Below are 57,671 nucleotides of genomic sequence, written 5' to 3'. Positions count from 1 at the left end.
ATTCCTGTCATTTCCGGCATAGTAATATCCATTGTAACGATATCCGGTTGAAGCTCCCGGTATTTTTCTATTGCCTGGATACCATTCTCTGCTTCGCCGATTATTTGATGCTCACTGTTTTGAAGCATATTTCCCAGTGTCATCCGCATGAATTTAGCATCGTCCACTATTAGTACTGTTGCCACAGGTGTTCCTCCTCGTTCCAACCATGGGTGTGGATATTCTTTCAAAGTGAAATTTTCTGATTATTTACACCTACAAATATAGCACTCTTTCTTTGCACATTTCAATCTTGTACTTCAATCATTGTACCTGGAAACCCAAAAAAACATGTTCCTGTTTGTTAAAAACCTGTAAAGCCTCCTGTAATCTTACTGAAGAAGATGATAATGGCAGTGAGCCAGTCAAAAAAGAGCATGATACCGACAAGAATCATAATATATCCGCCGACCTTCATGATTTTAGCATTATTCTTTCTAATCCATTGCATCTTACCAACAAAGAATGATAAGACAAGGAACGGGATGGCGAAGCCGAGTGCATAAGAGATCATGTAAAGCATGCCAGACCCGGGATTCGTTCCGACAAGTGATATGACTGCTCCCAAAATGGGACCGGTACATGGTGTCCATCCGGCAGCAAAAGCCATACCAATTAAAACCGAGCCTATATATCCTGCAGGCCTATTCTTAAACTCGAATTTCCTGTCCTTCATCAGGAACTGGGGCTGGAAAACTCCTATTACCATCAATCCAAAGATAACGATAAAAATGGCCCCAATCTGGCGGATAATATCCTCATATTGGAACAGGATGTTTCCAAGGAACGAGGTACTGAATCCCAACACCACAAATATTGACGAAAACCCAATAAGGAACAAGATTGTATGAATCAAGCTCCTTTTCTGAAGTTTAACATTCTCATTTTTCAAGTCACTCACTGACATTCCTGTTATGTATGAAAGGAACGCCGGATAGAGCGGCAGACAGCACGGCGAGATGAAACTTAAAAAACCGGCGCCAAAAGCTAAAAATATATTAACATCAGCCATAAGCACAACTCCTAAACGAATTCTTTTATTTTTTTATTGTATCAGACATCGTTGGCCCGTAGGTGTTAAACTCCTGTGAACAATTTGTGTACGGATTTAAAGCCCCTATTATTGTCCACATCGCCTCTGCACCTTTACAATTCTTTACTTTTTTCATAAAAATTGAGAATAATTCTTTCAAAAAAAGGTTCTTTTCGCTATACTATTATATATCAGTGACAGTTATTAGTAGAATTACTGAAAGAAAAAAGAGACCACTCTTCAAGAAAGGACTTAAGGCCATGAGTAAACAAGAGCTACTAGATAGAATAGAAAAAAAGCGCGCCCAGTTAATAGACGTTGCAGCTAGTAATGGTCTTAACTCACCTCTGGCGATAAAATACAGCCAGGAACTTGATACTCTTTTGAATCATTATAACCGTAAATTCATAAAATCATCTTCCCTATCGACATCATTGGTTGCTAAACATGCAACTCTATAAAAAAAACAAAAGAGGCAAAAGCGAGCTGTATCGCATTTGCCTCTTTTTATAGTTATTTATGATTCATATCTCCTTCGACCCTATCATCTGAACCTGCTTTGTACTTATCTTCTTGTTCAGCATTTCGGGTTTCAACCTTTCCGACAACCCATGTATCATCTTCCATTACCAAGGTGAATGTGACTTCTTTTCGTCCTCTCAATTGGTTATTAATATGTTGAATGACTTCATATTCCTCTTCGGATACCTCTGTCAAAGTATAGCTCTGGTCCTCCCGCAGCCAAAGTGGTGTTTCTGTTGCTACCACTGATAACGATCCATTCTCCTCCCTAATATAGGTGTCTGCTAGGCTTTCAGCATACTCCGGTGTCATGATGGTTGAAAAATGCTGGATGATTTCTTCTTTGGATTCATATTCTTCAAGTTCAGGTCCTGCGTTTATCACTTCCATAAAGGTGTCCTTATATTGGCTTAATACATCCGCAGCTTTTTCTTTTGTCATTTGATCATTGCTTTCCGTGTTTCCGTTGACTTTTGTTTCATGTGAAGCGGTTTCATAATTTTCCTGCTGAACTTCTTTTACTGCCTCAGCCTCTGCCGGATTCGCTTCCGTGCTTTCTTCAGCCGTTCCGCATCCTGCTAATAGAAATAAAGATAAACCCAAGGCACACGATAATTTCTTCATACTATAATTCCCCTTTCTAAAAATTTTCTTATAGTAGCCTTTACACTACAGAAGGGGTTGATAAACAAAAAAAGAAGGCAGCCTCATCTTACGGCTGCCTCCTTCCTTAAAAACAGAAAGTGTATATTTAAGCTGGCGGTCCACTTTTTACGAGCTTACTGCGTCTTCTATACCTTCGACAAGGCCATTCTGAAGCAAGTACATTTTATGATACAACCCTTTCTGGGAGAGGAGGTCCTGATGGCTTCCCCTTTCTACTATTTCTCCCTGATGAAGGACCAGGATACAATCAGCATCCTGAATAGTAGAAAGCCTGTGGGCAATGGCAATTGTGGTCCTTCCTTTTCTCATCTTGGCCAACGCCTCCTGAATAGCATCTTCTGTTTCAGTATCGATATTGGCTGTTGCTTCATCCAGGACAAGAATCTTAGGATTTGTGGCAATCGTCCTGGCAAAAGCAATCAACTGCCTTTGCCCGCTTGAAAAGGTTGATCCCCGTTCCACAACCTTATGGGAGTATCCATCCGGAAGTTTTTCAATGAAAGTGTGTGCTTGAACAAACTCTGAAGCTGCCCTCACTTCCTCTTCCGTCATATCATTGTCATGCAGCTTGATATTATCCTCGACTGTTCCATAGAACAAAAACGGGTCTTGAAGTACCAAACCTACCTTTTCCCTCAGCTCTTCCATAGGGTAATCCTTTAAGGACTTCCCATCTATAAGGATTTCCCCTTGATTGTACTCATAGAATCTCATCAGCAAATTGATTATTGAGCTTTTTCCGCTCCCAGTATGACCGACAAGTGCTACAGTCTCCCCTGGTTTTGCAGTGAACGAGATGTTTTTCAGCACATCTTTCTTACCGTCGTAAGAAAACGTGATATCCCTGAACTCGATTTCTGCATCTGTTATATTTCCTTCACTGCCGCTTTTTTGAGCCGGGGTTTCCTCTTTTTCGTCAAGCAGGGTAAATACCCGGGAGGAAGCCACAATTGCCTGCTGGAACATGGACAGCCTCATCATTACATTATTAACCGGCTCAAAGAAACGGTCCAGGTAATTAATGAAAGCATATAGAACCCCGATTTCTACCGGACTATTAAAGGAGGTGATACCAAAGTAAGACAATACCAGTATCAAAGCAGAAATATACACCAAATCAATAGCGGGCCGAAGAAGAAGCCCATCCATTTTAATATTGCGCATCCCTGCTTTATAGTGGCCTTCATTGATATCACTGAACTCTTTCCTCATCCGCTTTTCCTGGCGAAACACCTGTACAATCGCCATTCCCTGCAGCGACTCACTCAACTTCGCATTGAGCTGGCTTAACCGTTCCCTTAAATCCTGATAGAACACGGAGCTGTACTTCCTGTAAGTTTTGATAATCATGAAAAGGACAGGCAGGATAAAAAGGCAGAACAAGGCCAGCTTGACATTAAGAATAAACATTGCCGTGAATATCCCAATGATCAGGAAGCTTCCCTGAATAAAACTTACCAGCACACTGACAAACATATCTTTAATCGCCTCTGTATCGTTTGTCACCCTTGATACAATCCCTCCTGCCGGTGTCTTATCGAAGTACCTCATCCCAAGGTTTTGAACTTTTGAAAAGACATCCACCCTCAGCTGCTGAATGATCTTCAGGGCAATTTCCTGAAACTTCAACAACTGAAAGTATGAAATGACGACATTGGCAATCTGAATGCCGAGAAAAGCTGCCCCCAGACCTACTAGTGGTGTATAAGGGAAATTCCTTGGTGTTAAATAATCATCAATAAAGACTTTGATTAGATATGGACCAATGACATCGCCGAGTGTTGTTAAAGCCAATAGAAAAAACGCAATAAAAATTGATTTTTTATGTGGAAAGGTATATCTTAATAACCTCTTTAGGACATGACGCTGTTCTTTTGCTGACATGGTCGTTGTTTTTTCCATAGGTTTACCCTCCATGCTCTACTAATTCTTCTAATTGCTGGCGCATATACATCTCCCTGTACCAGCCATCATTTTTCATCAACTCATCATGTGTGCCCTTTTCGGATATTTCTCCGTTTTCCAACACAAGAATTAAATTGGCATGTTGAATGGCACTTAACCTGTGTGCTGTAATGATAGTCGTTTTATCTTCACGATTCTCTCTCAATGATTTCAGGATGGATTCTTCTGTCTTGGCATCTACAGCCGAAAGGGAATCATCCAGGATTAGGACTTCAGGGTCCATCAAGAGTGCGCGGGCAATGGATATTCTTTGTTTCTGTCCGCCTGACAGCGAAACTCCACGCTCACCGACTATGGTTTGGTAACCTTCTGTAAATTGTTTGATGTCTTCATGGATATGCGCTAAAGAAGCAGCTCTCTCTATCGTTTCCTCTGTTGTCATAGGATTAGTGAAAGCTATATTCTCTGCAATTGTAGCTGAGAACAAGAAATGATCCTGTGGAACATATCCAAGCGATTCTCTAAGCTTTTCTAACTTATAATCTTTAATGGAATGTCCACCGAACGTGACACTTCCTTCATAACCTTCAAACTCCCTGATAAGTATCTTAAGCAGCGTCGTCTTTCCTGCCCCTGTCTTCCCTACTATCCCCAGTGTTTCGCCCTGTTTTAATTTAAATTGAATATCTTTCAGGACAGTCTCGTCTTCATTAGGGTAAGAAAAATGATCAATAGAGAACTCGATGTCACCTGTCGGCTTCACATCCAAAGAATCATCACTATCATCGATTTCAATTTTCTCTGCAAGGAGACCGGCCACCCGGTCATATGATGCCCTGCCTCTTTCCACTATGTTAAAAAGCCAGCCAAAAGCAAGCATCGGCCAAATCAGCAAACCTAAATAGGTTGTAAAGGAAACAAGCTCGCCTATTGTAAGTTCACCTGCAATTACAAACCTCGAACCAAACGCCACAGATAAAAAGAAGGATATCCCGACTATGATGGATATGGTCGGATCGAATAATGAATCAACCCGGGCAACTGAAATATTCTTCTGTACTACATCTTCTGACTGATCCCTGAAGGATTCGATATCCTCTTTTTCCTGCCCGAAGGTCTTGATGACTTTAATCCCCGATACACTCTCCTGAGTCTTATCGTTAAGGGCAGAGAATGCCTCCTGGGCTTTGTGGAAACGCTTATGTAATAGTGTGCCATAGTAATTGGTCAGCAGAGCCATAAACGGCATCGGGATAAGAGCGATCAAAGTCAATTTCCAGCTGATTGTGGCAGCCATCGCTATAATCACAAATCCTCCTGTTGCGAGAGAATCAACAAATGTCAAAACCCCCTGGCCGGCTGTCATCTGAATCGCTTGAAGATCATTAGTGGCATGGGCCATAAGGTCTCCAACACGCCTCTTCTGGTAGAAAGACGGCGTCATCTTCGTAAAGTGATGATACAATTTATTACGAAGGAGCTTGGAAAGCTTGACCGCTGAACCAAAGATCATAATCCTCCAGATAAATCTTAATCCATACATACTTAAACCAGCTGCTGCCAGAATCACAACCCAAAGAAGCAGGTCACCGGATGTAAGTTCTCCCTCCTTAATACTATCAACGACAATCCCTATCACTCGTGGGGGAACCAATTGAAGCACTGCCACCACTAACAGGACCGCAATTCCAGTAAGATAGGATTTTTTTTCTTGTTTAAAAAACCACATCAAATCCAGAAAGACTTTCATGCTGTTTTCCTCCGAATCCAGAAAATTTTGCGACTCTTAATTTTAGCAAATTTTTAAAAAATATAAAATAAAATAAAATAAAAGTTATTTCACTGAATTAATTGATACTGACCGCAATTAAGCTGGATGCTATAGGAGAACGATTCCAAAAAGAAAAAACGTGCGTCTGTGCACGTTTTTTCATCAGTTTCCGCTATCATGAATATGGACTACGGGTTCTTCTTCAGGCTCAATTAATACCGTCGCAGCCATTCCTTCTGGTGTCTTGACATAAATGTAAACTGGTTCGTGGGGGAAGAAATCTTGAATTTCAGGTGTAAAGGCTTGGACAAACCCTACGATCTCCCCATACTTAGTCATGTCTGTGTTCACATTAATAACCATCTTCTGAAGGTCACTCTCAATATAGGTTCCCTTCGCCACCAATTGAATCGTTCTGTCACTAAAGAAGGAATTCATATCTTCTTCAAGGCCCTTAAAGCGGTTGGAAACAACCCGGTCATGTTCTTCTGCTTCATCTGAAGGAAATAGGAAGTCCTGCTTTTCGACGTCTCGCCATTTTTTAATCGATTTATCGTTACCATCTAAATACGAATAAGTGAAATAGGAACCTGGAAGTACACTGTTCTTCTTTTCAAGTTGATAGAGTGAAATGACAATTGGTACATTTTGAAGATTCTCTTTCTGTCTTACCCGGTTAATGATCGTCTCTGCCATCTTCTTTCCTTCACTGATCATTTTTGCACTGGGCTTATCCGTTTTGCTGATCTCTTTGGTATCAAAGTGCTTAAGCCCCATATTGTCATCCACAGTAATATAATCAACTGAATTCATTGCAAGACTGATGGACAATCCTTTGATGTTCCCTTTTTTATCAACATAGTTCTGTTCATGGACATAGCCAAGGTATATGGGATTTTGTTTTTTTATCTCCATCACTTTTTCCCAGCCCATATCCTCCGTTACCTCGATAGCAGGGTTAAGTCCCAGTTCATCATTTGATTTCCGGCGGATCCAGCTGCCGATTTCATTTAAGTACTGCCCCTCTTGATAGACGTATTTATCAGCAGGGAAATACTCTTCCGACAAGCTCATAAGTCCTGTCTCTATTTCATTCATATCGACACGATTATTTATTTGATAAGTAATAAGCTCTCTATTTTCACTAAAAACGGATGATTTCACTTCATATCTTAAATACTCATTTGTTTCATTTTCGGATGTACTCTGCTGAGTAACCAGATTCGTGTTCTCTTCCTCAGTCTTATCAGGCACTCCTAACAAATTACATCCTGATAAGATCAACATTAGTCCTGTACTTGTTGCAATTAGTCGCTTTTTCATTTAGGTCTCCCTCCGACCATTATTTTAGCATAAAAATAGACTAGTGTAACTTCATATAGACCCCTCTCGTAATAAGGGATCCTGAACAAAGTAAAAAGCACCCTCTGCAGAGTGCTTCAAACTCATTTCATATTCTTGTTCATTGCGTTCATCATTTGATTGATTTTCTTCTGGGAAGGCTTTTGTCCCATCTGCATCATCATCATTCTTAACATTTGTTCATTGATTGGTGGATTTTTCTTAAGGTAGCTCATCATATATTTACGAGCGATGAAAAATCCTAGCGCTACTCCAGCTAAAGCAGCCAGAACACCGACTAGAATGAATTGCCAAAGCATAGTTCTTTTTCCTCCTTCATGTTGTCCTTATAAAAGTGTACTAAACCAAGAAAGATTATACAATAATTTAATTAAAATTTCTCTATTATCATTGAGTGATCCAGCAAATCACTACTGATACCTAAATGTAGTTCCTTACCTTTATCGGTTTCAGCCAGCCGAATTGTTCATTTTCGATGTCAATTGCCAGCAGGCGTCCATCGAGCTTTCTTAACAATTCAAATATATAAGCTTCCCAATCACTGTGTCCTTCCACTTCCACACCTATATACCTATCCATGACACGAATCTTGGCTGTATTTTTTCCGCAGGAGGACTCAATATAGAATTCATTGTCATTTTGTATGACATCCCTTTTGGCTGCAAGAGCTTGAGAAATAGCCCGGTTATAGGGTAAAAATGGTATAGAACGAGTTATATAATGGATTTGCCTTTTCACAACTTCCTCCATGAATCCATCAGCGAACATACTCTCATGGAACAAATTATAAAACGATCGTTCTCTGCCATAGAAATAATCAGCAATCTCATCTTCTATCCAATAGAGTCGGTAGAATTTCATTTCTCTTCCTCCCCATAGCTTGTCCTTTTCCATAGTATAAAGAACCCGGGAAAGTAAGATTGTAGAACACTGTTGAAAATTTCCACTAGTTTTGTCGAAAGTGTTTACAACTAAAAAAAGTTGTTTACCGGTAAAGTGATTTAAGAATGTCAATCAACAAGAAACTGAAAGCTGCTGTAAAACAGCAGCTTTCAGTGGCATAAAGAATTTATTTATCTTTCAAGCAAAGCTTTAACCCGTGATACTACATTTTCTACAGTAAAGCCGTACTCTTCCATAATTTTCTCACCAGGTGCAGAAGCCCCAAATCCATTGATGGCAAGGATATCTCCCTCATCACCTGCATAACGGTCCCAGCCGAGCGGAGATGCCACTTCAATTGCAAGGCGCTTTTTAACCGCTTTTGGAATGATGGACTCTTTATATTCTTTAGATTGTTCTTCAAAACGATCCCAAGATGGCATACTGATGACGGAAACAGCGATACCGTCCTTTGCAAGAACAGATTGAGCTTCAACAGCAAGGCTTACTTCAGATCCAGATGCAAGCAGGAGGGCATCCGGCTGCTCTTTGCCGGCTGGTGAAACAACATAAGCACCTTTTTCAACACCGGACTGGGCCTTTGCATCTGTACCTTTCAATGTCGGAAGGTTTTGTCTTGTCAATACCAGGGCAGTCGGCTTGTCTTTAGAAGTCAAAGCTGTACGCCATGCAGCCGCAGTCTCGTTTCCATCTCCAGGACGGATGACAGAAAGATTCGGCATTGCCCTTAGTGATGCAAGTTGTTCAATCGGCTCATGGGTAGGTCCATCTTCACCAACAGCGATACTATCATGAGTGAATACATATGTTACAGGCAGTCCCATTAGGGCAGCTAGACGGATTGCAGGTCTTAAGTAATCAGAGAATACAAAGAATGTACCTCCAAATACTTGGACTCCTCCATGCAATGCGATACCATTCATGGCTGCGCCCATACCAAATTCACGGACACCAAACCAGATATTTCTACCTTCATAGGATTCAGGTGTGAAGTCTTTTTGTCCTTTAATCATTGTTTTGTTGGAACCTGCAAGGTCTGCAGAACCGCCAATCAATGTAGGCATGTTCTTGGCTATTGCATTCATTACTTCACCGGAGGATGCACGGCTTGCAAGACTTTTACCTTCTTCATAAACAGGGACCTCTTTATCCCAGCCTTCAGGAAGTTCACCTTTCATTGCAGATTCGAATTGAGCTGCAAGCTCAGGATATTTCCCTTTATATTGAGAAAATAACTCTTCCCACTCCTGTTCCTTCTTCTGTCCTGCATCCACGATCTGTTCCTGGAAGCGTTCCTGCACTTCAGAAGGTACATGGAAATCCTGCTCAAAAGTCCATTTATAAGCTTCTTTTGTCAACTTCATTTCATCTTCACCAAGCGGTGCACCGTGAACATCAGACTTACCGGATTTGTTTGGTGCTCCATATCCGATAACCGTTTTCACTTCAATCAATGCCGGACGATTTTCATCCATTCTTGCCTCTTCCAAGGCCTTTGCGATTGCCTCTGTATCATTTCCATCCTCAACACGGATGTACTGCCACCCGTATGCTTTAAATCGCCCTTCTACATCTTCAGAGAAAGACTTATCTAAATCACCATCTAATGAGATATCGTTGGAATCATACATAACAATCAGACGGCCTAATTTAAGGTGAGCAGCAAGTGATGCTGCTTCAGAAGAGATACCTTCCATTAGATCCCCATCTCCACAAATGCTATATGTATAATGGTCAACAATGTTGAAGTTATCGCGGTTATATACAGATGCCAGGTGGCGTTCTGCCATTGCCATACCAACCGACATTGCCAAACCTTGTCCAAGCGGACCAGTAGTTGCTTCAACTCCAGGTGTATGACCGTATTCCGGGTGTCCAGGTGTCTTACTTCCCCACTGTCTGAATTGTTTCAAGTCTTCCATGGAAACATCATAGCCGGATAGGTGTAACAAACTGTATAACAGCATAGATCCATGTCCAGCAGAAAGAACAAATCTATCCCTGTTATACCACTCTGGATTTTTAGGGTTATGGTTCATAACTCTGGACCAGAGAGCATACGCCATAGGTGCAGCGCCCATTGGCATACCCGGGTGTCCAGAATTTGCTTTTTCAATAGCATCAATTGAAAGAGTCCTTATTGTATTAATGGCTAATTGATCCGTTACATCAAACATTAATCAACATCCTTCCTTTTTTCGGTTATTACTTGTTAATATTAATATTCTTATCGAGTTTATACAACTGATTTGTCCTGCCCAAATCCTTTGTAAGTCGGCTTGAAAGCGGTTACTTAGTTGATTTGAAAGCCTTTTCTTCAACAAGAAAATTATTTTCCTTGTTTATAAAAAATACGGAATATTTTTCGAAGCCAACTCTGTAATCTAATGATGAATAAAACCTTTCACTTTTTTAGAATGCTCCTTTTTATAGTCCTAATACCCTAAATCAACATCAGTGAATACCGAAAATAAAAAAACATGCAAAAATGCATGTTTTTACTATCTGTCCTCTACATTAATGAAGATTTTTGTTTTTTTGGATATCTCTTACCTTCTGCGGAGTTACTTCATTTCCTTCGGGATCAAACATCCTTGTATTTTCTATAGTTGATCTCATAGAATGCCTGAATGTTTCAAGATACTCTTTTCTTAGTTTTGTTTGTTCTTTTGCCTCTGCAGGTGTCAAACCTTTAGCTTTGGATTTTTTGGCCAGGGTGTTGATACGTGCCATTTTCTCCTTTGATAACATATTGGTTTCTCCTCTCATTATTGTCATATTAAAAAAAGCACTTAACAACAGTGCTCATACATCATCAGGATTACCGATTTAATATCGACATGTTACTAAAAACAGAGAGAAAATACAAGTTTCAGTCTTCCTTTGGGGAGTTTATATATTCCTGATATCTCCTGTGAACGGTTGCCTTGGATATGTTATAGCCAAAACCTCTCAAGGTTGCTGCAATTTCTGCAAAAGTTAACTTATTGTCCCTTAGCCGGACGATTTCTTCTACAGGGACTTCAATCCGTTCCCTTCCCTCACCATTACCCCTGTTCTTAAGATTTTTATGAGGTTCATATCCCTTTTCTACAGCTCTTCTCATTCCACGTTTAATTTTCAAATTATGCAGCTTTCTCTGATGTTCCTCAACCATACTGACAATTTGGAGAACCATTGAATCGGATTCTGAAAGATGCAGTTCTCCATTATGGGAGATGCTGAAGATTTTGGCCCCCTCTTTCATGATACAGTGAAGGAGCGCGATCTTCGCATTTCCTCTCCCAATCCGGGTTTCGTCCTGTATCAGAACTGCCTCTATTTCTTCCTTCTTCATGAGGTCGAGAAGTTCCAGCACCCCTTCCCTGTCCAATTCATAACCACTGGCTTGATCCTTGATAATATGTATAACCTCAAAGTTAAAATTCCCCGCCAGCTTCAACAGTTCTTCCTCCTGCCGCTGGAGTGAAGTTTCCTGAGTATCTTTTTTTGTACTGACCCTGCAGTAAATTGCTGCTTTCATAAATCAAACTCCTATTCTGTCCCACTTGCAAGTTCAAAGTGCTTCTCATTCAGGTGAGTTGATTTCTCTACTGGGATAATCAATGAATCTCCAGGTTTGATGATATCTGTTGCCAGATTATTTTTTTCACTCACCCATTTCACCAAATCTTTGGTAGACATTGTGTGACCATCAGAAAGTTCTTCAGCGATAACCCAAAGTGAATCGCCCTCTTTAACCGTTACTGTCTGGTACGACTCTCCTGTATCCACTTTCATAAGTGAAAGGAATCCCATAATAACCGCCAGCCCCATTAGCAGGATGACATAAGAATAATTTCTCCAGATAGATAATAACATAAAAATTACCTCCGTGCGAATGTTTGTTCGTGTTTTGTTAATAAGATTATAATACGAACATTCGTTTGGTGTCAACAAATATTCGAACTTATGTTTGTATCGCTTTGTATGGCATGCTATAATGGGAACAAAAGATCGGTTTTGAGGTGGAATAAATGACAAAATTATCTAAAAGGCAGCAGGATATCCTTCAATATATCAAAGAAGAAGTCAAATCAAAGGGATATCCGCCATCTGTAAGAGAAATCGGGGAAGCTGTAGGGCTTGCCTCCAGCTCAACTGTTCATGGTCACCTTGCAAGATTGGAAAGCAAGGGATTGATCAGAAGGGACCCAACTAAGCCAAGGGCCATTGAAGTCCTGGACCTTGAAGAAGATTCTATTCCAAGGCAGACTGCTGTAAATGTTCCTTTGATAGGGAAGGTAACCGCTGGTCAGCCAATCACAGCAGTAGAGAATGTTGAAGAATTCTTTCCGCTGCCGCAGCGTCTTGCTCCTGCAGATGAACAGGTTTTCATGCTGGAGATTATGGGGGACAGTATGATAGAGGCCGGAATCTTAGATGGCGACTATGTAATTGTCCGGCAGCAGCAAACAGCAAATAATGGTGACATTGTTGTCGCAATGACAGAAGAGGATGAAGCAACCGTTAAGCGTTTCTTCAAAGAACAAGATTTCATTCGGCTTCAGCCAGAGAATTCGTCAATGGCTCCCATTATCTTGCGCCATGTTTCCATATTGGGAAAAGTCATCGGGGTTTACCGCCAGATTCACTAGAAAACAAGCAAGAAGGCCGGGCATCAGCGCGGCCTTCTTGCTTGTTTTCTATTAATATATTATCTTTCCAGTACATAATAGTAAAAAACAGTCCGTTGTGGGACTGCTTTTTCTAATTTTGCATTCCAAAACTGAACTTCTTAGTTGATTGACAGCCTGTTCATCGAAATCATCCTAATTCACCATACGATTTTTTTCTTTCCAGAATTCTTTTCGTATGATCACTTTTTGAATCTTCCCTGAAGCTGTTTTGGGCAGTTCTTGTACAAATGTAATTCCTTTGGGAGACTTAAAGTTGGCCAGTTTTTGTCTGCAGAAGTTTTTTAAATCCTCTTCTGACACATTATGTCCATCTCGCAGAACTACTACTGCATGAGGAACTTCTCCCCATTTCTCATGAGGAACTGCGACTACTGCTGCTTCCAACACACTTTCATGTTCGTAGAGGGCTCCTTCCACTTCGATCGACGAGATATTTTCTCCACCACTGATGATTACATCTTTCATTCTATCGACGATCTCAATGTATCCATTTTCATCAACAGTTGCCATATCCCCCGTATGGAGCCAGCCACCTCTAATCGTCTTATTTGTAGCTTCTTCGTTCTTGAAATAGCCTTCCATAATCGTATTCGTCCTCGTCACAATTTCTCCGATCGCTTTACCATCGCGCGGGACTTCCTCTCCGTGTTCGTCAACAACTTTAACCTTGCTGCCAATCATACTGTAACCTGCTTTGGCCTTCAAGCGGTACTTTTCTTCTTTTGTCAAACCGGTTTCAGTCGATCTTATGGCCGAAGTGGTAATTAAAGGCGAGATTTCAGTCATGCCGTAAACCTGGATAAATTCCCACCCAAGGTTTTCTTCTACCTTCCTCACAAAAGCTGGAGGTGGTGCAGAACCAGCGATTACCACCCGAACTTTTTGCGAAATCTCCGGTGTATCAGTTTCATATTGTTCAAACAGCATATTAAGGACCGTAGGAGCCATATGCATGACCGACACCTTATGTGTGGCTGCTTTGTCCAGAATGACATGTGGGTCAACCTTTCTAAGCATTACTTGTGTGGCTCCATTTGCTGTATAGTAGAATGGCGAGCCCCATCCATTCACATGAAACATTGGGAGGACGTGAAGTAACGTATCCTGATCTGTAACACGCAAATGATGCATTGCCGAGAGCGCATGTAAATAGTTAGAGCGATGTGTCAAGAGTACTCCTTTTGGATCACCTGTAGTCCCGCTTGTATATAGGAGCGAAGCAATATCATCTTCATGAAGCTCTTCCCTCTCAAATGTATCTCCACTAAACTGTGTACGCCAATTGTCATAACTTTTGCAGCCGTCAATCTCTCTACCATGAATGATTACATGCTTCAGTCCCGGCACCTCTGATAGAATTGGAGCAACAAGAGGGTATAATTCTTCATCGACAAACAGAACTTTGCTTTCACTGTGTGTCAAAATAAATTGATAATCGGCTGGTTTTAAGCGGGTATTCAATGGAGTCATAACTCCTCCAACCTGAAAAACCCCATAAAATCCTTCGAGCATTTCTATTGTATTTGGTGCCAGGTATGCCACCTTATCCCCTTTTTCAACTCCAAATTCCTTCAGCCCCCTGGAAAGCTGATTGACCCTCTGATTTAACTGTCTGTACGTCAACCTTTTCTCATCATCAATCAGGGCAATTTTTTCCCCATATAAATCAACTGCTCTATCTAGAAAATCTGTTAAAACTAAAGGCACATTCACAAAAGCATCCTCCCTTGGAAATTTTTCTCTGTTATCTCTTTTATAAAGGATTATATTCAACTAATCAAGAGTATTGTTTTAATTTTCTGATAACTGTTTGTTTTTTAGGTCTTCTGTGAATGTTCCAAAATTCTTCGGATAGTTAAATATTCATTCTCATCTCCCATTTGTAGAAGAACATATTATTTTTACTAAGTCATCCAGATTGCCAAAACATTTTTCAACACCAGGCAAATGATAAAATGTACTGGTCACTGAGAAATCGTTTACTTCTTCATTGGGGGAATAAAGATATATTTTCTTACCCAGCCCCAGCGCTATCCCCATTTCAATATGACTGCCTTTTCCAGCGGGGAGAATAATAACAACAAAATCAGCACTCATCACTGCCTGTTTTTCTTCATTTCCTATTCGTTTGAGATCATCAATGTTTGATGCCCTGCCATTCTGTGTCCAGTCATAAGACTGGATATAGCCTTTTTGCTTTAATTGTTCATTTACATACCGAACTTGTTGAATATTTTTGAAACTTGAAGCAACATAAAATTTCATTACTGCACTCTGCCTTTCATTCTGTTTACTTTCCCACTCTCCGCATTTAAAAGATATGACTAATTATTTCAAATTCCCGACGTTTCCACAATAAAGTCCTGAAAAAAAACACCTGCATTAAGCTGCAGGTGTTAATAATTATTTCTCTAATGTCAATTCAGCTACACACTCAACGTGCACGGTATGAGGGAAAAGGTCAACAGGCTGAACAACTTTCAAATTGTATCCAAATTCCTCCAGTTCCTTAACATCGGTAGCAAAAGTATCTGGATTACAAGAAACATAGACTATACGCTCTGGTTGGGAACGTCCGATTCTTCTCATCACCTTGCCGCCCGCCCCGGAGCGCGGCGGGTCAAGAAGCAGCAATTCCGGTCTTCCAAAAGTCTCTAAGATTTGATCGATTCCCTTTCTGGCATCTTTTGCAAGGAAGGTTGTATTATGAATACCATTATCTTCGGCATTGCGTTTTGCTGACTCGATTGAACTTTCCACGATCTCTATTCCGGCAAGTTCTCCCACCCGGCTTGCAAACGGCAATGAGAATGTACCAACCCCGCAGAATAAATCGATCATTTTTTCTGTTTTCTTTGGTTTTCCCATTTCTACTGCAAGGTCGACAAGCTTTTGTGCCTGAACAGGATTCGTTTGGAAGAATGTATCGAACCATAGGCGGAATCGATAGCCATCCATTTCGTCATAAATAAAGTCACGTCCGGCAAGAACATGCGTTTTTTCAGATTGCGTTCTATCTGCCCAATCTCGGTTTTCAAGCCATAACAAGCTCTTCACTTTCGGAAACTTGTCTTCTACACGATTCACCAGGTCCGTAACCGCATTTTCCAGTTTTCCTTCCGGTGCTTCTGTAGCGAATAGGCCCAGCATGATTTCTCCTGTTGCAAAGGATTGTCTTACCATTAAGTGGCGCAGTAATCCTTCATGGTTGTCTTTATCATACCCTTTCAACCCATGAGCTTGTACCCACTCTGCTACTTCCATTGCTGTTTCAACCATTTCCTCACTCGCAATCAGGCAAGTCTCCAGTGAAATGACTTTGCGGAAGTTGCCTTGTTCGTGGAGACCCAATGAACCATCAGGTGCAAATGTAAATTCCATTTTATTTCGGTAACGCCATGGATTGTCCATTCCGATTGTGTCCAATACAAGTGCAGGATCATACCCTTGGGATGCCACAGCCTCTTTTACATGGTCCGTTTTTTGTTTCAACTGGCCCTCATAGCTCAGATGCTGCCATACACAGCCGCCGCAGCGTTCGAAGTGGGGACAAGGGGGAGCTGTTCTTTCGGGATGTGCTTCAAGGATTTCCTCAGGAATCGCCTTTCTTCTTCTTTTTAATGGCTCGTCCACTACCACTTTCACTTTCTCACCTGGAAGGGTACGGGGAATGGTCAGCTTTAATTTTCCAATGTTCCCTTTTTCATTTTCACGCCAGACTACAGCCTGTCCAGCTCCTCTATCATCCAATCGATGAATCTGTGCTTCTATCATTTCGCCTTTTTCAATTTTCAATTCCAGTTCCTCCTTCATACAAAAGGTTTTAACACAATATATAAACTATTTTGTAAGGTCAATTAACAGATATATTAAAGTACATGCCAGAAAGCATACTTATCTAGTATAAAGGACGAACAGCCATTATGGAATCATTTCCTTAGCAAATCTAGAAATTTACAGTATGTCAGGAGGTTTGGGACAGCGAAGTATTAAGGAGGAGATCTGAGAGAGATGGAAATGGAATAGTGATGGATTCCATCTTATATTGAAGAAATCAGAAAATTAGAGTAGGAACAGCACCTGCTGTTCCTACTCTAAAAAGAAACTTTAATTCAAAGCCTTCATACTCTTCCCTTGAAATGCCGCGGTTGCTGCCAGGGAGATCAGCAATGCCAGCTCAAACAAATTTGTAACAGCACCGCTTTCAACAGGAAGCTGGACGGCACTGCCAGCAATCATGACAACTGAACCGATGAAAAACCAAATCCACTTCTGTTTACGCCAGATTATAATAGAAGAAATCAGGAGTATCAAAGAAACAACCAATACCATAATGGGCGGACCTCCAGAAGTATCTGTACTGCTGTAGGTAAGAACCCCGTACTCCCATTTTGGCTGCAGGGAAAGTCCATATACCTCTGTAAGAAGTTCAATCATGACTAACGCTATTCCTATTACAATTGTCCAAACACGAGCCCACTTTGCACCAGCCCAGTCGATATGAGCCTGCTCTAAGGATTTCCAGGCAAACAAGACCAGAAACGGGGTTAAGAAAGCATGGAACCAATAGCGCAGCATGTTTAGACTCTCTAACAATGACCCTTCTCCAATAAATCGTCCAGTGGAAATTACAGTGTTATCATATACAAGCCCAAGTATAACGGGCAGCAAAAACAAAGCACTGGCAATATGGTATTTCTTATAGATTGTTATAGTAAAAATAAAAAGAACTGTATAAGCAGCTGCAAATAATCCGAATAAAATTGTATCCATCGATTTCCCTCCTCCATCTCTTTGTCTACCCTGGCTGGCGCAGGTAAAACCAGCAGGAGGAGGGACTCATTTACTCAATAGATTCAAAGTGGCCGCCTAAGTTCCAGGTTGGCATATGAGGAATCCTGTCTCCCTTTTATCCTTGCTCTATATAGCTACTATTCAACTCTCCCACTCTCACCAATTCTGCAATAAAATCCTTAATCTCCCCAACCAGCACTCCCCCATGACCGGTGCACATTACTTCTGCGTCATAGTCATGAATCTTTTTCAGCCCATTTAAAAAACCAGGTAATACTGCTTCTGGAACACCGCCGTCTTCCAAAAAATCCATCCATGCCTTTCTTAGATCTTCTCCTTCGGAAACAAGACCTCCTTTAGAAAGAGGGTCGCCAAAGAAACAAAGGAAATCTCCCATGAAAACAGTTTTGGAATCCTCATGATAAAAAACTACCGAACCTGGAGAGTGGTGTTCTACAAGTTCATAATCAAACCCTTGAATAGTTCCTTGGTCTAAAAGTACAGGTTCGAACCCCAACATATCATCCAGCTCTTCTCGTGGATTAATGAGTTTTCTTGCATTCGTAAAAATGGCTGCTCCTTCAACATGATCTTCATGACCATGGGTAGCTAAAACAAGCTTAACATCTTGCGGTGACTTTCCAAGATCATTGAGAGCTTGCTCAAGCAAGGGGATATGTTGTTTTTTACAGGAATCAACAAGGATGACACTCTCTTTTTCCAAAAGGATGTAACAATTATTATAGGAACTCCAATCGGTATCCCAAATCGCTAAGACAAATAAATTTTCTTTTACATTTTCCAGTAAATAGCCCAAACAGCCCGCCTCTTTCTATTTATCCTGTGATAAATACTTTAGCTTAATATCATACGTTTATATAACCTTCTAAATAGGCAACAGCTTCCCCTGCCATTTTCACATTTTCTCCTAAATCCGTACAAAACAGCTTTCCACCTCTTTTGGAAAGCTGTAGAGCTTTTAGTTCAGTTTTATTTAACACACCTTTCCAATAGGGCACAAGTGTACAATGTGCGGATCCTGTAACCGGATCTTCATCTATTCCTGCATTTGGTGCGAAAAACCTTGATACAAAATCAGACTCAGTCCCTTTTGCAGTAACAATGACACCCAGGACATCAAGCTTCTTTAATTCTTCTAAATTCACATCAAGATTTAAAATCTCTTCTTCACTTTCAAAAACGGCAAGATAATCCCTTGCTTTATAAACCTCTTTAGGTTCTCGTCCCAATCCTTTGATAAGTGCTTCAGGTGCAACACTTGGCTGGCCAGGGCGGGATGGAAATAATAGTGATAGTAACTTCCCTTCTTTAGTTACTTCCAATACCCCGCTTTTTGTGTTAAAAATGATCTTTTAAGCCGTTTGGTCCAAGTAATTGAAGATTACATAGGCAGAAGCCAATGTAGCATGTCCGCACAGATCAATTTCCTCTTTAGGAGTGAACCATCTCAATTCATATTGATTCTCTTTTTCAACAAAGAACGCTGTTTCCGCCTAATTATTTTCTGAGGCAATCTTCTGCATCAAGTCTTCCTCTATCCATTCATCAAGTGGACAAACAGCTGCTGGATTCCCTTTGAATTGTTCATCAGTAAATGCATCAATTTGGTAGATTGGCAACCTCATAAAAATTCCTCCTTATGTAATTTGTATAGCAGATGTTCATTGTGCAGCGAAAAGAATTTAAAAGATTCCCTCAGCGTCTGCCGGCAGCGTTCTAACCCGCTGTAAGTATTCAGTCATATTTCGATCATCGTCCTCTGGATAGGTAAAGAAAAGCGAGTCCGCTACGTCCTTCCCTAAAATACGAAACAGATTCCCTGCTGTGAACACAGCATCCCACATATTGCCGTAATCACCGTCTGAGTAGGTTTTCACGTACATCTTCCAATATCGTTCTGACAGGAATTTTTCGAAATACTTCCCCAATTTACCAGAAGACACTTGAAAATCGGTTCTTGTCCCGATCCACCAAGACACCATTTCGTCCAGCTCCTGTCTGATGACACACTCAAACATATACTTTGCATACGGCATTTTTAAATAAATACAGCAAACCCCTCCCGAAAGAGATTTGCTTTCATATAATTACTTCTCATTCAATCTAACCGGATAAGAATCTTATCTTCTACATACATGGTGGTGTTGTACCCATCAATCATCAGCTTCAATGGAAATAAAGGTTCATCAGAATTATCTTGGTGTAATTCAATTTCATGGTTCGTTTCGAAATAACGAGGCTGTTCGATAGTATCATAGGAGAATTCATACTCTTCAGGTTTAAACTCGTTTCCATCTTGATCTACCAAAACCCCTTCTCCACCACTGCCTATGCCGAAAGATCGAAGTGCATCTTCGGATACCACATTTAACCTGAGTCTTTCATATTCCCTATTTTCCGTATAAGGATCTGAGATGTGGATTCTGGTTGGATTTCCAATTGCGATATTGTCGATTGACAGTTCATTCCCAAGATAATCAAAATTCTGAGGCAAATTGCCTGGTTCATTGATGTCAATCATTTTCTTTTCCTCTACAAATATATTTATGGAGTGAAAAGAGAGTTTTACTTTCTTAGGATCATCAAAATATAGAGGCTCGAATCTTGATTGCATTGAGACCCATTCTCCAGAAGAATGACCATATCCCATTCCCCCGAATAAGTCAGATTTAACACTGCTATCTTCTGTGATCAAAGAGTCCATCGTAACATATTCAATGAATTGGTTTCCTTGGTGTTGTTTAAAACTATACTCCAAAATAGATGCAGTCGGGGCAAGCTCCACCTTATCGATCCTGAATGGGATCCCGTTGATTTCAGTTTCCTGATTCAGTTCATAAACCGTTGAAGTCTGCTTTGTCACCGGAATATCAAAATTCCATTCTCCTTCGACAAATTCCTGTTCATAATACCGGAGATTTGAACGGTCCAGATCTTCTTGAATGGCCTCCTGCAGTCTCATCAGCCTTAATTCAATCGTACCGCTATCTTTTGCTATTGGTGCGAGGCTGATCTTCCCCCTGAAAATATTTTTGTCCTTATCCTTCGCAATCCCTTGTTCGAAAGGGTGATAAAACATCTCATTCGCCTGCTGATCTATAATTTCATATTCGTTTTCAATGCGGGCTCCTTCTGGCATATTGATGAAATATTGTTTTTCTTCGTTGGAGTTTTCGACTTCATAATAAATAAGGGTCTGTACATCATCCGCCACTGCTGTTTTAATCCTTACTATGACACCGTTGCTTTCCTGTTCCAGATTTAACGGTTCACTTACACCTTCCTTATAGTACTCGAGGATTTCCTTTTCTTCCTGCTGAGTCCAACCCATCCATGAATAATAGATGCTGGTAAAACCGCCTGTTACAAATCCTGTGCAAATCACAAAAGTGAGTAAGCCCACTGCTCCCAAGCCGATTCTGCTTCGTTTTTTTCTTTTTTCTCTCTTCAGCCTTTCTGTTTCTGCCACCCTTTTATGGACTTTATCCATTAATTCAGTTGGGATAGGAAGATCATCTATACTGCTTTCCAAAGAAAAGATAACTTCTTGGTATATTGACAGTTTTTCCTGGCATGCCTGACAATGATAAATATGTATTTCCAAATCTACTTTTTCCCGTCTATCCAGTGTCTTTCCCAAATAATCAATGAACTTATTTTCATAATCCGGACAATTTGCCGGCATTTCACCATAATCCAGAGTGTTGTTTAATGATTGAACCCCCATTGCAATACGTGATTTCAATTTTTCAGTGGAAATCTGAAGGATAGAGGCAGCCTCATCAAGTGGCAGCCCTTTGAGGTAGGTTAGGGAAATTGCTTCTCTAATATTTACTTCCAATTGGTCCAGTGCTGAAAATACTTTACCGGCGGTTTTCTCCGTTTCTGCTCCTTGAGTCCCTTCCCTTTTATCTAGTTTACGGCACTCATTAATAAAGATTGTTGTCACCCATGATTCAAAATGAATATCCTCTTTTACATATTGGATATCTTCATGAACTTTTAGGATTGTTTGATAAAAAACTTCCTGAATGTCTTCAATCTGTTTCAAATAAGACCAAGCCAGCTTAAAAAAGGAACTTTTTCGTTTCTCAAACCAGTACACTACTGTATTTATACTATCTTCCTTTACATTTTGAACCAAGATTGATTCAGTTTCGGTTTTCATCCTCTATGCCTCCTTTCCTATACGCCCTAAAACTATAGTACTAAAAAATGACCATCATTAATAGGTCGAATTTTCTGAAATCCTCTCACCTGATTTTACCATACTTTTCTTCTTCTTTTGACAAAATCCTCTTACCTAAGGTAAAAAACCAGCCCAATTACAATGGACCGGTTTGATTATTCTAATTGAACCACTCGTGACTATTTACTTCTTTTTACCTGTAAAAACATATATTGCTTCTCTGAAAAACTCGGCTGTTCCAGCCTGATCTTTATCATAGTATGCTTTGAATCTCTCATCAGCTGTATACATATCTCCCAGACCTGCATGGCCGTCTTTGCTGTATTCCGACCAGTAGTACATCAGCCATTGCTTATGCAATTGCGCTGCCTTTTGGGCTTTTTTACCAGCAGGATCCCCCGTCTTCAGCGCTTCTGCAAGAACAATATGAATTTCTTCAGCAAGTGTATTCGCTTGTTCAAATTCTTCCTTTGTCATATTCTGCAGTTTGGCATTAGATTGATTTACAGTGTCTTCACCATACTTCTCCCGTATTTCTTCACCATATTTTTGTTCATTTTCCTCTATCATTTTCTTTTTAAAACCTTCGAATTTTTCTTTATCCGCCATCGTTGATCTCCCTTCCTTCACAGCAATTGTTTTGTCTACATTGGCAATTAACCGGCCCAGCTGTTCGCGTTTAGCCACTAATTTTTCACGATGATCTGCCAATGCGGTTTTAACGTTAAAGTCAGGATCATCAAGAATATTTTTAATCTGTTCAAGGTCAACACCAAGTTCTTTGTAAAAGAGAATCTGCTGCAAACGGTCAACCTCTTGTTCACCATAAATCCGGTAGCCTGATGAATTGATTCTTGCCGGCTTAAGAATATCGATTTCATCATAATACCGGAGGGTGCGGGAACTGACACCAGCTAATTCTCCAAGTTTTTTTACCGTATATTCCATGATGTCACCTCCTGACAACTTTAACTCTACACCTTGACGCTGCGTGAAGGTAAAGGGGTTTTAATAAATTTATTTATTTTCCGTTTTTCCATATATATTCAATCTTAACTTTGGCTTTATAGAAACACAAAAACCCGGGAACCATTCCCGGGTTTGATCTTACTCATCCATATAATTATACTGTTCTTCGATTTTCCCATGCTCACTGTGGATGTACGCCATGGTACCTGATTTCTCTGCCATGCTTTTGGCTTCCTCTACAGCGTCTGATTTGGAGCCTGCTGTGTATACGGGCTCATCTTTGCCTTCTTCCTTCACAGCCCAGCCCTCTTCGTCATGCGGGACAACATGATATCTGGCATCATCTGTACCGGCACGGTCTTCAAAATATTCACTGCGGTTGTTTTGATCATTGTTATTGTTGTTTGCCATGATTAAAACCTCCTCATTTGAATCATAATAGGTTCTTAAATCATTAATTACCCGTTTAGGATAATGAAAAACCTTAGATCCATAAAGGAAATTCTCTATAGATAATGAAAAAAAGCTGGGGCTTGCTAAACAGGGCCTCAGCTTTCTGTGATGGTATCACTTTCCATTTCTATACTTTCTTTATCGGGCTCTCTTTCCAGGATGATTTCTTCCACATATTCCAGCACTCGTTTTGCAATTCGTTTATAACCACTTGTATTGGGGTGAAAGTAATCTTCAGAGAGTAATTCAAGGTTTGTATCCTTAAATAAATCTGCTGTTGGGATATAGCTTACATTTTCATATTCTTCTGTAACGGCCTTACCTTCATCATTCCACCGGTTCATGATGATTTCTAATTCCTTTATATCCCCGAAATATCCTTCAAAAGGGTTATAAAATCCAATCAGATACACTTTGGCATCGGGATTCAACTCGTTAATTTTATTAAAGATGGCCCTGAGTCTTTTTCTATAGTTCTGTTTCTCTTTTTCAAAGGTCTCCACTCGGAGATCAATAAAATTACTTTTAACGATTTTCATAATATCATTTGCACCAATCGTGATGAGGACTACATCTGAATTCTTAATGGAGCTGGCAATTTCCTTATTTCCCAGTCGTTTCAGCAACTGGTCTGTACGATTTCCTCTTTTCCCAAAGTTTTCGATAGAAATACTCAGTTCATTATCTTCAAACGTATGGTTTAAGATACCAACGTAACCCCCGCTCTCCGTTTCGTCTCCAACACCTTGTGTTAGCGAATCCCCGATGGATACAATCTTCAAGTCTTTATTAAATAAATTTATAACGCCCTCTATGGCTTCCCTGACATTATTCTTGATCTCTTCTGTAATAGAGGAAGTTGGACTCTGTTCTTCTTCTACTGCTTCCAGCTGTTCTTCCACTTCTTCGACAGTTTTCTCTGGTAAAACTTCTTCTATCTGTTCACTAACCGAAGCAGTCTGTGTTTCCACATTCACCCGCATTGGCATTTGTTTATCAGAAAAGAATAAATAAAGCAGAAGTCCCGCTAGCAGCAGAGCTGAAATGAAAATCAGTCTATTCAATCTCTGCACGTTGATTTACACCATCCTGCCATTTTTCTTATTAATATACCACTCTGCAAATCTGGTAATCAGAATTGTCTACTTATTTTAGCATGTAGAACTTCACAGTTGAAGATAGCAAAAAATAGTAATTTCATCCTAGTGTCCGCTCAATTTAAATAACGCCTGTCTTCCTGTATGAAATTGGGAAGCAGGCGCTGTTTTTCATTTTATATTAATTTTGAATATATCGGTCAAAAATATCTCCAAAGTCCTTTTTGGTATTGGACTGATAGTGCTCGTTCAGCCAATCGAATGCAAAGTTCGTTGTTTCTTTAAACTCATTGGAAATGTCGTTATCATGAAAACGATTACTGTTGATAAGGTCCTTTGCAAGGGATAAACTTTTTTCAGCAGATTCAAGCTTTCTTTTCCCTTCTTCTTGGATATGGGAAATGGCAAGAAGAGATTTATATAAGTCAGCGATGGCTTCTCCTTCTTTCTTATCGATATCTACGGAAACAGGCCTCCCGCCCAAAGTGAACTTAATCTCCAAGTCAAGGTCAATCGTACCAGCAGTCTCAATCGAAACATTGCTGATTGGATGTTGATAGTATTCATAGCGATATAAATTCCGTTTGCTGCTTGCTGCTTTCTCACCATCTAAATGAATAAGAGCTCTATTCGTAAAGCAATATTCATCAGTTTTGGATTTGATCAGGAAATGGATTTTTTCTCCGTCTTCATGAAGTACATAGTCATCCGACAGCGTTTTGTCAAAATCCTCTCTCTTGATGATTTTTCCAATATCACTTAATCCCAATGCGTCACTTGCGATTTTTTTGAACATAAGATGACCCCTTTCAATCTAAAATCTTTATATCTCTTAAACTCTGTAAATATAGGATATTCCTATGCTAACATACCCATTTAAAAATAAAAGGTATTTAACTTTTGGCATCCTCTAAAACCATATTCAGATTGAATATTTTTTATTCGTTTTTCACTATGAGAGAATTATCCCATCAGGATTCATTCTCTTCGGTTTCCGTCTTGAAGTTTCTCTTTTTCTTCAATTCGAAATACTTATCCATGATTCTTCTGGAGATATCTTTGTTAATGTACGGATCCTTTGAACCATTGTGTGAGGCCGGCACAACCGTTGAATAGGCGATCTCCGGCTGATCATAAGGTGCGTAACCTATCAGGGTAGTGTTATAGGTTTTGTATCTTGCTCCTGTGACGGGGTCATTATAATAGGACTCCGCTGTACCGGATTTTCCTGCAGCTACGTACGGGGCATCTGCAAAATGAGTTCGGGCCGTACCTCTTCCATGATGATATACCTGATAAAATCCGCGTTGGACATTCTGCAGCTGGTCAGGTGTTACACTCACCTTATTCAGTACAGTTGTTTCCGCCTTAGTCTCTACCTGGCCAAGGGTGCCATTCTTGCTGCCAGGTGTGCGAACTTCCTTCAGAACATGCGGTTGAAGCCTATATCCCCCATTAGCGATTGTCGATACATATTGTACAAGCTGCAGCGGTGTATACGTATCATATTGCCCAATGGCAAAGTCGAGCAAGTTCCCCGGCTGACTGAAGTCCCCTTTATACCCATCCACTTCACCCGGGAGGTCGATTCCAGTGTTGACACCCAGCCCGAATTGATAGAAATGATTTCTCATGTTTATAAGGTCAGCCTCAGAACCATTGATCCGCGCATTTGGGATATAATTCGGATTTCCGGCGATCTTCATGGCTACTTTGAACATGTAGGAGTTTGATGAGATTTCCAAGGCAAACCGGTCATTCATTGATTTATTCTCTGCTCCGTTGGTATTAAACCAGGAAGCCTTTCTCTTAGTAGACGGAATATCAATCGGTTCATCAACCAGGTATTGTCCCGGACTGAGTACCCCTGTCATGTATCCGGTAAGGACGGTTGCACCCTTTACAGCGGAACCAACTTCGTAAAAGCTGGTGTAAGTCCCCAGGGCATCATCTATTATCCTATATTCCCCTGTTTCAGGATCCTTGGCATACTTTTTTCCAACCATCGCCAGTAATTCCCCTGTATTAGGATCAATCATGACAACATATGCCCTATCCAAAAATGAAGATCTAGCATTATGAACATTCTTCAAAAGCTCTTCTGAAACAATCTTCTCCACTTCCTGCTGAAGCTCCATATCGATGGTTATGACTATGTCTTTTCCGCGCTTACCTTCTTTCATTACGATTGTGTCAATAACCTCTCCGTCTTTCGTTATGTTTTTGACTTTTTCTTTCTGCCCGCTTAGAATCTCTTCATATTGCAATTCAAGCTGACTTGTTCCGACCCTGTCGTTCCTGCTGTACCCTTTCGATAAATAATAATCTACCATCTCACTTGGAAGACCTTCACGCGAAGAAGAGACTTTTCCGAGAATGGAGCGGATAGTGCTTTCAAAGGGATAGGTCCTTTCCCAGTCGGTTGTTGTGCTGACCCCAGGGAGCTGTGACAAATGCTCATTTACCGTGGCGAATTCTTTCTCTGTTACATTTGCATTTTTCACGATTTTCGGAGTTAGGGCATAGCCGCTGCTAAACTCCCTATAGATGGCTAAATCTTCAATATCCTGATCTGCAAGACTGGCTAAATCCTGTTCTGTTATTCTATCCAATGTCAGTTGATAGATTCTAGTATTCCTTTCTTTATCTGATAAATCCTTGTCACTGTTGACCTCTTCTTTCTCTTTATTTGTCACTTTTGCATCTGCTGTATCCTTATTCAATAAGATCCAATAATCCTTTTTATCTCTATCCGTGACTGCTTTTGTATCCATTTTGATTAATTGTGCAAGCTTTTGCGCTGTTTTCATCATTTCCTCCGGCTTGCTTGACTGAGCAGGCGTAAAGGTAATGGCACTTCTCGCAACATTGTCTACGATCACTCTTCCGGTACGGTCATAAATCTTTCCTCTTGGAACACTATTGGTCACAACCACATCTTCTGTCCTATCGACCTCACGCTTATAATCTTCACCTGATACAATCTGTACGACTCCTAGCCTTAAGATAAGTAGTGAGAATAATAGAAACACCAAGAAAAACAATAGATTCATACGTATAGGAACATGTTTCTTTTTTTCTTTCACTTTAGGATTTTCCACGATCAGCACCCTTTCTGATTATGTAAAAAGGTATTTAAATAATATCACCTAATTTGAAATTATTTACATTTAGATAGTTCAATTATTTCAAAACTCTGGTAATTTCTCAAGCCCTTTAGACTGCTTTTCGACATGACATCAATAAAGGTAGACTTATTCCGGCATCACAATTTCACATAGCGGCTCATAATTAAAGTGGTTTGGAATCAAGATAAAGAGGGTAAATTCTTGAAAATATTTTTGCCTATTATAGAAGGTGAGGGAGCAGGATGAAGCTTGGGTTGACTGGAAAGATCATTATAGGACTGATTGCAGGGGCTGTAACGGGGTTATTGTTGAACGTCTTTGCAAAAGAGGTATTCGAAATTTTAGATCCTTATTTATTCACACCACTGGGAAGGATATTTCTGAATCTTATTTCCATGCTGGTGGTACCCATTGTATTTGTATCGATTGTTCTTGGTTCTGCCGGTCTTGGAGATCCGAAAAAACTTGGAAGAATCGGACTTAAGACCATTACTTTCTTCTTAGCGACAACCTGCATAGCCATCGTTATCGGACTTGCACTGGCAAATATCATAGATCCCGGTCTTGTCGAAGGAATTGACCAAGCAAGCAATGCAGGATTTGAAACAGAAGAAGCCCCTCCAGTTGGGGAAACGCTTATGAACATCATTCCTAAAAACCCTTTGACAGCGATGACCGAAGGAAATATGCTGCAAATCATCGCCTTTGCCATTTTTATCGGAATCGGTTTGACGGCACTCGGTGAAAAAACGAAAGGTATCTTGAATTTAATCGATCAGGCAAACGATCTATTAATGTATCTAGTCACACTTGTGATGAGATTTGCCCCTTATGGTACCTTCGGCTTGATTGCGTCGGCGATTGGAAGCCAGGGATGGGGAGCCATCAAGGCAATGTGGCTATATATGATGGTTGTCATTTTGGCCTTAGTGATTCATGCCATTGTGACTTATGGAGGTTCCATTCTTCTGCTTGCCAGGAAAAGCCCTCTCTGGTTCTTTAAAAACTTCAGCCCTGCAATGAGCGTGGCTTTCAGTACATCAAGCAGTAATGCAACACTGCCGATTTCCATGGAGACCGCCCAAAAGCGGTTGAATGTATCAGAACCTGTAAGCTCGTTTGTACAACCTCTGGGTGCAACTATAAACATGGATGGTACGGCAATCATGCAAGGGGTTGCCACTGTCTTTATCGCTCAAGTATACAGTGTCGATCTAACGATGGGAGAACTGATTACAGTCGTCCTAACAGCAGTGCTGGCCAGTATCGGGACTGCTGGTGTACCTGGTGTAGGCCTTATTCTGCTGGCAATGGTATTAAGCAGCGTCAATCTGCCGGTAGAAGGAATCGGATTGATCCTTGGCATTGACAGATTGCTCGACATGGCCCGGACTTCTATCAATATCTCCGGGGACGCCGCTTGTGCCTTGATCGTTTCTGAAAGCGAGAAGAAAAGGGCCGGAACAGACGAGCCTGCAAAAATGTAATCACTGACAATAAAAGTCCTCCTCCAAGGACTTTTATTGTTTTCCTTTGCTTATTTCACGATTGCATAGTTTTTTCGGATGCTTTAGAACCTTTTTATATAGGCTGCTTCATAATTTCAGACACTATCAAATTTAACTCCAATAAGTCATTAATGATCCTATCAGCCTGAATTAGTTCTTCCTGACGTGCAAAGTCAAAATTGCAGCCTATGGAAATAAGCCCATTATCCTTTGCCGCTTTGAAATCTGACAGCCTGTCCCCTACTATTGCAGCATTGGTTATATCATATTTTCCAATGATTGCTTTCACTAGATCTGATTTGTTCAAGGAATCAATCTGTTCAATGCTGAATGTTTCAGTAACCCATTCATCCAGTCCATAATATTCAACTATCGCGTTTAAATAATCTGTAAGTCCATTACTTGCTATGTATATATTACTGCCATTCTCTTTTAAAGATTGTAACACTTCCCGTACATTGGGATATAAAGCCCCTTTTCCAGAGTTGATATTTTCAATCAATCTTTTCAAAAAATAGGCATCAACCTGCTCCCTCTCAACCATAGAATGATCTGGCAGCAACGTTTCCCACACCTTTGGCAGAGGCACTCCCATAATTTCACGATATTTATCAATTGGTGTGTCAGCATGCCATTTCTTTTGTGACCGCAGATAGCTGAATGTATCCTCTAGTGAAACTTCTAATATCTTATCTGTTTGGAACAGGGTTCCATCCATATCAAAAATCAGTGACAAAGTCATTTTCTTCTCTCCTTCATTGGTAACTGCTTTTTAACTGCATTCTTCCTAGGTATATCGCTTAGAATAAAAACAAGATAATTCTATCACATTATCAATATTTAAAAGAATAGCTTTGGGGGCTTGTACTGTAACTTTAGTCCTTCGGAAAAGCCAGGATATTGGAATCATTATCCTTGTGAACTTTCAAAGTCTTCGTGATAATTGGTGGATAATTGAAAACCTTCCCCCCTCATTTCTTCCTGTTTTTGGTTTTTTGGAAGGTGAATTCCTTTCGGGGTACGAATAGTTAGGGCTAAGAAATGTAAGGAGGAGATTGTATATGAAAAAGAAAAAATTAGTGTCGGGATTGGCAGCTGCTTTACTTTGTACAAGTTTGGTCACACCAGGGATGGCATCCAATTCACCAAACGGCAATCTTACAAATGAAAATAGTGAGTTATCTGTGTCTGGGTTTACCAGTCATGCAGAGTTAAAAAAGACTCTTATGCAAATTGAAAAAAACAGCCAGGGACTTGTGAAAGTGGATGTAGTCGGCCATTCAAATAACGGGTTGGAAATCCACCAGGCAAGAGTTGGCCATGGGGAACGGGTCATCTTGATTGAAAGTGAAATCCATGGAAATGAGAAAACGGGAACAGAAGCACTTATAAAGGTTTTGCAGTATCTTGGATCAAGCAATTCACCAGAAGCCCAGAAGATTCGGGATGAGGTAACGCTTGTTGTACTGCCGATGATGAACCCGGATGCCAGCGAATTGAACCGACGGGCCAACGATATGACTTGGGATGAAGTAGTCGCAAAGTACCCGGTACTGTCTGGTGTTAAACCTTCTTGGAATTATTACACTGGAACTCTCCAGGATGTGAACTATGCAGAACGACCTGGATTTGATGTAAATCGTGATTTCAACCCGAATTTAAATTACGAATTGAATCCTGCTGACTTCCCAGGTACATCAAGTAAGCCGGGATGGTACATCACTTCTGAATCGCAGACTGTCCGGGATGTGTATAAGAGCTTGAAAGAAGAGTTCGGTAATGTAGATACATTCATCGACCTTCACCATCAGGGCCAGTATTATGTGGAAGGAACAGATGACATCGTCACTATGTCATTATCCGGTCAATTCGTTCCCAATCCAAACAGTGAGGCTGGAAGTAAATATGCTGAATATGCCCAAAACTATCGTGATGACTATTCAAGACAATTGAATGTTGCAGCATATAACGCACTGCAATCGATGGGGAATTCTCCTTTTGATAATATCACCTTGTATTCTCGTAAGCTGGACCTTCCAGGCACAGCCCTGGCATCGTTCGCCCTAAATGGAAGCGGTGCAGTATTGTTTGAAGTCAGAGGACAAACATGGACTCTCGGTCAAAAGAAAAGAGGTCAGCTGGTTAAAGCTGTCGAAACCGGGCTTCATGCTATCATTTCAGGTGTAGCGAATGGAACAGTAGAGGAATTAGATCCTGAAGCCTACGAAGCAATCCCTGAAACATCCTATAGCCCTGGACTATAAACTAAAGGAGGCTGACTTATAGGGTCAGTCTCTTTATTTTTTTAATTATATTCCCTTGTAAAAGAAGGTTTTCTCTAACAGCACTTCTTCCTTTAACCTGCTTAAGTGTTGCCACTATAAGAAAACTGACAATCACTAACAAGAGCCACGAGCTCACCTTACCCAAATGAACAAGACTCCACGCTTCAGTTTGGTTGGGATACTCCCAGGCTCCAAAGAAGGTAGCGATATTCTCGGCAATCCAGATGAAAAATCCAATGAGAACAAAGGAAAATGCGATTGGCATTCGATATCGTCTTCCTCCGATCTCGTAAGTGACCCATGACTGCCAGAAAACGATTATGACAAGAGCTGAAAGCCACCATCGAACATCAATCCAAAAATGATGGGTGAAAAAATTCAAATAAATCGCTGATGCAAGGGATAAAACAGCCCTGAACGGGGGCCATCCCACCAAATTAACCTTAAGTCTTCTCCAGGCCTGGCATAGATAACTGGCAACACTGGCATACATAAATCCGCTGTATAATGGCACCCCAAAGATTTTTGAATACCCTTCCTCTGGATAAGACCAGGAGCCCATATATACTTTAAAAAGTTCCAAAGCAAGGCCAATGATATGGAAAAGAGTGATAACCTTTAATTCATCACGCGTTTCAAGCCCTGACCGCACCATCCACCACTGCATCAGAAGGCAGATGATAAGAAGCCAATCATATCGCGCCAGTAATGGAAGCGGAAGGACCTGGGTTAATGCTAAAGAGGCAAAAATAACGACCGGAAACAAACAGGACAGTGCTTGCTCCCAACCAAAAAGAATAAGTTGTTTAAGGGCATTCATAAACTGCTCCTCCCAAGTGTTGTTTACATGACCTGTTCATCAACTTGCTTAACAAAAGGAAAAGAAAGATATTTAAAAAGTCTTCATATTGATTCTAATATGATTTTTATTGAATTACAATAAATAATTATTGAAAAATGCAGTGTTTGTTTATATAGAGAGAAAATATTATCATGCTGTCATAGGAAAAATTACTTTTTTACTGGCCGGCCCTGCTCTTGCTTTTGATGACCATTTAGGAAAGATCTCTCCAAACTTTTCGGTTTCATTTCTTTTAAACATAAAAAAAGAGCACCTCTTCGGGTACTCTTTTGATAGCCTGGCGACGTCCTACTCTCACAGGGGGAATCCCCAACTACCATCGGCACTGAAGGCTCGGCCGGCGATGAGCGGCGAATCTCTTCGTCCGCTTCGCTCGTTCACATCCTCATGGGCAAAGCCCATTCCGGTGTTCTCTCCCTCACGTCCTCGACCTTCTTGCTCCTCCCCACCCTCGCTCCTGCTTTTGAGTAATATTCAGGAAGGATCTCTTCAAACCTTTCGGTTTCAATTCTTTTAAACATAAAAAAAGAGCACCTTTTCGGGTACTCTTTTGATAGCCTGGCAACGTCCTACTCTCACAGGGGGAATCCCCAACTACCATCGGCGCTGAAGGCTCGGCCGGCGATGAGCGGCGAATCTCTTCGTCTGCTTCGCTCGTTCACATCCTCATGGGCAGAGCCCATTCCGGTGTTCTCTCCCTCTCGTCCTCGACCTTCTTGCTCCTCCCCACCCTCGCTCCTGCTTTTGATGAATGTCCAGGCAAGATCTTTTCAACCTTCGGTTTCCTTTTCATTTCAAACACAAAAAAGAGTACCACATCGGGTACTCTTTTGATTGCCTGGCGACGTCCTACTCTCACAGGGGGAGATCCCCCAACTACCATCGGCGCTGAAGAGCTTAACTTCCGTGTTCGGCATGGGAACGGGTGTGACCTCTTCGCCTTAATCACCAGACTATGTATGAAGTTGAAAGAACATCGTTCTCTCAAAACTAGATAAAGTTTCTGAAGAAAAGAAAGTATTCCGAGTTCGCTATAAATTGTGGTTAAGTCCTCGATCGATTAGTATCTGTCAGCTGCACGTGTCGCCACGCTTCCACCTCAGACCTATCTACCTGATCATCTTTCAGGGATCTTACTCACATAAAGTGATGGGAAATCTCATCTCGAGGGGGGCTTCATGCTTAGATGCTTTCAGCACTTATCCCTTCCGCACATAGCTACCCAGCGATGCCTTTGGCAAGACAACTGGTACACCAGCGGTGCGTCCATCCCGGTCCTCTCGTACTAAGGACAGCTCCTCTCAAATTTCCTGCGCCCACGACGGATAGGGACCGAACTGTCTCACGACGTTCTGAACCCAGCTCGCGTACCGCTTTAATGGGCGAACAGCCCAACCCTTGGGACCGACTACAGCCCCAGGATGCGATGAGCCGACATCGAGGTGCCAAACCTCCCCGTCGATGTGGACTCTTGGGGGAGATAAGCCTGTTATCCCCGGGGTAGCTTTTATCCGTTGAGCGATGGCCCTTCCATGCGGAACCACCGGATCACTAAGCCCGACTTTCGTCCCTGCTCGACTTGTAGGTCTCGCAGTCAAGCTCCCTTGTGCCTTTACACTCTGCGAATGATTTCCAACCATTCTGAGGGAACCTTTGGGCGCCTCCGTTACTCTTTAGGAGGCGACCGCCCCAGTCAAACTGCCCACCTGACACTGTCTCCCACCCCGATCAGGGGCGCGGGTTAGAAGTTCAACACAGCCAGGGTAGTATCCCACCGACGCCTCCACCGAAGCTGGCGCTCCGGTTTCCAAGGCTCCTACCTATCCTGTACAAGCTGTGCCAAAATTCAATATCAGGCTACAGTAAAGCTCCACGGGGTCTTTCCGTCCTGTCGCGGGTAACCTGCATCTTCACAGGTACTATAATTTCACCGAGTCTCTCGTTGAGACAGTGCCCAGATCGTTGCGCCTTTCGTGCGGGTCGGAACTTACCCGACAAGGAATTTCGCTACCTTAGGACCGTTATAGTTACGGCCGCCGTTTACTGGGGCTTCGGTTCGCACCTTCGCTTGCGCTAAGCACTCCCCTTAACCTTCCAGCACCGGGCAGGCGTCAGCCCCTATACTTCGCCTTACGGCTTCGCAGAGACCTGTGTTTTTGCTAAACAGTCGCCTGGGCCTATTCACTGCGGCTCTCTCGGGCTTGCACCCTACCAGAGCACCCCTTCTCCCGAAGTTACGGGGTCATTTTGCCGAGTTCCTTAACGAGAGTTCTCTCGCTCACCTTAGGATTCTCTCCTCGCCTACCTGTGTCGGTTTGCGGTACGGGCACCTTTTTCCTCGCTAGAGGCTTTTCTTGGCAGTGTGGAATCAGGAACTTCGGTACTATATTTCCCTCGCTGTCACAGCTCAGCCTTAACGGTGACGGGATTTGCCTCATCACCAGCCTAACTGCTTAGACGCGCATATCCAGCAGCGCGCTTACCCTATCCTCCTGCGTCCCCCCATCACTCAAACGGAAAAGAGGTGGTACAGGAATATCAACCTGTTATCCATCGCCTACGCCTTTCGGCCTCGGCTTAGGTCCCGACTAACCCTGAGCGGACGAGCCTTCCTCAGGAAACCTTAGGCATTCGGTGGACAGGATTCTCACCTGTCTTTCGCTACTCATACCGGCATTCTCACTTCTAAGCGCTCCACCAGTCCTTACGGTCCAGCTTCACAGCCCTTAGAACGCTCTCCTACCACTGACACCAGACGGTGTCAATCCACAGCTTCGGTGATACGTTTAGCCCCGGTACATTTTCGGCGCAGAGTCACTCGACCAGTGAGCTATTACGCACTCTTTAAATGGTGGCTGCTTCTAAGCCAACATCCTGGTTGTCTAAGCAACTCCACATCCTTTTCCACTTAACGTATACTTTGGGACCTTAGCTGGTGGTCTGGGCTGTTTCCCTTTCGACTACGGATCTTATCACTCGCAGTCTGACTCCCATGGATAAGTCTTTGGCATTCGGAGTTTGTCTGAATTCGGTAACCCGATGAGGGCCCCTAGTCCAAACAGTGCTCTACCTCCAAGACTCTTACTACATGAGGCTAGCCCTAAAGCTATTTCGGAGAGAACCAGCTATCTCCAAGTTCGATTGGAATTTCTCCGCTACCCACACCTCATCCCCGCACTTTTCAACGTGCGTGGGTTCGGGCCTCCATTCAGTGTTACCTGAACTTCACCCTGGACATGGGTAGATCACCTGGTTTCGGGTCTACGACCACATACTCATTCGCCCTGTTCAGACTCGCTTTCGCTGCGGCTCCGTCTTTCCGACTTAACCTTGCATGGGATCGTAACTCGCCGGTTCATTCTACAAAAGGCACGCCATCACCCGTTAACGGGCTCTGACTACTTGTAGGCACACGGTTTCAGGTTCTATTTCACTCCCCTTCCGGGGTGCTTTTCACCTTTCCCTCACGGTACTGGTTCACTATCGGTCACTAGGGAGTATTTAGCCTTGGGAGATGGTCCTCCCAGCTTCCGACGGGATTTCACGTGTCCCGCCGTACTCAGGATCCACTCAAGAGGGAACGAAGTTTCGACTACAGGGTTGTTACCTTCTGTGACGAGCCTTTCCAGACTTCTTCGTCTACTTCGTTCCTTTGTAACTCCGTATAGAGTGTCCTACAACCCCAAGAGGCAAGCCTCTTGGTTTGGGCTAATCCCGTTTCGCTCGCCGCTACTCAGGGAATCGCGTTTGCTTTCTCTTCCTCCGGGTACTTAGATGTTTCAGTTCCCCGGGTCTGCCTTCCATACCCTATGTATTCAGATATGGATACTGCACCATTACGTGCAGCGGGTTCCCCCATTCGGAAATCTCCGGATCAAAGCTTACTTACAGCTCCCCGAAGCATATCGGTGTTAGTCCCGTCCTTCATCGGCTCCTAGTGCCAAGGCATCCACCGTGCGCCCTTTCTAACTTAACCGTCGGCGAACGATAAGCTTCGGATTGCGGCGTTGCCTTCGTTTCTTCCGCTGCTCATGTACTGTTAAGGTACAATCCGCTGCTCAGAAACTCGGCGCCTTGCACTCCTCGCTTCTCCTTCACCTTAGTTTTAATGAAATATCTCATAAGAGATATCCTAAAATGGCGAATTCTCGGTTCTTTCTTGACTTTCTTCATATATCTTTATCTAGTTTTCAAAGAACAATGTTTTGATGGTTAAACCATCAAAACTGAACAAAACAAAATCAAATCGTCACGTCTCATATATCCTTAGAAAGGAGGTGATCCAGCCGCACCTTCCGATACGGCTACCTTGTTACGACTTCACCCCAATCATCTGTCCCACCTTAGGCGGCTGGCTCCAAAAGGTTACCTCACCGACTTCGGGTGTTACAAACTCTCGTGGTGTGACGGGCGGTGTGTACAAGGCCCGGGAACGTATTCACCGCGGCATGCTGATCCGCGATTACTAGCGATTCCAGCTTCATGCAGGCGAGTTGCAGCCTGCAATCCGAACTGAGAACGGTTTTATGGGATTTGCTGAACCTCGCGGTCTCGCTGCCCTTTGTACCGTCCATTGTAGCACGTGTGTAGCCCAGGTCATAAGGGGCATGATGATTTGACGTCATCCCCACCTTCCTCCGGTTTGTCACCGGCAGTCATCTTAGAGTGCCCAACTGAATGCTGGCAACTAAGATCAAGGGTTGCGCTCGTTGCGGGACTTAACCCAACATCTCACGACACGAGCTGACGACAACCATGCACCACCTGTCACTCTGTCCCCCGAAGGGGAAAGCCCTATCTCTAGGGTTGTCAGAGGATGTCAAGACCTGGTAAGGTTCTTCGCGTTGCTTCGAATTAAACCACATGCTCCACCGCTTGTGCGGGCCCCCGTCAATTCCTTTGAGTTTCAGTCTTGCGACCGTACTCCCCAGGCGGAGTGCTTAATGCGTTAGCTGCAGCACTAAAGGGCGGAAACCCTCTAACACTTAGCACTCATCGTTTACGGCGTGGACTACCAGGGTATCTAATCCTGTTTGCTCCCCACGCTTTCGCGCCTCAGCGTCAGTTACAGACCAGAAAGTCGCCTTCGCCACTGGTGTTCCTCCACATATCTACGCATTTCACCGCTACACGTGGAATTCCACTTTCCTCTTCTGCACTCAAGTCCCCCAGTTTCCAATGACCCTCCACGGTTGAGCCGTGGGCTTTCACATCAGACTTAAGAGACCGCCTGCGCGCGCTTTACGCCCAATAATTCCGGACAACGCTTGCCACCTACGTATTACCGCGGCTGCTGGCACGTAGTTAGCCGTGGCTTTCTGGTTAGGTACCGTCAAGGTGCCGCCCTATTCGAACGGCACTTGTTCTTCCCTAACAACAGAGCTTTACGATCCGAAAACCTTCATCACTCACGCGGCGTTGCTCCGTCAGACTTTCGTCCATTGCGGAAGATTCCCTACTGCTGCCTCCCGTAGGAGTCTGGGCCGTGTCTCAGTCCCAGTGTGGCCGATCACCCTCTCAGGTCGGCTACGCATCGTCGCCTTGGTGAGCCGTTACCTCACCAACTAGCTAATGCGCCGCGGGTCCATCTGTAAGTGGCAGCCGAAGCCGCCTTTCCACTCTTCCCCATGCGGGGAAAAGAACTATCCGGTATTAGCCCCGGTTTCCCGGAGTTATCCCAGTCTTACAGGCAGGTTACCCACGTGTTACTCACCCGTCCGCCGCTGACTTCAGGGAGCAAGCTCCCATCAGTCCGCTCGACTTGCATGTATTAGGCACGCCGCCAGCGTTCGTCCTGAGCCAGGATCAAACTCTCCGATAGAAGTTTGACTTGCTCATTTGCTAATTATAGTGTTAGCAACTTTGTAAGAACTAGGTTCTTACTAGAATTAACGTTGACGTTTTGTCTTGTTTTGTTCAGTTTTCAAGGTTCAATCACTCAGAAGTCTATCATAACATGATGTTTCGTTCATGTCAACTTCTGCGAAAAAAGTATTTTTTATGATTGCTCCGTTTGAAGCAACTTTTATATCTTATCATCGGCAGCAGTCTGTGTCAACAAGTAAATCAACATTTTTTCGACTGCTTAACTAATACATTTCATACAGTGCTTCCTGAGAAGCGACAAAAACTAATATACCATTTATACTGCACACATGCAAGACATTCCTTCATAAAAAAGAGGAAAGCCTTCAAGACCATCCTTCTATATGATCAATGATCCTTCATAAACGTTTTATGGATGGCTTCTTCAAGAGCCAACTGTTCGATCCTGGATTTAGAATACCTTTTAGTGACGTTAATATCTTTGTGGCCTGCCAATCTCGATACAATCTCAATACTTACTCCTTTATCAACAAGCTGCTGGCAAAAAGTATGTCTGAGCTTATGGGGATGGACGTCGAATTTTTTCAGCATATACTGAATAGATCTTTCCGTAAGCCTTTCTTGCGCTCTGGAGACAAACAAGGCTTCCTGCACTTGAGAAGTTTCTATATACTTTTTCAAGTGATGCCTTGCTTCATCAGACAATGGAATCGTCCGCTGATCGCCTGTAGGTGATTTGACTGTAATCACGCTGTTCTCTAAGTCAACATCAGATTTGTCCAAGGAACAAAGCTCTGATACACGGATCCCTGTATGCAGCAGGGTATAGACAATTGCAACATTACGGTTGTTGGATTCTTCTTTAACCTTTTTTAACAGATCGTTACGTTGACTTTCATTCAGAGTTTCAATTTCCGCTTTCTTTTCAACTGTTATAATGTTGATTTCTGAAGTTAGTTCTGGTTTCTTTAGAAATTTAGAGTAGGTTCGGATTACGCCAAGAATTTTATCAGTGGTAACCGGACTCCTCCCTTGATCCTCCAAAAAGTGAATATACTTCTGTACTTCCATACGGGAAAAATCATTTAAGGTCTTTCCCTTTGACTGAAGCCAGTCCTGGTATTTTTTCAGTTCTCTTTCATAGGTAGTTACCGTATTAGCTGACTTCCCTTCCTTTTCAAGCCAAACTGTAAACTTTTCGATAAGATTATTAGGAGACTGTCCCAAGATTATACACCCCTGTAAAAAGACTTGGTTTCTTTCATGTTAATGGCTTCAAAACAGGAAGTCAACTTCCGCGAAAAATATTTCGCAATAATTTCAAATATTCTTAACACACAAATCTTCCATTAACCATATTACTGCCTTTCATTTTACGAAACTGATCTGGGACGATGCAGTCCTAATTCAGGTTTACCAGCCTGAAAGCGAAACAGGAAGCCCTGAATCAAAGTTCAAGGCTTCCTGTTTCAGTTTAGTATCTTACAGCATCGTACGAATTAATTCTTCCATACTTGAAGTAGGTGCCGGTTCCGCCAATCGGATCAGCTGTCTGTTCAATCGCTGCACGAATTTGAACATTGCTCCGTCCTTGACTTGCCAGCAATCCCGCTAGTCCAGCAACGTGAGGCGACGCCATTGATGTACCTGACATGTAAGCATACCCGTTGTTAGGGACGTTTGCTGCAATATCTACACCAGGTGCAGTAACGTCGACCCAAGAACCATAGTTAGAGAAGGATGCTTTTCTATCCCTGGAGTCAACTGCTCCTACAGCAATTACATTAGCATAGGAGGCAGGTTCAAATGTAGTAGAAACACCATCATTTCCTGCTGCGGCCACAACCACAGAACCTTTGTTCCAAGCGTAATCCACAGCATTTTTAAGAGTGGTGGTACTGCAATCGCAGCCTAACGAAAGATTGATGACCTCTGCTCCGGCATCGGCTGCATATCGAATTCCGTCTGCAATGTCAGCGAGGGAACCACTTCCGTTCGCATCAAGGACCCGGACAGCAAGAATTTTTGTGTTAGGCGCCATACCTGCAATGCCAGTTCCGTTATTCGTCTCTGCAGCAGCTGTTCCTGCAACGTGGGTACCGTGGCCATTCAAGTCCATTGGATAATAGTCATTATCAACAAAGTCATAACCCCGGAGCGTTTTTCCATCAAGATCCGGGTGGTTGTAGTCTACTCCGGTGTCGAGTACAGCTATTTCCTGCCCGCTGCTTCCCCGGGTGTAATCCCAGGCGTAATTGGTATCAGTGTTCTGCGGTCCATATTGGTAGCCTTGATAGTAGGTATCATTAGGAGTCCAAGTTGCTGAGAATTTGTAGTTAGGTTCAGCATATTCAACGTTAGGGTTTTTGCTTAGCGCTTTAGCAGCAGCTTCTACATTCCCCACTTTCAATACTTTAAAATCAGAATCAACCTCATCTTCATCCACTGCCTCTACAGCCCCAACTTCCTTCAGTACATTGCCTTTCTCAGAGGAACCAGCATCTTTCTTAAACTTTACGATGACTTCACCTTTTACATAACTTCCTTTTTCGAGGTTAACTTTGACTGCTGGCTGTTTAGGAGCATTTTCTAGAGGGTTTGAATCCTTTGCTAGTGCACTTCCTCCGAAACTAGGAAAAACAGCAAGGGATGCAGCAAGCGACAAGGCGGCAATTTTTTTGAATTTCATCTAACATTCCTCCATTCTCAAAATTTGTCAAGATCTGATTCAGCTTTAACTCTTAATCAGTTTTCGACAAGCTCCCCTCCTTCTTTTAATAGTTGACAAGAGTCATAGGATATCTGCAAACACAGTATGTAATGACTCTTGATACTTGGATTCTAGCAGATTCATCAACTTAACTGAATACAGCGCGAATTTTGAAAATTGGTTAAATTTAGGGGGTGAAGAGCGTGGATTTTAAGATAATCTTACTAATCATGAAATATTTCCAACAACCACTTTCAAACCGTTAATTATTTATAGGAAAAAGGTCGGTGATTTTCACAATACAAATACTAAAAAATTTTTTATTCCGCACAAAAAAACCCTCAACGCAATGTGCGCCAAGGGTTTTGAGTTGTGTTTATTTATCAATACATTTGCAGATACTGCTCGCGCTCCCAAGGATGAACTTGTGTACGGAACATATCCCATTCGATTTCTTTTGCTTCGATGAAGTGTTCGAAGATGTGGCCGCCGAGGGCTTTCACCATTACTTCATCTTTCTTAAGAGCTTCAAGGGCATTGGAAAGGTTCGATGGAAGATCCTCAATTCCCGCTTCTTCACGCTCTTGTTTGTTCATAACATAGATATTGCGGTCCACTGGTTTTGGAGCCTTCATTTCGTTCTTGATTCCATCCAAACCTGCTGCAAGCAATACAGACATTGCAAGGTAAGGGTTAGCCGCCGGGTCTACACTTCTTACTTCTACACGAGTACTCATTCCTCGTGAAGCAGGGATTCGAATCAACGGACTGCGGTTCTGCGCAGACCACGCAACATAACAAGGTGCTTCGTAGCCTGGAACCAGACGCTTATAAGAGTTAACAGTCGGGTTTGTGATGGCAGTGAAACCCGTGGCATGCTTGATCGTTCCCGCAAGGAACTGGCGTGCTGTCTCACTTAATTGAAGTTCTCCGTTTTCATCAAAGAATGAATTCTTGCCATCTTTGAATAGAGACATGTTGCAGTGCATACCCGATCCATTTACACCGAATAGCGGCTTAGGCATGAACGTTGCATGAAGACCATGTTTACGCGCGATTGTTTTAACAACAAGCTTAAACGTTTGAATATCATCGCACGCTTTAAGAGCCGATGCATATTTAAAGTCGATTTCATGCTGCCCAGGTGCAACCTCATGGTGAGATGCTTCAATTTCGAAGCCCATTTCTTCTAGTTCAAGTACGATATCTCTTCTGCAGTTTTCACCCAGGTCTGTTGGCGCAAGGTCAAAATAACCGCCGTTATCGTTCAATTCCAACGTAGGCTGCCCTTCTACATCAAGCTTGAAGAGGAAGAATTCCGGTTCAGGTCCAAGGTTGAAATCAGAGAATCCAAGTTCCTCCATCTCTTTAAGGACACGTTTCAGGTTGCTGCGCGGATCTCCTTCGAAAGGAGTGCCGTCCGGATTATAGATGTCACAAATCAATCGTGCCACTTTACCTTTTTCAGCTGTCCACGGGAATACAACCCAAGTATCGTAGTCAGGGTATAATTTCATATCTGATTCTTCAATCCTGACAAAACCTTCGATCGAAGAACCATCAAACATCATTTCATTATCTAAAGCTTTCCCTAATTGACTTACCGGGATCTCAACGTTTTTGATTGTCCCCAAGATATCAGTGAACTGCAAGCGGATAAATTTAACATTCTCCTTGTCAGCCATTTCTAAAATGTCTTCACGAGTAAACTTTCCCATCTTAACTAATTCCTCCTCAAGATTATCAGTAATTTCATTTTTGAATTAATGGAAAAAGCGTGACAGATCTCCTTGTCGAAGTGAGGATTTGTTGAAACGACCCGCATGAAGGAGTTCGTTCCTCAACAATTTTCTCAACTCTTGATCGGTTAAATCCGGTTTCGCTTTTACCTCTTGCTGCTTATTCGCATTTGTTTCTTGTTGTTCTTCTTGTACAGCAAATATTTTTTTGATACCTGCCATGTTGATTCCTTGGTCCAATAAATCCTTAATTTCAAGTAATTTATCGATATCATTCAAGGAGAAGAGCCTGCGCTTTCCTTCCGTTCTTGCAGGGAAGATCAATTCATTCTCTTCATAGTAGCGAACCTGGCGAGCAGTCAAATCAGTAAGCTGCATGACAATCCCCATCGGGAACAACGGCATGCTTCGTCTAATTTCACTTCCACTCATCCCGATCCACCTCCTTCTTGCTTTCCTGATATCATTATATTCTATGTAAGGAATATTGTCAAAGAAATGTTAGGAAAACTTACATGACATTTCAATAAAAAAGGACAGCTCATTTTTAAGCTATCCTTTTAAAAAGTAAATATCCTATTTAGATCGTGATTAAACCTTTTTCCATTAACTTATTAATACTTGTCAAGATTGCAATCTTCACATGGGAATAGGTCAGCCCGCCTTGAACATAAGCCGTATAAGGAGGCCGGATCGGACCATCGGCCGAAAGTTCGATGCTTGCTCCCTGAATGAATGTACCGGCTGCCATGATCACATCATCTTCATATCCTGGCATGTAGTTTGGATGAGGTGTGAAATGTGAATTGATGGGTGAAGCAAACTGAATAGCCTGGCAGAAGGCCACCATTTTATCTTTATCATCAAACTGGACAGATTGAATCAAGTCGGTTCTCTCTGCATCCCATGCAGGATTCGTATTCATACCGAGGCTTTCAAGAACTGCCGACGTAAATACAGCTCCTTTTAATGCCTGCGCCACTACATGCGGGGCAGAGAAGAATCCTTGATACATTTCTTGCAGAGAATATAATGAAGCTCCTGCTTCAGCTCCTATCCCAGGAGACGTCATTCGATAAGAACAGGCTCTGACCAATCCTTTGTTTCCGGCTATGTAACCTCCTGTTTTAGCCAGGCCCCCGCCAGGATTTTTGATGAGCGAGCCGGCAATCAGGTCTGCTCCTATGTGGCAAGGTTCCTGATCTTCAACAAATTCCCCATAACAATTATCAACAAAAACCACGACATCCGGTTTGATTTCTTTCACGAAATCAATCATTTCTTTGATCTGTTGAATTTTGAAGGAAGGTCGGTTAGCATATCCTTTCGAACGCTGAATCCCAATCATTTTTGTATTGGGCTTGATTGCTTTTGACACGGCCGCAAAGTCTACAGAACCGTCATCTTTAAGAGGGATTGACTGATAACCAATCCCAAACTCTTTCAAAGAACCTGTGCCTTCGCCTCTGGTCCCAACGATCTCTTCCAGGGTGTCATATGGCTTTCCTGTGATATATAACAATTCATCACCAGGGCGAAGAACACCGAAAAGTGAAATGGATATCGCATGAGTTCCTGAGATGATCTGCGGTCGGACCAGGGCTGCTTCCCCGCCAAATACATCAGCATAAATCAGTTCGAGAGTATCTCTGCCAATATCATCATATCCGTACCCTGTTGATGGGATGAAATGGGAATCACTGACGCGATGTTTTTGAAAGGATGATAATACCCTGAACTGGTTGGCTTCTGCACGCCTGTCGATGCTTTGATGAATGTTTGCTATCTTTTCTTCAGCCTGTACAGCTAAAGATTGAAGTTGTTTGCCGTAAGTCAAATATTGATACATGTATTTCTCCTTCTGTAAAGCCACTGTCATTTATGGATCTCTTTCTTACACAGGAAGTAGACAGCTGTTACTTTTGATATTTCTTGATGCTTCCCGTTACAGGATGATCGGTCAATGAATAACCCTTAGCCTCATAGGTATGAGTTTCTTCATTGAATTCAAGTTTTCTTAGAATCGTGTCATTTTTCAGCTGCGATAAGAGCTTTCCTTCACTTGAAGGGAGATGGACATGATAGGCTTCCATCTGTTCTATGACTATTTCCTCTATTTTATCTTTCAGGTTTGTCCGGTCTTCTTCATCCAAGGCACTGATAATGATTTTTTCGCTGCTGCTGTCCGGCACAAAGTCAGGATGCATCTCATCTCTTTTATTATAAATCGTCAGCTGCGGAATATGATCCATTTCCAATTCCTTCAAAAGATTTTGAACTGTTTTCTCATGATTATTGTAATCCGGATTGGAACTATCGACGACGTGCAATAGAAGGTCCGCTTCTTTTACTTCTTCTAATGTCGACCTGAATGCAGCAACCAACGCAGTAGGAAGATCCTGAATGAAACCAACCGTATCCGTAACCAGCGCTGTATACCCGCTGGGAAGGATCAATTTTCGGGTCAGCGGATCAAGCGTCGCGAATAATTGATTTTCTTCGTATGAATCCGCAATCGAAATCCGGTTGAAAAGAGTGGACTTCCCCGCATTGGTATAACCCATCAAAGCCATCTGAAATGTTTTATTCTTTTTACGCCGTTCCCTGTAACGCTCACGATGGTCGACCACCACCTGCAAGGATTTCTTTATATCATCAATCCGGCGGCGGATATGGCGGCGGTCACTCTCAAGCTTCGTCTCACCGGGTCCTCTCGTACCGATTCCCCCGGCTAGACGGGACATCGCCGTCCCTTTACCAACCAAGCGGGGCAGCATGTATTGCAGCTGCGCTAATTCCACTTGCAGCTTCCCCTCCTTGGAGCGGGCTCTTTGGGCAAAGATATCCAATATCAACTGTGTTCTGTCTATCACCCTGGCCTCTAGCTGTTCTGACAAATTGCGGATCTGGCTTGGCGACAGTTCATCATTAAAAATGACAAGGTCAGGTTCAAACTGTTCTTCAAGCGCTATTAGTTCTTCGACTTTCCCTTTGCCTATGTAAGTTTTGGGGTGGATGCGTTCCCGCTTTTGGCTTAAGGCTGCCACAACCTCCGCTTGAGCCGTTTCGGTCAATGACGCAAGTTCTTCCATAGAGTACTGAAAGCGCTGGTCATCTTCTTGGATTTGACATCCGACAAGAATGGCTTTTTCAATCATTTTTTCTTCCAAACAGAATCCTTCTTTCCTTTTATATTTTCTATTGTTCATCATATCAAAAACCACATATAAACACTATGTTTAACCTTTTTGAAAATGTGATAAAAAAAGGTTGCAAAACGTATTTTGCGTGTTAAAATCAATATGTTTGAATCGAGTTTCAAACCAACAACCATGGAGAGTTTCTTTAACAGATTAACGCATTAACTTACTGAGGGACAGTCCCCCGTTGCGTTAATGTGTTAAAGGAATTCCGGAAATAACAGCAAAGGGGGAACAGGTATGACTTGGGAAGTTCTTAGTATCATCGGCACAATCGCTTTTGCCGTTTCCGGAGCAATCGTTGCAATGGAAGAAGAATATGACATTCTTGGCGTTTACATCTTAGGTATCGTTACTGCATTTGGAGGGGGAGCGATCCGAAACCTTCTAATCGGTGTCCCAGTCTCGGCGTTATGGGAACAAGGCTTTTTGTTCCAAATCGCACTTCTATCGATTACGGCAGTTTTTATATTCCCAAATAACCTGCTCCGCCATTGGCGGCGCTGGGGAAACTTCTTCGATGCGATCGGTTTGTCAGCTTTCGCGATTCAGGGAGCCATCTATGCATCGGAGATGAATCACCCGATCAGCGCTATCATCGTGGCTGCAGTTCTTACTGGAAGCGGCGGCGGAATGATCAGGGATCTGCTTGCCGGCAGAAAACCATTGGTGCTCAGATCTGAAATTTACGCCGTTTGGGCTGTCCTTTGCGGCGCTGCCATCGGCCTGAAACTAGTCACCGAAGCTTGGGAATTATATACTCTCTTCATTTTAACCACTTCCTTAAGAGTATTGTCTTATTCTTTAAAATGGAGACTCCCAAATCGAAATATCAAAGCATTTCAATAACAAAAAACTTGGACCTAAAGGTTCAAGTTTTTTTCTATCTATCGGCGACTATCAACACGTCCAAAGCATATAAAAAGCACCTGCAATCCTGCAGGCGCCAACTCATTATCGCAGACTATTGATTCCGTCACATACCGTCTTCAGAAGGAAATCCAGGTCTTCCACTTCAATATTCAAAGGCGGGGAAATCGTCAAAACATTGTTAAATCCGGCCACCGTCGCTCCATTTTTGCCAATGATGACTCCTTTAGATTTACAATATCCGATCACCTGGTTGACTTGATCAACCGGCAAAGGTTCTTTTGTTTTTTTATCTTCAACAAGCTCGATACCGAACAGCAGCCCTTTTCCACGCACATCCCCAACAAACTTGTGCTCCTGAAGCCGGGTTTTGAGTGTGTTAATCGCTTTCTCTCCCAACTCCGCTGAACGTTCAAACAGCTTTTCGTCCTCCATTATTTCAATATTCTTCAAGGCCAATGCACAAGCGGCAGGATTGCCTCCAAAGGTATTGATATGCCTGAAGTAATCGTATTCCTCCGTACCTTTGAACGCTTCATAAATTTCCCGCTTCACTGCTGTGGCAGACAACGGAAGGTAAGCACTCGTGATTCCTTTGGCCATAGTGATTATATCCGGCTTAACCCCATAATTCATAAAACCGAATGGCTTTCCGGTACGGCCAAAACCGCAAATGACCTCATCAACAATCAGAAGCGCTCCATGCTTTTCGCAAACTTCCTTGGCTGCCTTCATATATCCGTCCTGGGGAACAAGAACACCCCCGCCCGTGATGATGGGTTCCATAATCAATGCAGCAACTGTTTCACTCAACTCCCAGGTCATTGCCTGGTCAATTGCTCTTACTCCCGGCAGCACTTGTGGATTGCCGCCAGCGACTTCATCCCGGTATGAGTCAGGAGGAGGTACATGAATAAAACCAGGCGCCAAGGGTTCATACTTGTATTTCCTTTGAGCCTGGCCTGTAGCAGCCAGTGCTCCCATGGAATTGCCGTGATATGCCCTGTAACGCGAGACAATCTTGTATCTTTCCCCTTCACCTTTTTGCTGATGGTACTGCCGCGCAATCTTAAAGGCTGTCTCATTTGCCTCAGATCCGCTGTTGGAAAAGAAAATGACGTAATCATCCCCGAGCATTTCATTAAGCTTTTCAGCCAGTTGAATAGCCGGGGAATGACTTTGTGTCAAAGGAAAGTAAGCCATCTTCTTCAGCTGCTCATAGGCTGCCTCAGCCAGCTCCTGACGACCATACCCTACATTGACACACCACAATCCTGCCATACCATCCAAGTATTTATCTCCATTATGATCGGTTATCCAAGAACCATTCGACTCTTCGACCACCATAGTCCCGGACGGGTTATACGGCTTCATGGAGTGCCATACAAATTGTTCATCATGGGATAACAATTCTTCCTGTGATTGCCTCGTTTTCACCAAGAAGACTCCTCCTTCTTCCTTAAAATAAGGACCTGCGCTCGAATCTCTTTCATTAAAGATAATATGATTCCGTTCTACCCTATAGAAATATCCGTACTTAAAAGTCGAATCTGGAAGTAACCATTTTCTTTCTTGTAAAGAAGTTCACCCCGTCTTTTCCGTTCACGTGCATATCCCCATAGAAGGAATCCTTCCATCCTGAAAACGGGAAAAAGGCCATTGTTGCCGGCACCCCGACATTGATGCCCAGCATTCCGGCATCTGCCTCTTCTCTGAACTGCCTTACTGCTTTTGCATCTTTTGTATAGATTGTAGCGCCATTGCCAAAACGTGATTGACGGATATAATCCAAACCTTCATCTAAATCCTTCGCCCGAAGCAAACTCAGTACCGGAGCAAACATTTCTTCCTTCGCAATCGTCATTTCTGGTGTTACATGATCAAAAATGGTAGCGCCCAGGAAATTCCCCTCATTAAATGCGTCCATATCCTTACGCCCATCCCTTATGAGAGAAGCACCTTCTTCGAGTCCTTTTTCAATGTACTTGAGGGTTCTTTCCCGGTTCTCTTTACGAATGACCGGCGTCAATAGTACTTCTTCATCCATACCATTCCCAATACCTATTTCATCCGCCTTTTTATTCAGCGCCTGAACAAATTGTTCATTGTCCCCAACCACAACCACCGCACTGCATGCCATACAGCGCTGACCTGCACTTCCGAATGCAGAGCTGATGATGTGTTCAGCCGCTTTATCCACGTCCGCATCAGGCATCACGACATGGTGGTTCTTGGCACCGGAAAGCGCCTGAACTCTTTTCCCTTTAGAAGCAGCCTGCTCATATACATACTTGGCAACCGGCTGAGAACCAACAAAAGAAATGGCCGCAATGTCTTGGTGTTCCAAAAGCCCATTGACCACATCATGTGCCCCATGGACAACATTCAGGACCCCATTGGGAATTCCCGCTTCTGTCAATAACTCGGCGAGCCTGTTCGCAAGGATTGGTGTTCTTTCAGAAGGTTTTAAAACAAAAGTATTTCCGCAGGCGATTGCCAACGGGAACATCCATAACGGTACCATCATCGGAAAGTTGAATGGAGTGATTCCGCCTACAACTCCAAGCGGATAACGAAACATTTCCGAATCAATATCCTCTGCGATTCCACTTAATGTTTCCCCCATCATCAAGGTGGGTGCTCCGCAGGCAAACTCTACACATTCAAGCCCCCGCTGCACTTCCCCATAAGCTTCTTTAAAGGACTTTCCGTTTTCCTGGACGACCAATTTAGCAAGCTCTTCATGATTTTCAGATAATAATGCATGATATTTATAAAGGTATCGCGCCCGCTTTGGCACCGGAACGGTCCGCCAGGTCTTCGATGCTTTTTTCGCCGCTTTCACTGCACGATCAACATCTTCCTTAGTCGAAATTGGAACCCTGGCAAGCTCTTTATTCGTTGCGGGATTCACAACTTCCAGAGTTTGTGAACTTAACGATTCGACCCATTCACCGTCAATATAGTTTTTCAACACAGCAACTTCTTCTTTGATCACTGACATATTAATCCTCCCTCATTCCCACTCATGAATTTGTGAAATACTTTATTTTCATTATGAATGATATTGATAGTGCTTTCATTAGACACAATGTACAATAACCCCGGTTGTCCTTTTTACAGTTTGGACCTTAATAAATATTTTGTTTTGGGTTTTTTTCCGCCCAACCGCGGACCAGGATCTAGAAACTATTTAATAGAAATTTTCTCTGCGGCAGCCAGCGGATTTAAATAATCGTGGGCATTTAAAAGAAACTCGATCGCCACCCGCTTTTCCGGGTTCATGAAATCTTCCCCTATCAGCTCTTCAATTTTCTTCAAACGGTGGTACAGCGTTTGCCTGACGATAAAGAGGCGTTTAGCCGTCTCCTGTTTCGACCCTTGGCATCTCAAGAAAACTTTTAATGTTTGAAGAAGGCTGCCGGCTTGATTCTGATCGTACTTCAAAATTGGAGCAAGATATTCATCAATCATCTCTTGCAGGTTCACATTACAATGCACGGTCGATATAAGACGGTATAGATGCAAATCTTCGAAAAAATAAAACCTTTGATGGCCATCGACCTTTGAGCGGTACAATAAACTTTCCGCTGCTGATTGGTAACTTTTGTGAATATCCTTTATTTCTTCCAGATACTTCCCTACTGCAAAAATGACGTCTGTCGCCTTTTGAAAGAATTCAGTTTCGAGAATCTTTTCAAAAGCATGGGATATCCTTGATTTCCAATTCTTACTTGAACGATGATCAAGCAGGATAAAAATGAGATTATCTCCTTCTTTCTCTACTAACATCTTATAACCTTGTTGTTCAAACAGACTCCTGGCTGTCAATTTAAAATATGTTACATCCATCTCTTCCTTTTCTCTCATTTTTTTCAGACGGCAGACACAGACAACCCCGCCAGTTATCCTTTCTTTAATATCAGATAAATAGCTTGATAGCCTTTCCTCCGTTTGTTCGCCTTTTAACCAGGACATGATCCACTTCGATTCATCAATCCGTTTCTTTTCATTAAAATATAACTCTCTCATCAGGAATTGAGCCAATGCGGTTGAAGTCCTGTCCAAGAGCAGCAGTTCATACTCACTAAAAGGAAAATCCTCCCGATAGATCAGAATCTCTGCATACTCCTGTTCGAGCAGAAGGACTTTCTTGGAAACCAAAAATGGTGACCCCTCTTTCCCATCCCCTTCAAACATCTTACGAAAATGCTCTTCTTCTGTCCGCCGCACCTTGGGATAAATAGCGACTTCATTGTCCTTAAGCTTAAGCAGAACGGGTACCTTCAGTTCCTTATGTAAAACTTCCAGTATCTCCCTAAAATGATTGACTTTCAGCAGCTTCTTGTTAAGCTCATGCCCAAATGTGTCAAGCTTCTTAATTATGCTGTACTGCTGATTAATAATCATGGAGTGGATATCCTGAGTGATGCTGACGAACGGCACTTCCTTATTGAAAACGATGATGGGGAAATCGTTTTTTTCTGCACATTCAAGTACAGAATCCGGAATCATCGAAATATTGGTATCAAGCTCAATACATATTGCGGAAGCCTCACATTCAATCAATTGCTGGATCAGAGAAAGAAAGATTTCTTCTTCTTTCAGCGCCAAACCTGTTGTAAGAATCAATTCATTTCCATTCAGAAGGTTTTTAATAGCAGGTACTTCCACAATGTGAACCCACTTAACCTGCCGATTGACACCCTTTTGGCCAGCAATGACTTTTGAGTGCTCGAAGTGCTTCCTCGAAAGAATATCTTCAACCGAGTAATAATAGTTACTTTTCATCCGATCCTCCCTCTTTACATTGTCAAAGTGAAATTAATAGAGAAAAAGGATTGGATAAACCAATCCTTACTCTTTTATACGGGGAATCGTGAAATACACCTCTTCATTCCATAGTTCAACCTTAAAGTGATCAGCAGTCAAGAAATCCATAACCCACTCCGCTAATTCTTCCGTTGTCTTAGAGAAGTCTTGCTGACGGCCTTCCCTCAATTCAAAACTATCTAATCCAGGAATGTTCAGGTCTTTCATGGAACTCCCCCCTTTCACTCAACCTTGGATCAATATATTCGAAAAGTATTTTCGTGCATTGGCGGTTTTGACATGAAGAGTGGTACTCTTTTTTTCTTTTGCATTAGAAAATAAGACGAATGCACCGCTTAGGTTTTCACTTATCTTCTCAATTCTGTAGCCCTGTTGAATCAAGTAATCTATCTTATCTCTTTCACTTAAAAATTCCTGATATTCCGACATAGCGACACTCCCTTCTTACTTACTAAATCAAATTCCCTTAACTGCCGGCACTTCTTCAACCACCGTTTCAGGTTCTGCTTCAATTTCCCAATCGCGGCCTACTGAAATACCCAGGTACAAATCATCGCTCGGGTTCACCAATTCGGATTGTTCATATTTTTTGAACCACCAGAACTTAGCTAAAATGTAGTAGCAAACAGCCCCTACACCAAAGCCTACAAGGAAGGAGAAACTCGGTACAAAGTAAGAAGCTACCCCGCCAAGTATCCAAGAGATGAAGCCTGCCAAATTGACGCCATTCATATATTTGTACTGCCCGTGTTCTTCGTAAAGATCAGGGACGTTTACCCTTCGTTTTCTGATGAAGTAGTAATCGGAAACAAGAATTCCCACGATGGCTGATAAGATCCCTCCGACAAATAGAAGGACAGGAATAATGACATCAAACAGGTTCCATGGCTGAACTACTGTTCCGACAATACCCGCTGTGATAACACCAGCCCAAAAAGGAAACTTCGGACCGCCGACATTTGAGAATATCGTCGCAGCAGGAACAATATTAGCAGCGATATTTGTTGACCACTGAGCCAGCACAATCATCAACAGGAGTATTCCCAGAATGAAGCCGCTCGCAGCTTCCTGCAGGGCAACAACAGGGTCATAGTTCAAAACGGCAATATACGACACCGCACCGATCAATACCATGAAAGACTGCGTGATAGGAAGGGCAACCAGATTACCGATGATGGCACTCCGATTTCTTTTGAACCAGTTTTTTTCATACTTAGGGGCTTTCATATAACGGGAGATCGATGGGATGTCCGCAGCCAGGGTAGCCCAGAATCCCATATTACTGAAAATGACCACAAGGAAAGCTGTAAATGCTGCACCGCCAGTAACAGGGCTCTCAACCCAGGACCAAATGTCCCTTCCCTGTGCCGCGGCTGAATCTGATAAAGATGAGTACATCCAGACAGAAATTAAAATAATAACGGGAGCAGCCAGATCGGCGAATCTTTCGACAGCCTTGATTCCAAGCGCTGTATTGACTAATTGCAGGAGTGCAAAAATTAAGAAACATACAAACCAGTTATCAAAGCCAAACAAAATATTCAGAATGCCATTCATGGCCGTTGCACCGAAGAAGGTGTTGATTCCGAACCACATGGAAGCTGCCAAACCACGGGTAACAGAAGGGATATGGGTTCCTATTGTCCCAAACGGTGCTCTCATATAGACAGGGAAGGAAAGACCGTGTTCAATACCGATATCCCCTGTCAAAGTAATAAAGAATCCGATGGCAAGGGAACCGATGACGGTTGCCAGCACTACCATTGGCAGCGGCAGAGAAATGACTCCTGCTCCCCCGATGGCAAAGGTCGCAAGTACAACAACCATTCCCACCCACATAAATGAATATCCTAGTTTTGTAATCTTTCGTTCACTTTCTTTGATTGGCAGCAAATCCGGTGACTTCAAATAGCTTTTCTTCACATTGAACACTCCCTTTTAGTTTGCTTCGAATGGCAAAACCTAACTTTAAAAAGAGAGGCGAACAGAGCAGGTTTGCTTCTAACCTGCTCTGTTAGCAGGAGCTGTTCTGGAATTTTCAGCAATATTTAAATCTGCTACTAGGACTTTGAGGATTGCAGCGTCTCGCTCTCTACTAATGGACAACCGTATTTCGCTCTCTTCACATACTTTCCTTTTCCAAGCTCGCCCACAAACTGTTTGTCTTTTACCACATATTCCCCTCTGGATAAGACTGATACCGGTTCACCTTTCACCTTCATTCCTTCAAAAGGATTGTAGTCAGCTGCCATATGGTGTGCTTCGGCAGAAATGACTCTCTCAGCATCCGGATCAAAGATAACAAGATCGGCATCTGATCCCACTGCAATGGTTCCCTTCTTAGGGTAAAGACCAAAAAGTTTCGCACTGCGGGTCGACATAATATCCACAAATTGATTTAAAGTAATCCTCCCTTTCTCCACCCCTTCAGAAAATAATATAGATACACGGTCCTCAATAATCGGCCCGCCATTCGGAATTTTCGTGAAATCATCTTTTCCAAGATCCTTTTGTCCTGTGAAGTCAAAGGAACACTGATCAGAACCCAGCGTTTGCAGCTGTCCGCTTTTCAAAGCATTCCATAATACATCCTGGTTCCACTTTTCACGCAGCGGAGGGGACCATACATATTTCGCTCCTTCGAAATTCGGCCTTTCCAGATAGGATTGGTCAAGCACCAAATACTGAGGGCACGTTTCACCCCAAACGTTAAGGCCCTTGCTTCTCGCTGAAGCAATCTGTTCAACCGCTTCCGCACACGAGACATGAACGACATAAAGCTGGGAATCAGCAAGGCCCGTCAGTTTGGCAGCCCTTCCAGTCGCCTCTCCCTCTAACTCCGGCGGTCTCGTCAAGGCATGATAGATCGGTTCTGTATTCCCCTCTTTTAAAGCTTTCTCTGTCAAATATTCTATGACATCGCCGTTTTCAGCATGGACCATGACAAGCGCTCCAAGGTCTTTCGCTGCCACTAATGTTCTAAAAAGAGTCTCATCGTCTGCCTGAAAGACATTTTTATAGGCCATGAATACTTTAAAAGAGGTAATGCCCTCATTATCAATTACTTCCGGAAGCTGCTCCAGTACCTCTTCATTGATTTCGCCGATCATAAGGTGGAAACTGTAATCGATGACAGCTTTCTCTTTAGACTTGGCATGCCAGGTATCAATCGCTTTTTGGAGCGGCTCGCCTTTATTCGTTAAACAAAAATCAATTAGCGTTGTGGTACCGCCAAACGCCGCAGCAATCGTTCCGCTTTCAAAATCATCCTTAGATACCGTCCCGCCAAAAGGCATCTCAAGGTGTGTATGTGGATCTACTCCTCCCGGGAAGATATATTTCCCTTCAGCATCAACCACTTCAGTATCTTTACCAACATCAAAGTTCTTCCCTATCGCAGCAATTCTCCCATCTTCAACAAGGATGTCAGCATTATACGTATCTGCCGCTGTGACGATTGTTCCATTTTGAATGACTTTTTTCATTTCTCTACCTCCACTATTATTTCACTGCATCAATGCTGCAATCAGCGATTCTTCCCACTGCCGCCTGGCGTTGGTTCCAGGTCATCGGCATATGGCCGCTTGGGACTTCTATCATGTCGATGGCTCCATCAACCGGACAGACGATCGAACACAAGTTACATCCAACACAATCTTCTTCTCTTACTTTCAAGTAGCTGCTGCCTGAAGCATCTTTCAGCATATCGATACATTGATGCGAAGTGTCTTCGCATGCAATATGGCACTTGTTGCAGTTGATGCAGACATCTGTATTGATTTTAGCGACTACACTATAATTCAGGTCGAGATTGCCCCAGTCAGAGAATTTGGGAACAGATTTCCCGACGATATCCTGAACAGAAGCGATGCCTTTTTCATCAAGATAATTATTCAACCCATCGATCATGTCTTCCACAATGCGGAAGCCATGATGCATTGCAGCCGTACACACCTGTACGCCGGATGCACCCATCAGCATGAATTCAACAGCATCCTGCCAGTTTGAAACGCCTCCCATTCCGGATATCGGTACATCGATCCGAGGGTTGCGTGCACATTCTGCCACCATATTCAGCGAAATAGGTTTCACTGCCGGTCCACAATAACCGCCGTGCGCGCCTTTTCCTGCCACATGGGGTATGGTATTCCATGAATCAAGATCTACCCCGGCCAGACTGTTAATCGTATTGATCATACTGACAGCATCCGCACCTCCCTGTACCGCTGCTTCCGCGGTTACCGTTATGTCGGTGATATTAGGGGTCAGCTTGACAATCACCGGAGTCGTCGCCACTTCCTTCACCCAGTAAGTCTGCTTTTCCACAAGCTCAGGTACTTGCCCGGATGCAGAGCCCATACCTCTTTCCGCCATTCCGTGCGGGCACCCAAAATTCAATTCCAGTCCATCGACCCCAACTTCTTCAACCTTCTTTACAATCTCATGCCACTTCTCTTGTTTTGGCTCTACCATTAACGAAGCAATGATTGCATGGTTAGGAAAACGCTTTTTGGTTTCATAGATTTCCTTCAAATTGACCTCTAAAGGACGATCTGTAATCAACTCGATGTTATTGAATCCCGCCACTCTTTGACCATTGAAGCTTACAGCTGCAAATCGCGATGAGACATTGATGATCGGCTCACCCAAAGTTTTCCACACAGCACCGCCCCAACCCGCTTCAAAAGCCCTTTGCACCTGGTATCCTGAATTCGTTGGCGGTGCAGATGCCAGCCAAAATGGGTTTGGTGATTTGATTCCTGCTAAATCAATATTTAAATTTGCCATGAGATCCCCCCTCAAAAACGTTTATTCAGTTGACTTTCACCAGCAGGTGATTCAAGTGATGAGCTGCCTGTTTCCCTTGTTCTGCCGCGGTTACCACCATCGCTTCACCAACGCCCTTGCCAAAAACAATGTCTCCGCATGCAAAGATTTTAGGATTTGATGTCTGGAACGTTTTCCGGTTCACCTGCACGACTCCATCCTTATGTTCCAGGCCGAATTGTTCAATCAATGATTGATGCCTTGTCTGGCCGATGGCTTTAATAACGGCATCGGCCGGTAAAATAAATTCAGATCCAGGTACAGGAACCGGCTTTCTTCGCCCATCATCACCAGGCTCTCCCAATTCCATCCTCACGCATTCAATCCCTGTCACCTTTCCTTCCTCATTGCCGATGATTCTTTTTGGAGAGGTGAGCCAGCGGAATTCCACTCCATCCTGCTTAGCGAACTCATACTCAAAGTCATAAGCAGTCATTTCTTCTTGAGTCCGGCGATAAAGGATCTTTACATTCCCGGCACCTAAGCGGACTGAGCACGTAGCACCATCAATCGCTGTATTGCCAGCTCCGATGACCACTACATTCTTGCCGAGATAATCCTTTGAAAGTTCTCCGCTCTTTGTTGCTTTTACAAACTCAATTGCATCATGCACGCCTTCTAAGTCCTCACCGTCAATCCTAAGATCCGGAACATGCGCCATACCGGCTGCCAGGATAATGAAATCATGCCTGTTGATCAATTCTTCAGCGGAAACATCCCGTCCGACTCTTGTATTCGTTTTGATTTCAACGTTGAGTTTCTTAACTTGGTCAACTTCCCAAAAAGACACAGACTGAGGCAGGCGGAAGGATACGATTCCATACGTGTTAAGGCCTCCTGCTTCTCCTTCAGCTTCATAAATCGTGACATCATAACCGAACCTGGCAAGTTCCCTGGCAGCGGATAAACCTGCCGGACCACCGCCGATGACTCCGACTGTCTTCCCGTTCGGTTCCCCTGCTTCAAAAAGAACCTCATCATTATGCCTTGCCCAGTCTGTTGCATAACGCTGCAAATCACCAATCATTATAGGTTTAGTAGAATGATTGAGAACACACGCACCCTCACACAACTCTTCAGTCGGACAAACCCGTGAGCAGCTGGCTCCCACAGGGTTTGAGAGCATAATAGTTTTGGCCGATCCCTTCAAATTTCCAGAAGCAATTTTCTTAATAAATGATGGTATATCGATTCCAGTCGGGCATGCCTGGATGCAAGGAGCATCATAGCAATACAGACATCGATTCGCTTCTTCCACCGCTTCCCTGCTGGATAACCCCCCATGGGCTTCCAGGAAGTTTTTCTCGAGATTAAGTAAAGATAAACTATTAGACAAACCGGCTTCCCCCTCTTCCGCTTTGATCAACATATTAATCCACTCTCTAGTAAAAACGCTTCGCCAAGCGTTCATGGCTGACAGTTATCACTGTCATATGCAGCATATAATTGTCAGCCATTCTATCAATATTAAGGAAGCAGT

At 42.8% G+C, this 57,671-nt stretch carries 48 protein-coding genes, 3 rRNA genes and 2 pseudogenes (2 of these 53 running past the window's edge); 5 read left to right on the top strand and 48 right to left on the bottom strand.

What is annotated here, in order from left to right:
- A protein-coding gene (locus ACOJQI_RS08575; protein WP_421384811.1) for a response regulator crosses the window boundary here: on the bottom strand, positions 1-185 show its 5' portion. 175 nt of this gene lie to the left of the window's left edge; 185 of the gene's 360 nt are visible here — the first part of the coding sequence; it begins with the start codon at positions 183-185; its stop codon lies off the left edge, out of view.
- A gap of 158 nt (positions 186-343) precedes the next feature.
- Positions 344-1,051 (bottom strand): cytochrome c biogenesis CcdA family protein, encoded by a 708-nt coding sequence (locus ACOJQI_RS08570; protein ID WP_421384810.1) that lies wholly within the window; start codon positions 1,049-1,051, stop codon positions 344-346.
- Positions 1,052-1,332: 281 nt separating this feature from the next.
- On the opposite strand from ACOJQI_RS08570, the gene ACOJQI_RS08565 reads away from it, so the two are divergent.
- Entirely contained in the window at positions 1,333-1,533 is a 201-nt protein-coding gene (locus tag ACOJQI_RS08565; RefSeq protein ID WP_421384809.1) for a Spo0E family sporulation regulatory protein-aspartic acid phosphatase, read from the top strand.
- 52 nt (positions 1,534-1,585) lie between these two features.
- On the opposite strand, the gene ACOJQI_RS08560 is transcribed toward ACOJQI_RS08565, so the two are convergent.
- The 10 genes from ACOJQI_RS08560 to yneA all read right to left on the bottom strand — a co-directional run bounded on the left by ACOJQI_RS08560 (position 1,586) and on the right by yneA (position 12,062).
- Positions 1,586-2,218 (bottom strand): hypothetical protein, encoded by a 633-nt coding sequence (locus tag ACOJQI_RS08560; RefSeq protein WP_421384808.1) that lies wholly within the window; start codon positions 2,216-2,218, stop codon positions 1,586-1,588.
- Between the two features lie 147 nt (positions 2,219-2,365).
- Positions 2,366-4,162, bottom strand: a complete 1,797-nt coding sequence (locus tag ACOJQI_RS08555) for an ABC transporter ATP-binding protein (RefSeq protein ID WP_421384807.1) — start codon at positions 4,160-4,162, stop codon at positions 2,366-2,368.
- Between the two features lie 4 nt (positions 4,163-4,166).
- On the bottom strand, positions 4,167-5,915 hold the full coding sequence (locus tag ACOJQI_RS08550; protein WP_421384806.1) for an ABC transporter transmembrane domain-containing protein: 1,749 nt from the start codon (positions 5,913-5,915) through the stop codon (positions 4,167-4,169).
- Between the two features lie 183 nt (positions 5,916-6,098).
- Positions 6,099-7,259, bottom strand: coding sequence for a CamS family sex pheromone protein (locus ACOJQI_RS08545; RefSeq protein ID WP_421384805.1), 1,161 nt, complete (start codon positions 7,257-7,259; stop codon positions 6,099-6,101).
- Positions 7,260-7,381: 122 nt separating this feature from the next.
- On the bottom strand, positions 7,382-7,597 hold the full coding sequence (locus tag ACOJQI_RS08540; RefSeq protein ID WP_409253840.1) for a YneF family protein: 216 nt from the start codon (positions 7,595-7,597) through the stop codon (positions 7,382-7,384).
- 121 nt (positions 7,598-7,718) lie between these two features.
- Positions 7,719-8,159, bottom strand: coding sequence for a sporulation inhibitor of replication protein SirA (sirA, locus tag ACOJQI_RS08535; protein WP_421384804.1), 441 nt, complete (start codon positions 8,157-8,159; stop codon positions 7,719-7,721).
- A gap of 212 nt (positions 8,160-8,371) precedes the next feature.
- Positions 8,372-10,378, bottom strand: a complete 2,007-nt coding sequence (tkt, locus tag ACOJQI_RS08530; protein ID WP_421384803.1) for a transketolase — start codon at positions 10,376-10,378, stop codon at positions 8,372-8,374.
- A 340-nt stretch (positions 10,379-10,718) separates the two neighbouring features.
- Positions 10,719-10,952, bottom strand: coding sequence for a DUF896 domain-containing protein (locus ACOJQI_RS08525; RefSeq protein ID WP_421384802.1), 234 nt, complete (start codon positions 10,950-10,952; stop codon positions 10,719-10,721).
- A 121-nt stretch (positions 10,953-11,073) separates the two neighbouring features.
- Positions 11,074-11,724 (bottom strand): YneB family resolvase-like protein, encoded by a 651-nt coding sequence (locus tag ACOJQI_RS08520; protein ID WP_421384801.1) that lies wholly within the window; start codon positions 11,722-11,724, stop codon positions 11,074-11,076.
- An 11-nt stretch (positions 11,725-11,735) separates the two neighbouring features.
- Positions 11,736-12,062, bottom strand: coding sequence for a cell division suppressor protein YneA (gene yneA, locus ACOJQI_RS08515; protein WP_421384800.1), 327 nt, complete (start codon positions 12,060-12,062; stop codon positions 11,736-11,738).
- Between the two features lie 155 nt (positions 12,063-12,217).
- Here yneA and lexA point away from each other — a divergent pair, with 155 nt between their 5' ends.
- Positions 12,218-12,838, top strand: a complete 621-nt coding sequence (gene lexA, locus ACOJQI_RS08510; protein WP_421384799.1) for a transcriptional repressor LexA — start codon at positions 12,218-12,220, stop codon at positions 12,836-12,838.
- A 174-nt stretch (positions 12,839-13,012) separates the two neighbouring features.
- Here lexA and ACOJQI_RS08505 read toward each other — a convergent pair whose 3' ends face one another.
- From ACOJQI_RS08505 to ACOJQI_RS08440, 14 genes and pseudogenes are all read right to left on the bottom strand, one after another.
- A complete protein-coding gene (locus tag ACOJQI_RS08505) occupies positions 13,013-14,593 on the bottom strand; it encodes a long-chain-fatty-acid--CoA ligase (RefSeq protein ID WP_421384798.1) in 1,581 nt (526 codons plus the stop codon).
- A gap of 156 nt (positions 14,594-14,749) precedes the next feature.
- Positions 14,750-15,145 carry a nucleoside 2-deoxyribosyltransferase gene (locus tag ACOJQI_RS08500; protein WP_421384797.1) on the bottom strand — a complete coding sequence of 132 codons (396 nt, stop codon included), beginning with the start codon at positions 15,143-15,145 and terminating at the stop codon, positions 14,750-14,752.
- Positions 15,146-15,283: 138 nt separating this feature from the next.
- Entirely contained in the window at positions 15,284-16,654 is a 1,371-nt protein-coding gene (gene rlmD, locus ACOJQI_RS08495; protein WP_421385429.1) for a 23S rRNA (uracil(1939)-C(5))-methyltransferase RlmD, read from the bottom strand.
- Positions 16,655-16,987: 333 nt separating this feature from the next.
- On the bottom strand, positions 16,988-17,653 hold the full coding sequence (locus ACOJQI_RS08490) for a hypothetical protein (protein WP_421384796.1): 666 nt from the start codon (positions 17,651-17,653) through the stop codon (positions 16,988-16,990).
- A gap of 136 nt (positions 17,654-17,789) precedes the next feature.
- The gene (locus ACOJQI_RS08485) at positions 17,790-18,491 is read right to left on the bottom strand and encodes an MBL fold metallo-hydrolase (protein ID WP_421384795.1); all 702 of its coding nucleotides are present in this window, start codon (positions 18,489-18,491) and stop codon (positions 17,790-17,792) included.
- Positions 18,492-18,540: 49 nt separating this feature from the next.
- Positions 18,541-19,017 carry a PhzF family phenazine biosynthesis protein gene (locus ACOJQI_RS08480; RefSeq protein ID WP_421384794.1) on the bottom strand — a complete coding sequence of 159 codons (477 nt, stop codon included), beginning with the start codon at positions 19,015-19,017 and terminating at the stop codon, positions 18,541-18,543.
- Positions 19,018-19,047: 30 nt separating this feature from the next.
- A pseudogene (locus ACOJQI_RS08475) lies at positions 19,048-19,320 on the bottom strand (PhzF family phenazine biosynthesis protein).
- Between the two features lie 57 nt (positions 19,321-19,377).
- Entirely contained in the window at positions 19,378-19,731 is a 354-nt protein-coding gene (locus ACOJQI_RS08470) for an aminoglycoside 6-adenylyltransferase (RefSeq protein WP_421384793.1), read from the bottom strand.
- Between the two features lie 62 nt (positions 19,732-19,793).
- On the bottom strand, positions 19,794-21,863 hold the full coding sequence (locus tag ACOJQI_RS08465) for a DUF5643 domain-containing protein (protein WP_421384792.1): 2,070 nt from the start codon (positions 21,861-21,863) through the stop codon (positions 19,794-19,796).
- A gap of 204 nt (positions 21,864-22,067) precedes the next feature.
- A complete protein-coding gene (locus ACOJQI_RS08460; protein ID WP_421384791.1) occupies positions 22,068-22,832 on the bottom strand; it encodes a MerR family transcriptional regulator in 765 nt (254 codons plus the stop codon).
- Between the two features lie 159 nt (positions 22,833-22,991).
- Positions 22,992-23,264 carry a DUF2188 domain-containing protein gene (locus ACOJQI_RS08455; RefSeq protein WP_421384790.1) on the bottom strand — a complete coding sequence of 91 codons (273 nt, stop codon included), beginning with the start codon at positions 23,262-23,264 and terminating at the stop codon, positions 22,992-22,994.
- 137 nt (positions 23,265-23,401) lie between these two features.
- Positions 23,402-24,379 (bottom strand): SGNH/GDSL hydrolase family protein, encoded by a 978-nt coding sequence (locus tag ACOJQI_RS08450; RefSeq protein WP_421384789.1) that lies wholly within the window; start codon positions 24,377-24,379, stop codon positions 23,402-23,404.
- A gap of 205 nt (positions 24,380-24,584) precedes the next feature.
- A complete protein-coding gene (locus ACOJQI_RS08445; protein WP_421384788.1) occupies positions 24,585-25,199 on the bottom strand; it encodes a PH domain-containing protein in 615 nt (204 codons plus the stop codon).
- Positions 25,200-25,374: 175 nt separating this feature from the next.
- The gene (locus ACOJQI_RS08440) at positions 25,375-27,456 is read right to left on the bottom strand and encodes a peptidoglycan D,D-transpeptidase FtsI family protein (RefSeq protein ID WP_421385428.1); all 2,082 of its coding nucleotides are present in this window, start codon (positions 27,454-27,456) and stop codon (positions 25,375-25,377) included.
- Positions 27,457-27,773: 317 nt separating this feature from the next.
- Between ACOJQI_RS08440 and ACOJQI_RS08435 the strand changes: the two genes are divergently transcribed.
- A complete protein-coding gene (locus ACOJQI_RS08435) occupies positions 27,774-29,018 on the top strand; it encodes a dicarboxylate/amino acid:cation symporter (protein WP_421384787.1) in 1,245 nt (414 codons plus the stop codon).
- A gap of 94 nt (positions 29,019-29,112) precedes the next feature.
- Here the strand turns inward: ACOJQI_RS08435 and ACOJQI_RS08430 are convergent.
- Positions 29,113-29,811 (bottom strand): annotated as a pseudogene (locus ACOJQI_RS08430) (HAD hydrolase-like protein); the annotation flags it as partial.
- Between the two features lie 289 nt (positions 29,812-30,100).
- On the opposite strand from ACOJQI_RS08430, the gene ACOJQI_RS08425 reads away from it, so the two are divergent.
- Positions 30,101-31,303 (top strand): M14 family zinc carboxypeptidase, encoded by a 1,203-nt coding sequence (locus ACOJQI_RS08425; protein ID WP_421384786.1) that lies wholly within the window; start codon positions 30,101-30,103, stop codon positions 31,301-31,303.
- Between the two features lie 16 nt (positions 31,304-31,319).
- Here ACOJQI_RS08425 and ACOJQI_RS08420 read toward each other — a convergent pair whose 3' ends face one another.
- From ACOJQI_RS08420 to hflX, 11 genes are all read right to left on the bottom strand, one after another.
- Positions 31,320-32,144 carry a DUF817 domain-containing protein gene (locus ACOJQI_RS08420; protein ID WP_421384785.1) on the bottom strand — a complete coding sequence of 275 codons (825 nt, stop codon included), beginning with the start codon at positions 32,142-32,144 and terminating at the stop codon, positions 31,320-31,322.
- Between the two features lie 419 nt (positions 32,145-32,563).
- On the bottom strand, positions 32,564-32,707 hold the full coding sequence (locus ACOJQI_RS08415; protein ID WP_421384784.1) for a hypothetical protein: 144 nt from the start codon (positions 32,705-32,707) through the stop codon (positions 32,564-32,566).
- A gap of 315 nt (positions 32,708-33,022) precedes the next feature.
- Positions 33,023-33,139 (bottom strand): 5S ribosomal RNA (rrf, locus tag ACOJQI_RS08410).
- 87 nt (positions 33,140-33,226) lie between these two features.
- Positions 33,227-36,162 (bottom strand): 23S ribosomal RNA (locus ACOJQI_RS08405).
- A 294-nt stretch (positions 36,163-36,456) separates the two neighbouring features.
- Positions 36,457-38,007, bottom strand: a 16S ribosomal RNA gene (locus ACOJQI_RS08400).
- The 16S, 23S and 5S rRNA genes sit together here, the layout of an rRNA operon.
- A gap of 392 nt (positions 38,008-38,399) precedes the next feature.
- Positions 38,400-39,239: a tyrosine-type recombinase/integrase gene (locus tag ACOJQI_RS08395; RefSeq protein ID WP_421384782.1), complete on the bottom strand. Its 840-nt coding sequence runs from the start codon at positions 39,237-39,239 to the stop codon at positions 38,400-38,402.
- 247 nt (positions 39,240-39,486) lie between these two features.
- Complete coding sequence (locus ACOJQI_RS08390) at positions 39,487-40,701, bottom strand: S8 family peptidase (RefSeq protein WP_421384780.1); 1,215 nt, start codon at positions 40,699-40,701, stop codon at positions 39,487-39,489.
- 404 nt (positions 40,702-41,105) lie between these two features.
- Positions 41,106-42,440 (bottom strand): type I glutamate--ammonia ligase, encoded by a 1,335-nt coding sequence (gene glnA, locus ACOJQI_RS08385; protein WP_421384778.1) that lies wholly within the window; start codon positions 42,438-42,440, stop codon positions 41,106-41,108.
- A gap of 45 nt (positions 42,441-42,485) precedes the next feature.
- The gene (locus ACOJQI_RS08380) at positions 42,486-42,893 is read right to left on the bottom strand and encodes a MerR family transcriptional regulator (protein ID WP_421384776.1); all 408 of its coding nucleotides are present in this window, start codon (positions 42,891-42,893) and stop codon (positions 42,486-42,488) included.
- A gap of 148 nt (positions 42,894-43,041) precedes the next feature.
- A complete protein-coding gene (locus tag ACOJQI_RS08375) occupies positions 43,042-44,310 on the bottom strand; it encodes an aminotransferase class I/II-fold pyridoxal phosphate-dependent enzyme (protein ID WP_421385427.1) in 1,269 nt (422 codons plus the stop codon).
- Positions 44,311-44,377: 67 nt separating this feature from the next.
- Positions 44,378-45,673, bottom strand: a complete 1,296-nt coding sequence (gene hflX / locus ACOJQI_RS08370) for a GTPase HflX (RefSeq protein ID WP_421384774.1) — start codon at positions 45,671-45,673, stop codon at positions 44,378-44,380.
- Positions 45,674-45,901: 228 nt separating this feature from the next.
- Between hflX and ACOJQI_RS08365 the strand changes: the two genes are divergently transcribed.
- A complete protein-coding gene (locus ACOJQI_RS08365) occupies positions 45,902-46,510 on the top strand; it encodes a trimeric intracellular cation channel family protein (protein ID WP_421384772.1) in 609 nt (202 codons plus the stop codon).
- Positions 46,511-46,615: 105 nt separating this feature from the next.
- Here ACOJQI_RS08365 and ACOJQI_RS08360 read toward each other — a convergent pair whose 3' ends face one another.
- The 10 genes from ACOJQI_RS08360 to ACOJQI_RS08315 form a co-directional block, all read right to left on the bottom strand.
- Positions 46,616-47,971 carry an aspartate aminotransferase family protein gene (locus ACOJQI_RS08360; protein ID WP_421384770.1) on the bottom strand — a complete coding sequence of 452 codons (1,356 nt, stop codon included), beginning with the start codon at positions 47,969-47,971 and terminating at the stop codon, positions 46,616-46,618.
- Between the two features lie 97 nt (positions 47,972-48,068).
- A complete protein-coding gene (locus ACOJQI_RS08355) occupies positions 48,069-49,535 on the bottom strand; it encodes a CoA-acylating methylmalonate-semialdehyde dehydrogenase (RefSeq protein ID WP_421384768.1) in 1,467 nt (488 codons plus the stop codon).
- Between the two features lie 185 nt (positions 49,536-49,720).
- On the bottom strand, positions 49,721-51,322 hold the full coding sequence (locus ACOJQI_RS08350) for a PucR family transcriptional regulator (protein ID WP_421384766.1): 1,602 nt from the start codon (positions 51,320-51,322) through the stop codon (positions 49,721-49,723).
- A 66-nt stretch (positions 51,323-51,388) separates the two neighbouring features.
- Complete coding sequence (locus tag ACOJQI_RS08345) at positions 51,389-51,571, bottom strand: hypothetical protein (protein ID WP_421384764.1); 183 nt, start codon at positions 51,569-51,571, stop codon at positions 51,389-51,391.
- 18 nt (positions 51,572-51,589) lie between these two features.
- Entirely contained in the window at positions 51,590-51,793 is a 204-nt protein-coding gene (locus ACOJQI_RS08340) for a hypothetical protein (protein ID WP_421384762.1), read from the bottom strand.
- 27 nt (positions 51,794-51,820) lie between these two features.
- On the bottom strand, positions 51,821-53,287 hold the full coding sequence (locus ACOJQI_RS08335) for an NCS1 family transporter (RefSeq protein WP_421384760.1): 1,467 nt from the start codon (positions 53,285-53,287) through the stop codon (positions 51,821-51,823).
- Positions 53,288-53,424: 137 nt separating this feature from the next.
- Entirely contained in the window at positions 53,425-54,849 is a 1,425-nt protein-coding gene (gene hydA, locus ACOJQI_RS08330) for a dihydropyrimidinase (protein WP_421384758.1), read from the bottom strand.
- A 16-nt stretch (positions 54,850-54,865) separates the two neighbouring features.
- Positions 54,866-56,152 (bottom strand): NAD-dependent dihydropyrimidine dehydrogenase subunit PreA, encoded by a 1,287-nt coding sequence (preA, locus tag ACOJQI_RS08325; RefSeq protein WP_421384756.1) that lies wholly within the window; start codon positions 56,150-56,152, stop codon positions 54,866-54,868.
- A 25-nt stretch (positions 56,153-56,177) separates the two neighbouring features.
- A complete protein-coding gene (locus ACOJQI_RS08320) occupies positions 56,178-57,560 on the bottom strand; it encodes an NAD(P)-dependent oxidoreductase (RefSeq protein WP_421384754.1) in 1,383 nt (460 codons plus the stop codon).
- 98 nt (positions 57,561-57,658) lie between these two features.
- Positions 57,659-57,671, bottom strand: the end of a protein-coding gene (locus ACOJQI_RS08315; protein WP_421384752.1) for a nitrilase-related carbon-nitrogen hydrolase. 878 nt of this gene lie beyond the right edge of the window; the window shows 13 of its 891 coding nt (coding positions 879-891); its start codon lies beyond the right edge, outside the window — the gene reads right to left on this strand; the stop codon is at positions 57,659-57,661.

Source organism: Bacillus salacetis (genome assembly GCF_049177075.1).
GTDB classification, from domain to species: Bacteria; Bacillota; Bacilli; order Bacillales; family Bacillaceae_B; genus Rossellomorea; species Rossellomorea salacetis_A.
The sequence above is the reverse complement of the archived record's forward strand: the minus strand, read 5'-3'. Positions and strand labels throughout refer to the sequence as shown.

Bases quoted from the DNA above. Each gene is read 5' to 3' on its own strand.
- ACOJQI_RS08560 (WP_421384808.1), bottom strand. From the start codon at position 2,218: ATGAAGAAATTATCGTGTGCCTTGGGTTTATCTTTATTTCTATTAGCA.
- ACOJQI_RS08540 (WP_409253840.1), bottom strand. From the start codon at position 7,597: ATGCTTTGGCAATTCATTCTAGTCGGTGTTCTGGCTGCTTTAGCTGGA.
- ACOJQI_RS08490 (WP_421384796.1), bottom strand. From the start codon at position 17,653: ATGGATACAATTTTATTCGGATTATTTGCAGCTGCTTATACAGTTCTT.
- sirA (WP_421384804.1), bottom strand. From the start codon at position 8,159: ATGAAATTCTACCGACTCTATTGGATAGAAGATGAGATTGCTGATTAT.
- ACOJQI_RS08445 (WP_421384788.1), bottom strand. From the start codon at position 25,199: ATGTTCAAAAAAATCGCAAGTGACGCATTGGGATTAAGTGATATTGGA.
- ACOJQI_RS08500 (WP_421384797.1), bottom strand. From the start codon at position 15,145: ATGAAATTTTATGTTGCTTCAAGTTTCAAAAATATTCAACAAGTTCGG.
- ACOJQI_RS08320 (WP_421384754.1), bottom strand. From the start codon at position 57,560: ATGTTGATCAAAGCGGAAGAGGGGGAAGCCGGTTTGTCTAATAGTTTA.
- ACOJQI_RS08365 (WP_421384772.1), top strand. From the start codon at position 45,902: ATGACTTGGGAAGTTCTTAGTATCATCGGCACAATCGCTTTTGCCGTT.
- ACOJQI_RS08550 (WP_421384806.1), bottom strand. From the start codon at position 5,915: ATGAAAGTCTTTCTGGATTTGATGTGGTTTTTTAAACAAGAAAAAAAA.
- ACOJQI_RS08545 (WP_421384805.1), bottom strand. From the start codon at position 7,259: ATGAAAAAGCGACTAATTGCAACAAGTACAGGACTAATGTTGATCTTA.
- ACOJQI_RS08345 (WP_421384764.1), bottom strand. From the start codon at position 51,571: ATGAAAGACCTGAACATTCCTGGATTAGATAGTTTTGAATTGAGGGAA.
- ACOJQI_RS08355 (WP_421384768.1), bottom strand. From the start codon at position 49,535: ATGTCAGTGATCAAAGAAGAAGTTGCTGTGTTGAAAAACTATATTGAC.
- ACOJQI_RS08520 (WP_421384801.1), bottom strand. From the start codon at position 11,724: ATGAAAGCAGCAATTTACTGCAGGGTCAGTACAAAAAAAGATACTCAG.
- ACOJQI_RS08415 (WP_421384784.1), bottom strand. From the start codon at position 32,707: ATGTTTAAAAGAATTGAAACCGAAAGGTTTGAAGAGATCCTTCCTGAA.
- ACOJQI_RS08340 (WP_421384762.1), bottom strand. From the start codon at position 51,793: ATGTCGGAATATCAGGAATTTTTAAGTGAAAGAGATAAGATAGATTAC.
- ACOJQI_RS08390 (WP_421384780.1), bottom strand. From the start codon at position 40,701: ATGAAATTCAAAAAAATTGCCGCCTTGTCGCTTGCTGCATCCCTTGCT.
- ACOJQI_RS08435 (WP_421384787.1), top strand. From the start codon at position 27,774: ATGAAGCTTGGGTTGACTGGAAAGATCATTATAGGACTGATTGCAGGG.
- tkt (WP_421384803.1), bottom strand. From the start codon at position 10,378: ATGTTTGATGTAACGGATCAATTAGCCATTAATACAATAAGGACTCTT.
- ACOJQI_RS08565 (WP_421384809.1), top strand. From the start codon at position 1,333: ATGAGTAAACAAGAGCTACTAGATAGAATAGAAAAAAAGCGCGCCCAG.
- ACOJQI_RS08555 (WP_421384807.1), bottom strand. From the start codon at position 4,162: ATGGAAAAAACAACGACCATGTCAGCAAAAGAACAGCGTCATGTCCTA.
- yneA (WP_421384800.1), bottom strand. From the start codon at position 12,062: ATGTTATTATCTATCTGGAGAAATTATTCTTATGTCATCCTGCTAATG.
- rlmD (WP_421385429.1), bottom strand. From the start codon at position 16,654: ATGATAGAAGCACAGATTCATCGATTGGATGATAGAGGAGCTGGACAG.
- ACOJQI_RS08350 (WP_421384766.1), bottom strand. From the start codon at position 51,322: ATGAAAAGTAACTATTATTACTCGGTTGAAGATATTCTTTCGAGGAAG.
- ACOJQI_RS08465 (WP_421384792.1), bottom strand. From the start codon at position 21,863: ATGAAAACCGAAACTGAATCAATCTTGGTTCAAAATGTAAAGGAAGAT.
- ACOJQI_RS08570 (WP_421384810.1), bottom strand. From the start codon at position 1,051: ATGGCTGATGTTAATATATTTTTAGCTTTTGGCGCCGGTTTTTTAAGT.
- lexA (WP_421384799.1), top strand. From the start codon at position 12,218: ATGACAAAATTATCTAAAAGGCAGCAGGATATCCTTCAATATATCAAA.
- ACOJQI_RS08420 (WP_421384785.1), bottom strand. From the start codon at position 32,144: ATGAATGCCCTTAAACAACTTATTCTTTTTGGTTGGGAGCAAGCACTG.
- ACOJQI_RS08380 (WP_421384776.1), bottom strand. From the start codon at position 42,893: ATGAGTGGAAGTGAAATTAGACGAAGCATGCCGTTGTTCCCGATGGGG.
- ACOJQI_RS08460 (WP_421384791.1), bottom strand. From the start codon at position 22,832: ATGGAATATACGGTAAAAAAACTTGGAGAATTAGCTGGTGTCAGTTCC.
- ACOJQI_RS08425 (WP_421384786.1), top strand. From the start codon at position 30,101: ATGAAAAAGAAAAAATTAGTGTCGGGATTGGCAGCTGCTTTACTTTGT.
- glnA (WP_421384778.1), bottom strand. From the start codon at position 42,440: ATGGGAAAGTTTACTCGTGAAGACATTTTAGAAATGGCTGACAAGGAG.
- hflX (WP_421384774.1), bottom strand. From the start codon at position 45,673: ATGATGAACAATAGAAAATATAAAAGGAAAGAAGGATTCTGTTTGGAA.
- ACOJQI_RS08455 (WP_421384790.1), bottom strand. From the start codon at position 23,264: ATGGCAAACAACAATAACAATGATCAAAACAACCGCAGTGAATATTTT.
- preA (WP_421384756.1), bottom strand. From the start codon at position 56,152: ATGGCAAATTTAAATATTGATTTAGCAGGAATCAAATCACCAAACCCA.
- ACOJQI_RS08375 (WP_421385427.1), bottom strand. From the start codon at position 44,310: ATGTATCAATATTTGACTTACGGCAAACAACTTCAATCTTTAGCTGTA.
- hydA (WP_421384758.1), bottom strand. From the start codon at position 54,849: ATGAAAAAAGTCATTCAAAATGGAACAATCGTCACAGCGGCAGATACG.
- ACOJQI_RS08525 (WP_421384802.1), bottom strand. From the start codon at position 10,952: ATGTTATCAAAGGAGAAAATGGCACGTATCAACACCCTGGCCAAAAAA.
- ACOJQI_RS08440 (WP_421385428.1), bottom strand. From the start codon at position 27,456: ATGAATCTATTGTTTTTCTTGGTGTTTCTATTATTCTCACTACTTATC.
- ACOJQI_RS08470 (WP_421384793.1), bottom strand. From the start codon at position 19,731: ATGCCGTATGCAAAGTATATGTTTGAGTGTGTCATCAGACAGGAGCTG.